We start from the raw sequence: 57,671 nt of genomic DNA on the forward strand, positions 1-57,671 counted from the left end.
CCTGAAAATAGCTCAAAGATATTTCGATTTTTCGAGAGAATCTCAAGTTTGTAATTGTCGCATCTCGCTCGCGAATCTATGAAAGTAAGTAAGATGCTCCCGATTTTTCCTTCATTTTCTTAAGCTCATTTTGAGGAGAAATATCGTGAAAGTTGCATTTGCTACTAGCGATAACGTTCGCATTAATTCTCACTTCGGTTCGGCACAAAGTATTGCTGTCTATGATGTCTCGTCGGAAGGCTATAACTTTTTAGAAACAAAAACATTTGGTGGCAACCTTGATGAAGATGGAAACGAAGATAAATTAGTTCCAAAAGTTACAGCTTTAGAAGGATGCACTCTAGTCTATGTCTCGTCAATTGGAGGTAGCGCAGCTTCTCGTTTACTTAGCAACAAAATTACTCCTATCAACCTCAGAAGTGATGAGACAGAAATTAAAGGAATGCTTGATAATTTAGTCGAAACATTAAATGGCGATCCTCCCCCATGGTTAAGGAAAGCATTGCAACTACAAAAACCTAAAAGCTTTGATTTTGAAGATGAAGATTAGTAGTGCGGGCATCTTGCCCGCGAGAATAATCAGAATCTGCGAGCAAGATGTATGCCCTCCGGGCACGCTGAGAGCCTCCGGCTCCGCTACGCGAACGCACTATCTGCTAACAACCAACCAATAACAATTATTAATCCAATGAGTACAACTGCAACTGAAACAAACACAAATATTGTCGCAGAAAACGCCTTTTTGCAAGAATTAGTTCGTCAAATTCGCGCTCAAGATCATTACGGCGTTTACAGAAGCTGGGAAGACGGATTAGTACTTTCTCCGTTTGTTGTTTCTCGCGAGAAAAAGCGTCAACTTAAAGTTGATGGAGATGTCGATCTTGCCACTCAATTAAGAATTTTATCATTTTATCGCGCGATCGCGGCTTGCATTGAAAAAGAAACCGGAAAACTTTGCCAAGTCGTTATCGATTTGAGTCATGAAGGTTTTGGTTGGGCATTGATTTGGTGCGGACGCTTAATGGTAGTTTCTCGTACTCTCAGAGATGCTCAACGTTTCGGTTACGATTCACTAGAAAAATTAGCCGCCGAAGGAGAAAAATTGACTAAATCTGGCGTTGATTACATTCAACGTTTCCCTGAGATTGCGAATCTTTAGTTAGTGGTTATTGGGTCGTGGTTAGTGGATTAAAAATTTCTCTGTCAACCACTAACGACTAACAATCCAAAATCTAAAATCTAAAATCTAAACATGGTTGAACTAACAACAGAAATTTCAACAAAAGAAGCCATTGAGGAGTTAAAAACCCAAATCAAACGCCTCAATACCCAAGCAGGTCAAATGAAAATGGATCTGCACGATCTGGCAGAAGGATTACCAACTGATTTTGAAAAACTGCCAGAAGAAGCTGCTAAAACCTATGAGGTTTATAAGCAGTTAGACGCGCTAAAAAAACAACTGAAAGACTGGGAGAAAAAAATCAAATGACACTTACAACTGCTACCAAAAGAACCTTGGCAGAATTCAGAAAACTGACAGATGCAGAAGATTACTTACAGTTTTTTAACCTTCCCTATAGACAAGATTTTGTCAATGTTAATCGACTGCATATCCTCAAACAATTTGCCCTTTTAATTGCCAAGATTGATGAAGTTTTTCCCAATGTCAGTGAAGAGGAAAGATTAGAAAAATATCGCTTGGCACTGACAGAAGCTTATGAACTTTTCCAAACAGCTAGTCCGCTAGAAACTAAACTGTTCAAAGTCTTCAACGAAACACCAAAAAACTTTGTTTCCCTCGAATCGCTGGCTAAAAAGGCAGGAGTAATATAAATGGTACTGACACCACAGGAATTAGAACGCTACAGCCGACAAATCATGCTTCCTGGTTTTGGCGAGGAAGGACAAACAGCCCTGAAAAACTCAACTGCCTTAGTTACTGGTGTAGGCGGATTGGGTGGAACGGTTGCCTTGTATTTGGCGGTAGCGGGGATTGGCAAACTAATCCTCGTTCGCGGGGGAGAAGTCCGTCTCGACGACATGAATCGCCAGATTCTCATGACCGATGACTGGGTTGGCAAGCCTAGAGTTCATAAAGCTAAGGAGACTCTAGCCAAAATTAACCCTCATATCGAGATCGAAGCGATTCCCGAATACGTTACCTCCCAGAACGTCGATTCCTTGGTGAAGCAAGCTGATATCGCGATCGACTGTGCCTTTAATTTCGAGGAACGGGATTTGCTAAACGATGCTTGCGTGCGTTGGAATAAGCCGATGGTAGAAACTGCTATGAATGGCATGGAAGCCTATTTGACCACGATTATTCCTGGCAAAACTCCCTGTCTCTCTTGTATCTTTCCCGAAAAACCCCAATGGGATCGCTGGGGTTTTGGTGTCCTCGGCGCTGTTAGCGGAACTCTTGCTTGTCTGGCGGCTTTAGAAGCCATCAAATTAATTACCGGACTAGACAAGCCTCTTTTAGGTCAATTATTGACAATGGATTTAAGTCGTTTGGAATTTGCCAAACGCCGTCCCTACCACGATCCCGATTGTCCAGTTTGCGGCAGTAGAACGAAACAAGGGATTGCAGAAGCGATCGCGTTCTTGGAAATAACAAAAGAAGAGGACCTGGCAAGCATGAGGTATTAAATTTTTTCCTCCTACTAACCACCAACTACTAACCACTAACAAAAAAAGGAGATTTCGATGACAATTATCCTCACAGAAAAAGCTGCATTTCGCCTTCGGACTTTTATCAAAGGAAGTGCATCAGCCACGTCTGAAACGGGCATACGAGTAGGCGTAAAAGATGGCGGATGTAGCGGTTACGAATATGCTTTAGATATTGCAGACAAACCCAATCCCGATGACTTGGTATTTAAACAAGACAATATACCAATTTATATCGACCCAAAAAGTGAGCCACTTGTTAAGGGTGTTGTCATTGATTTTGTCGAAAGTTTAACTCAAAGCGGCTTCCAATTTATTAATCCCAATGCAACAGATACTTGTGGCTGCGGCAAGTCATTTTCAGTCGGCGATTGTACCCCTGATGCAATTCCTTGTAGCTAGAGAAATTTATCAAGTCGCGATCGAACATCTAAGGTAGTGCGAGCAAGATGCTCGCACGAAGGAAATAAAGGAAATATGAGCTGCGATCGCATTAAATTTATCCCTATTGAGGAGAACAAAAAAATGACTACAACTTACAAAGTTCGCTTGATTAAAGGTAGAAAAAAACAGCCTCCAGAAATGGACGTAACGATTGATGTGGCAGAAGATACTTATATCTTTGATGCAGCAGAAGAAAATGGCATAGATTTACCTTCTTCTTGTCGTTCTGGTTCTTGTTCTAGTTGCATTGGCAGAATTGAAGAAGGAGAAGTCAATCAAGACGATCAAGTTTTCTTGGATGATGACCAACTAGCGAAGAAATTTGTTCTTTTATGTGTAGCTTATCCTCGTTCTGATTGCACGATTAGAACTCATCAGGAAGCTTATTTAGTCTAAGATATCCAGTTTTACTTCTAAGTGGCAAAATAGCTTAGATAAAAGTGGGCATTATTTTTTATCTTTACCCTCTTATTCATCGCTAATAGTGCCCACTCTAATTTCAATTTGAGACCCTCAAAAATTGAGAGTCCGAGCATCGGATTTCAAAATAAAAAATAGCTTTGGATCAAAGTTTGGTGTTTATCCCACAGTAACTCAACCCATGAGGAGATGTTGCAGTCGTGATTAAACCAGAATATCTTGCTCAAGAATATGTATCGCTAGTCAAGAATTATTATCCGATGACTGGGGAGTTATTAGAGTATTGCTATGTCAAAATTCTTGAGTGCTATCTGGAAAGATCGGGGAAGCGTTTTTATTACGTTGGCGTTTATTATCCCGAAGGAATGTTAGCTGTCATTCAAGAGCAACAAGATGTTTTAAAAGATATTGCCGAAAATATGGGATTAGTTGCAGTAGTTTGTATCAATGCAACTCGATTGGTACGCGATCCAGTTTCAAATCTAAAACAAGAAAATCCTCGTCTTTGGCTGGAGTTATATTGGGTCGCAGCACACAGACATTGGGAAAATTATTGAGGCAATTGCGATGTTTATCTCTTATATATTCCTATCATTCATCTGTCTGGTTTCGGCTTGGATCTTCTTTAACGATCGCGATCCTATTCATAGTCTAGCTGCTATTTTTACTGGTTTACTGACTTTAGTATGGCTGTTTATTCTCACGCCACTGTTACTCAAACTTCCCCTCGTCATTGCTTCGGTCTTTGTATTTCACTCCATAGAAATAGCTTCTAAAAACTAAGCAAAGGAAGATTATATCTATGTTTACCCAAGGCTTTTCGGTTTGTTTTTCTTCGTTAGCTTTACTAAAAAATAAAGAAAAAGGAGTTGTCAGTTGCTTGAGAAACAAGGATCGAGAAATTATCCGGAAAATTCAAGCAATGGGAATTACTCCCGGACAACAAGTTTTTGTGGAAAAAGTATTTCCAGATTTCATTATTAAAATCGGAAAAAATAAAATAAAACTAGATTCAGAAATAGTGCGATCGATTTATGTTAGAGTCACTTAAAAGTAATTGAATAATAACAAATCGATCGCTCTCATTTTTGTGAAAAGAAATGAATCACTCAATTTACAGGAGAACATCTAATGGCAACACTAACTGGTACAACCCTCGGAGGACTTACCTGGGAACCGAATTTCGTTCAAGAAATCGACCAACACAAATGTATTGGCTGTGGCAGATGCTTTAAAGTTTGCGGTCGCAATGTACTCGCTCTGAGGGCAATGAACGATGAAGGTGAATTTGTAGAAGATGAAGATGATGATGAAATCGAACGCAAGGTAATGACAATTGCTAATCCTCAATACTGTGTAGGCTGTCAGGCTTGTTCGAGAATTTGTCCGAAAAATTGCTACACACACGCTGCTTTAGCAGTCTAAAATTTAGATCTTAAGAGCTATTAGCTTTTAAAATAAAGGAATAGCAGAATTTGAGAAAGCGTCAGCGATCGCGTTTTGGTACATACTTAAAAAAGCTGGCTGCTTGCCGCAAACTAGCAAAATTTGTTATTGTGTCGAATAACGTCGGAAAACTATGCGCGTTGCTCAGAATATTACAGAACTCATTGGTCGGACACCTCTGGTTCGATTAAATCGCATTCCCCAGGCGGAAGGTTGCGTCGCTCAAATCCTGGTCAAACTAGAGAGCATGAATCCCGCTGCCTCAGTTAAAGATCGGATTGGCGTGCATATGATTAACAGCGCCGAACGAGAAGGATTAATTTCTCCTGGTAAAACCATTCTCGTCGAACCCACTTCAGGCAATACGGGAATTGCGCTGGCTATGGCAGCGGCGGCCAAAGGTTATAAATTAATCTTGACCATGCCAGAGACCATGAGTTTAGAGCGACGGGCAATGCTAAAAGCTTATGGCGCGAAATTGGAACTAACTCCGGGCAATAAGGGAATGAGCGGCGCGATCGCGCGAGCGAACGAACTCTTAGAAACCATTCCCAATGCCTATATGCTCCAACAGTTTAACAATCCTTCTAACCCAGAAATTCATCGATTGACAACGGCAGAGGAAATTTGGGAAGATACTGATGGTAAGGTGGATGCTCTCGTCGCTGGCGTAGGAACGGGAGGCACGATTACCGGAGTTAGTGAAGTTATCAAACAGAGAAAGCCAGAGTTTAAAGCGATCGCAGTCGAACCAGCCAACAGCCCCGTTCTCTCTGGCGGCAATCCCGGCCCTCACAAAATTCAAGGCATCGGCGCGGGTTTTGTGCCTCAAGTCCTTAAAGTCGATCTGATCGATGAAGTAATAACCGTAACCGATGAAGACGCGATCGCCTATAGTCGTCGCATGGCAAAAGAAGAAGGTCTGCTATCTGGAATTTCTAGCGGGGCTGCCCTTTGTGCCGCTATCCAAGTAGCCAAGCGTCCAGAAAATAAGGGAAAGCTTATCGTCATGATTCAGCCCAGCTTTGGCGAACGCTATCTCAGTACGGTGCTGTTCCAAAACTTAGATGAAGGAGAGAGAGAGCCAGTACTTGCTTAATGTTCACAATTCAGGAGTCTAGGAGTCAAGATTCTATCATTTGTCCCTTGTCTTCTGTATCTCTCTGTGCGACTTCTTTGATAACTTCTGTAGACGATGAAATTAAGTGAAATTGTTGCAAAGTTAGGTAAGTTAGCAGCATCGGATAGCCTTACTTCTAACCCAGGTTGCGATCCCGACATTACAGGAGTTGCCCCAGTTGAAGAAGCTGCTGCAGGAACGCTGAGCTATATTGAGGGAGCGAAATTTGCTGCTATGGTAGCGAAAACGGCGGCTAGTGCCTTAATTTTGCCCCTCGAACCCGCGCTACAGACGCAAGCAAGCGATCGCGACATTGCTTGGATTGCCACTGCCGAACCCAGGTTAGCGTTTGCTCATGCGATTAAACTTTTTTACCATCCCTTCCAACCGTCGCCCAGAACTCATCCGACTGCGGTTGTTTCCCCTGGCGCAACCATTGGTAAGGATGTTTACATTGGCGCTTACGTTGTCATTCATGCAGGTGTAAAAATCGGCGATCGCGCCTGCATTCATCCCAATGTCGTCATTTATCCAGACGTGACAATTGGCGATCGCACTGTCTTACACGCTAACTGCACCATCCACGAACGCACCCAGATTGGTACGGATTGCGTCATTCACAGCGGTGCGGTCATCGGTGCGGAAGGCTTTGGCTTTGTTCCCACGCCCCAAGGCTGGTTCAAAATGGAACAGTCCGGTTGTACGATCCTCGAAGATGGCGTAGAAGTCGGCTGCAACAGCACCATCGATCGCCCTGCGGTAGGAGAAACCCGCATCGGACGCAATACTAAGTTAGATAACCTAGTCCATATCGCCCATGGCTGTCGAGTCGGGCAAAATTGCGCCTTTGCCGCCCAAGTAGGCTTAGCAGGGGGCGTGCAAGTCGGCGATCGCGTTATTCTAGCAGGTCAAGTCGGCGTTGCCAATCAGGTAAAAATCGGAGACGGCGCGATCGCAACTGCCCAAAGCGGCATTCACAATGATATCCAACCGGGCGAAATTGTCTCTAGCAGTCCCGCCGTTCCCAACAAATTATATTTAAAAGTTTCCGCCATTTATAAGCGTCTTCCCGAAATGTATCAAACCCTAAAACGCCTTCAGAAGAAATTGGGCGATGACTAATACCATTTTGGATTTTGTAAGCCAAACTATTAATACACTGTTTGAATCCATTCCCATTGTTGCGTCAATCCTTCAATTAAGGAGACTTTAGGATACCATCCTAAAAGCGTTTTTGCCTTGGAAATATCTGCTCCAGTATGACGGGCATCTCCTCTAGCCATCTCCAAATAGTTTCTTTGAATCGGAATTGCTGCGATCGCTTCAATTTTATCCAACACATCGGTCAATACAACTCTACTGCCGCCGCCAATATTAAAAGCTTCGCCAATAGCCTCCGGAACGGTTGCTGCCGCTAAATTCGCTTCTACTACATCGCTGACAAAGGTGAAATCTCGCGTTTGTTGTCCGTCTCCATATATCGGAATTGGCGCACCTACCATTGCTGCTTTAAAAAATTTATGAAATGCCATATCAGGACGTTGGCGAGGTCCGTAGACGCTAAAGTAGCGAAGGGCTGTCACTGGAACTTGAAAATTTCGGTAGTATAAAAAACATAAATATTCTGCTGCCAATTTAGTAATGCCATAGGGGGAAGTAGGCTGAGGACAAATTGATTCTGGAGTCGGCAGAGTTTCTGCATTCCCGTAGATCGACGAGCTAGAGGCAAATACCAGTCGCTTGAGGGATTTGGACTCTTTGGCAGCTTCTAAAATAATTTGAGTAGCGTTAATGTTGCGTTCTGTATAGTGACGGAAACTTTCGCCCCAGCTTGCCCGTACTCCAGCCTGAGCTGCCTGATGATAGAGGGTTTCTGCATTCGCCAACAGGTCTTGCCAATTCAACTCATGAATCGACCCTTCTATTAACTCAAAAGAAGAGTAACTCTCAAGAGATGAAACATTTCTACGCTTAAAGCTAGGCTCGTAGTAATCATTAAATTCATCAATACCGATTACTCTCTCCCCTTGTTTGAGTAACGCTTCAGCTAGGTGCGAGCCGATAAAACCTGCGACTCCAGTTACTATTGAAGTTGTCATAAGGCTAAAAAAGATAAATAAAAACTTTAACTCACTCTACCTAATTTCTGGGTACAATTGGCTGTAAATGCTTGCCGATTGGATGCTAACGATCGCGATCGCAAGAGTTTTAGATTTCTCACATTCCAACCAAAATTCAGAATTTTTCAAGAATCTAAAGCTTTTTTCTGGTGGCGATCTGATAGACGACGCGCAGCCTAAATTTCTACCTCGACAGACTGATGTGTTTTTTGGTAAAGTAGTAAAAATATAACCAACTGCAAAAATTTTAAGCGAGCAGCACAATTTATAGAACGTAAATACCGATGGTTGGTGACACTAATTATTCGGGTCGAGCGACTAAGATATGAAAATTGCCTTTATTGTTAGTCATTTTCCAGTTCTATCGGAAACGTTTATTTTAAATCAAATTGTCGGCTTACTCGATCGCGGATATGAAGTTGATATTTATGCAGACCAAATAGGTAACAATTCTAAAATCCATCCAGAGGTAGAAAAATATCGCCTCCTAGAACGAACCTACTATTTGCCTCAAATCCCAAACAATCTCTGGTGGCGGTTATTTAAAGGAATCGGATTGCTGTTAGCGAACGGCGATAAAGACCCCAGGTTATTTATGCGATCGCTTAATTTTATTAACTATGGCAAGCAAGCTTTCTCATTATATTTACTCTACACGGCAATCCCTTTACTGAAAAAAACATACGACATCATCCATTGTCAGTTTGGAACGCAGAGCTTTAGAGGGATGGCATTTCGTGTTATGAACTCTCCCGACAGCAAACTCATTACAGCATTTCGCGGCTACGATCTCTCTGAGATGCTTCAAAGAAAAGGATCTCGCGTTTACGACGAACTATTTAAAGAAGGCGATTGTTTTTTACCCAATTGCGACTATTTAAAGCAGCTAGTCCTCAAGCTTGGTTGCAGCGAACAAAAAGTTATCGTGCATCGGTCGGGAATCGATTGCCGTCGGTTCTTCTTTACCCCGCGCCACTTGCCTCCAGATGGTCGGGTTCGGATTGTCACCATCGGTCGTTTCGTCGAAAAAAAAGGTATAGAATATGGCATTCGTGCCTTTGCCAAGATTGCTCAAGCCAATCAAAATATTGAGTACAACATTATTGGCGACGGAGCTTTGCGGCAAAAATTACAGCAACTCATTGAGGCACTAAATGTGAGTGAAAAAGTGAAGCTGCTGGGTTGGAAACATCAGGAAGAGTGTATTAAAATTCTGAACGACTCGCACATTCTCATCGCAGTGAGCGTGACGGGTAAAGACGGCGATCGAGAAGGTATTCCCAATGTCCTAAAAGAAGCAATGGCAATGGGTTTGCCAGTCATCAGCACTTTCCACGCAGGCATTCCCGAACTGGTTGAAGATGGGATTTCAGGCTTTCTAGTTCCAGAGTGCGACGTAGATGCCACAACCGAGAAGTTAGGCTACCTCATCGAGCATCCAGAAATCTGGTCTGAAATGGGTCGAGCTGGTCGCGCGCATGTAGAAAAATATTTTGACACGCACTCACTTAACAATGAGCTAGTAGAAATTTACCAACAATTACTAAGCTCACAGGAGAGCCAGCAATTAACGCAAGAATATCTCGTGAGTCAAGGATGAAAAATTTGCAGTCAAAAGAGAGGATTCGGATGCCACCTGAGATAGTTCACACGCCTGAGAGCTTGCTCAGACATCCAGTTCAACTCTTTAAACAGATGTGGCGAGACTTGCTCGCTTCTCGCGAACTCGCTTGGCGACTCATGGTGCGAGATCTTAAAGCTCAATACCGTCAGTCATTTTTGGGGATTGCCTGGGCATTTTTACCGCCAATCTTTATGGCAGCCGGATTTACGCTCGCGAATGATGCTAAGGTTATCAGCGTGAGCGTCACAGATATACCCTATCCAGCCTATGTAATGTTCAGCACGGCACTTTGGCAGACTTTTGTGGAAGCGTTAAATGGTCCGGTGCAAGCGGTGACATTGGCGAAACCAATGCTAGCCAGAGTCAATTTTCCGCGAGAAGCAATTATTTTAGCCAAGTTAGGCGAGGTGTTTTTCAACTTTGCTATCAAGCTGATTCTAATTGTGGCACTATTTGTCTGGTTTAGGGTTCCCGTTAGTTGGACGGTAATTTTGGCTCCTGTGGCACTGATTCATTTAATTATGCTGGGGACATTAATCGGTATGCTACTCTCTCCACTCGGAGCTTTATATCAAGACGTGTCAAAGGGCATAACGATGGCGACAGGATTCTGGCTGTTTTTGACTCCAGTCATTTATCCGGTGCCAAGCCAGGGAACTTTTGGAGTGTTAGTAAAACTGAATCCTGTCACCCCTCTGTTGGTAACAACGCGCGAGTTGGCAACAACCGGAGTCATCTCACAACCATTGGGATTTTGGATAGTAAGTATTATGACCATCGTTGGCTTAGTGCTAACATGGATTGCCTTTCGCCTAGCGCTACCTTACGTTATTGAGAGGATAAGTTCATAATGCTAAATGAGATTCAAGATAGACAAATTGACGCTCAGCCTGAGAATACAGACATAGTTGTCTCTATTGAAAATATTTCTAAAAAGTTTTGCCGAGATTTGAAAAAGTCTCTATTTTACGGCGTTCGAGATATTGCTACAGATTTAGTTGGAGGTCGAAGAAAAAGCGATCGCTTGCGAAAGGGTGAGTTTTGGGCATTAAAAGACGTTAGCTTTCAACTGCGGCGAGGTGAAGCACTAGGCTTAGTCGGGGCAAACGGTGCTGGTAAAAGTACGCTATTGCGTATTATTAGCGGACTAATTAAGCCAGATACCGGATGTGTGAGAGTGAGAGGTCGATTGGCTCCGCTAATTGCGCTAGGAGCGGGATTTAATCCAATTTTGACGGGAAGAGAAAATGTTTATGCCAACATGTCGATCTTGGGTTTGTCTACTAAAGAAATTAATGAAAGATTTGATGCAGTTGTCGATTTTGCGGAAATTGAAGATGCGATCGACGCACCAGTGCAGAGCTATAGTTCTGGAATGTCGGCACGGTTGGGGTTTGCCAGCGCCATTCATACACAGCCAGATATTCTTTTAATCGATGAAGTTTTGGCTGTGGGAGATATTAAATTTAAGGCTAAATGTTATCGCAGGCTACATGAGCTAAACCAACAAGGCGTGTCTTTCATCTTAGTTAATCACAACACGCAGGCTATTTTAAATGTATGCGACTCTGCAGTTTATCTATCAAAAGGTCAACTGGTTGCTTTCGGGGATACAGGAACAATTCTCAATCAGTATGAAAAAGATTTATTTTTAGAAGGGAGGGAAAACACGCCAGGAGTTTTGTATTTACCAAAAAAGTTAGAACATGAAAGTTTGGGTTTGGATTTAATTTCAATTTATTTCAAATCTCTTGAAGGTGATATTGTCGAATCGATTATTAGTGGCGAACCCATCATTTTCTGCATAAATTTCCGCGCTCATAAAAAATTTAGTGATGTTAATGTTCACTTAAAAATTACAGAATTACGCAAACAAGGCAATCCAATTTTGTTTTTAAGTAATAAAAATGATGGAAAACCTTTTGAAGCAGGGATAGGAGAGCATGAAATCCAGCTTAAAATTCCTTATCTAAGCTTAGTACCAGGTGCATATACTATGAGCATTAAGCTTAAAGAAGGAGCGCTAGGCACTCTTGATTTGGTTGAATCTTTTAAGTTTACTGTTAAATCAGATATTAATATGGGAATAAGTTTAATTAATCAACAAAGGTCGTGGGAAATTGCGAGCAAACAATAAAAGGAATGATTAGTTCTCAAAGTTCTAATTTTAAAGGGCGAGTAGTGTTTGCTATTGGTACGGGTCGCTGTGGCACTGAATTTATTTCTAGGGTTATCAATTTAGAACCAATTGTTTCTTCAGTTCACGAACGCAATCCCTTGAATGAAACCTTTCATCGCTACTGTAAATGGTATGGTTTGCCAGTGGATAGCGAGGGATTTTTACAAACAAAAGAATACGAAATTCAACAGGATTTAGAAAATTATCTTTTTTCTTTCGAGGCAAGCGCTCATCTTTCCCTCTCTATTCAAGAACTATACGATCGCTTTAAGTCCAAATTTCTTCTCCTAATCCGCTCTCCAGAACGGGTTGTGAATTCCTATTTAAAGAAAGGATGGTACAACAAACCCGTCATACGAGCTAATCCCAATCTGGCACCAGGCTATCAAGATTACTGCGCGTCTTTCCATCACTCTCTAGGACGAATTATGCCCTCTGGAGAGAAGTTCCTGCACTGGAACCAAATGAGCCGCATCGGAAAAATTGCTTGGTACTGGAATGCACTTAATGCTAAAGTTCTCGAACAGTTTGAGCGCATACCCGAAACTCACTGGCGCATAGAAAAGCTCGAAGATTTTTCCTACAGCCGCTATCTAGAAATTGCCAAGTTTTTTGGCTTTCAGTCGGCGATCGCGCCGGAAATATACGAGCAATTATCGCTACGCCGACCCAATGCTAAATCTCACGTTCCTACTATTGCTACCTGGAATAGTACTGAGATTAGCGAGTTTGAGGCAGAGGTAGAGCCGATGGCTAAAAGGTTTGGTTACGAATACAAGGTGAATCATTTACCCATTCCCCAGCCACAACAAGATTCAACAGAGCAAACCCCATTAAGCCAGTTAGGACATCGCACTAAGAAGTTGGCAGTGAGTACACTCAAGAGTATCGGTCATACTTTAATGCCCAATGCGAGGCAGGAAAAGAAGGATTAAAGGATTAGATGTAGCGATCGTCGCCCATTTTTTCCTTTTTTTTGTACAAACACGATATCTAGCGGCTCTACCAAACTTTTCTTTTAGAGAAAGTAATATGGCAACCTTAAAATCCCTGCTTTATTTGTCTAATGGCAACTTACCTTCAAAAATGGCTCATACAATACAAGTTGCTAAGATGGCACAAGCTTTATCTCAACAGCTCGAAAATTTTGAGTTAGTGACAGGTGGCGATCTTCGATCGGCTTTCACGGGTATGGATGGCGAATTTCAAAATTGGTATGGCTTACATCGCCATTTTAAGCTAGTACGCTTGCCAACACACATTAAGGTAAAGTATCCTTTCCCCCAAGATTATCAAAGTTACAGGTACTTTAAGTTAGTGCTATTGTATGCTTGCCTGAAATCTCCTTCCTTGGTGTTTACTCGCTCGACTCTAATTGCCGATCGCTTGCTAAAAATTGGCGTACCCGTTCTCTGGGAAAAGCACGAACTAATCGACGATAATTCTTCGAGCCGCAAATTTTTTGCTGACAAAAACTTTATCGGTTTCGTTACCATATCGCAACGATTAGCCGATCGCTGTATCAACTCTGGTCTCAGTCCCGAAAAGGTATTGGTCGCTCATAGCGGCGTGGATGTGCAAAGTTTTCTTCCCTACCAAGAAAAACATTTGGCTCGCCAAAAGCTATCCCTTCCTCAAGCTGAAAAAATCATCTTATACTCCGGTCACTTGTACGAATACAAAGGAATTCCAACGCTTCTGGAGACTGCCCGCATGATGCCAGAATGCCGATTTGTTTTGGTAGGAGGATGGGTTGAGGATATCGATCGCGTCAAACAAGAGTGTAACAAACTTAATTTACATAACGTACAGCTTGTCGGTCACGTAACGCAAACCGAGTTGGCATCGTATTTATATGCGGCAGATGTCTTAATCGTTCCAACGAGTAAGTACTGGCATTTAGGCGAAACCACCAGTCCTCTCAAACTATTTGAATATATGGTCGTTAAAAGACCGATTGTTGCTTCGGCTTTACCGACTATTATGACAGTATTGCGCGATCGCGAAAACGCTTTGCTAGCAGAGCCTGACGAACCGCTTTCCTTCAAAGACGCGATCGCGAATTTATTGGAGAACCCTATTCTTGCAAATAATATTGCCGAACGTGCTTTCCAAGAGGTACAAAACTTTACTTGGGATAAGCGAGCCAAGCGCATCGTAGAATTTTCAGCAGAAAGGCTAAAAGAAGTCGATCGAGACACAGCCAATCTTGGGAAAAACTTGATTAGATATCTCCAACAAAACCTGAGAGCGGCTTTTACGTGAAATAAGTCGCTCTTCCCTGAGATTTTCCTTTTTGTTTTGAGACCAATAGCTATGCGAATCCTTGTTGCTAGTATCTTTGAAGCCTCATCTCAGAAAGCTCACGTTATTAATACGGTTAAGATGGCTCAGGGCTTTGCTAGGCTGGGGCATGAAGTTACCATTATCTGCTGCCAAGCACCAGAGGGTGCAGTATCGCCCGACAAACTGGCTAAAATATACGGGCTAACGGAACCATTGCGCTGGGTGCAATTGCCCAAGAAAATTCTAGGTCACAAGATTAACGAATATAGGTGGTTTGCTCTACTAGCTTTACCGTTTGTACTTCAGATCCGACCCGATTTAGTTTACGCCCGTAACGATGGCTATCCCGGATTAACCGTAACCAGTAAATATGGAATCCCAACTGTTGCTGAAAGCCACGCACATGTGGGCACCAACACAATTCCCTTCCTGAGTCTGGTAGAACTCACCCGCGATCGCGCTTTCCTTGTGTGGGTAACGATATCCCATCGTCTGGTTGACTACTACCATTCTCTGGGCGTGCCTAAAGATAAGCTAATCGTACTTTGTGATGCAGTCGATCTAAAATTTTTCCAACGCCCAGAACACTTGCCACCAAGTCCTTATTCAGGAAATCGGGCAAACGTCGCTTATGTAGGGCATTTATATGATTACAAGGGAATTCCCACAGTCCTAGAAGCCGCAGCCAAGCTACCCGACATACACTTTCATTTAGTAGGCGGATTGCCAGAGGATATTAACAGGCAACAGAAACGAGCGCAGGAACTCAAGTTAGACAATGTCACTTTCCACGGACTCCAGCCACAAGTAGAAGTGCCAAAGTTTCTCTGGCATGCAGATGTCTTGCTTCTTCCCCCTTCGCAACACCATCCGAGTGCTGCTTGGACGAGTCCTGTCAAGTTAGGCGAGTATTTGGCATCTGGCACTCCGATAGTTGCTACCGATATCCTGGCTCTAAGAGACTGGTTAACCGACGATGAAGTTGAATTTGTAGAACCCGACAATCCCGAAGCGCTTGCTAAAGGGATTGCGAACCTGTTATCTAATAAGCAACGAGCAGAACAGCTTCGAGTATCTGGGCTTGGTAAGGCTCAGGAGCTATCTTACGAAAAAAGAGCGGCAGCAATTCTTAAGTACTGCAAAAAAGATACTCCCTCGCTAAAACAAAGACTTTGAAGATGGGCAATCTGCTACTCTTTGTTTGAGATAATGTCTTAATTGTGAAAGCATACGAAAAATAACTGACCAAATAATTCGTAATTCGTAATTCATGGTACAAGCCTCTCCTTGAAAAGAGAAAAATAATGATTATTTTATAGGGATTTTAAATATGAACAAATTGTTTTTAACAGAAAAAATCAAAAACGTAATAGCACCAGAGAAACCAAAGATATTTTTTATGCATATCCCTAAGACGGGAGGTAGTTCTGTAGATAGTGCGATCGCTCGTTTTTACAAAAGAAGCTCTTACAATGTCGATCCTGCTTTTTCAAAAACAGCCTCAAAAATACTATGCAACCCCGATAATGCTTCAAGTCGAGACTATAACATGTTTGTTTTTAGACAGTATTTAGCCCTTCATGAAATGGTTAAAGGAACAAAATATATTAGCGGTCACGTGCGTTTTAATTTAGATATCTGGAATGCTTATCAGAGCCAATATGCTTATATAACTATTTTAAGAAATCCTATAAAAAGATATATCTCTCAATATTTTTATGATGCTTTTAAAAAAGACGATCATGCAAGAGTAAGTGAAGATTTGCCAAATTATCTTAGATCGAATAAAGGAAAAGAAAGAGGTCATTCTTATATTAACTACCTCAGCAATGCTTCGTCTCAAGAGACTTGTAGCGTTCAAGAAAAACTTAAACTAGCGAAAGATAATTTAGATAAATTTCAGTTGGTTGGTTTTTTGGAGCATATCAATATTTTTGTTGAAAGATTTAAAAATCAATTTGGATTGAGTTTAAGAATCCCTCACAAAAATAAAAATCCCATTTCTCGTCCGCAGGTAGATGACAAGATGATTCAACAGATTGAGGAAGTATGCGAACCTGACATAGAACTTTATGAGTATGCTAAAAAGAAGTATCTTTCGGAGATTCTGCCTCTGTGAGTGATGCGATCGCCTGAAAATTTCATGGGATAATAAATTGTGCTGACGAGTTAAATCCCTGAGAAATTCCGTGTCAACCGAACAGCGTAAAATTGGCGTAGCAGTAGTCGGGACGGGTTTTGGTAAAGCCATCCATATCCCTGGATTTCAGCACCATCCGCGCACCGAAGTCGTCGCCGTTTACAACCGCGATTTGGGAAAAGCAAAAGCGATCGCAGATTCCCATAACATTCCCTACGCCTATAACCAACTAGAGAAAATTCTTGCCTTACCCGAAGTTGAGGCGGTCAGTATTTCCACCCCGCCATTTCTGCACTACGAGATGGGAAAAATGGCACTAGAGGCAGGAAAGCATCTCTTGTTGGAAAAGCCGATGAATATGTCGGCGCAGGAAACTAGAGAACTGTATCATCTAGCGGCGAAAAAAGGCTTGGTAGCGACGGCTGACTTTGAATTTCGCTTTGTTCCCGCGTGGCAACTCCTAGCCGAATACCTCCAACAAGGCTATGTCGGACAAACGCGCTTGATTAAAATCGATTGGTTGGTAGCCAGTCGCGCCAATCCCGAACGCCCTTGGAATTGGTACTCTCGCAAAGATATGGGAGGAGGCGCGTTAGGGGCAATCGGTTCCCATGCCTTTGATTATATTAACTGGCTTTTTGGTTCGGTGCAGCGATTGTGCGCTAATTTAACTTGCGCCATTAAAGAACGACCCGATCCCAATGCAGGAGGGGAATTAAAACCCGTCGATGCAGACGATACCTGTTTGATAATCTTAGAGTTGGCAGATGGCACCCCCTGTCAACTATCGATTAGTTCGGTGACGTATCAAGGACGGGGACATTGGCTAGAAGTTTACGGCGATCGCGCTACGTTAGTCTTAGGCAGCGACAATCTTAAGGATTACATACATGGCTTTCGCTTAATGGCTGCACCTGCCGGAAAATCGCTTGCAGAAGTAGAAATTCCTAAGCGGTTGGCGTTTCCTCAAGTCTTTACCGATGGACGTTTGGCACCGTTTATTCGCGTGGTCGATCGCTGGGTAGAATCTATCGATGCGGGAGAATCTTTGGTTCCTTCTTTGCGGGAGGGGGTTTATTCTCAATTGCTGATGGATTTGACACATCAATCGAACGAACATCGCTGTTGGGTGAATGTGCCCGATTTGGATGCGTTTTTATCTGATGTAGAGACGCGAGAGAATTAATAACGCCTTTTAAATACACTGAGGCTACAGCTTTAATTCAGCTACTATATTGCTGACTCATTGCTTTGACTTTCTCTCTAATGCGATCGCGCACGATTTCAGGAGAAACAACCGCGCAGTCTTCCCAATACTTTGAGATATCTCGGAAAAACCAGAAGGTACTAAAAATATTCCTCACTACTCGTCTAATGGGCGGATTGCCTTCGAGATCGCCGATCGTTTCATCTTCACCTGTATTGTCATGATAGGCAAAAGCGAGCCTCCCGGACAAGTGAAATTCTACAGCAATTCTTTCTAAATCTTGTTTCCAAGGGCGAGCGATCGCAACGACAGCCGCTTCTTGAATTCTATCTAGCCGCAGCGTCCAATTGTGACAAAGTTCGTCTATATCTTCATTTCCTTCAAATTCTTCGCAGCGACAGACTAGATATTCTCTTTTTGTTTCTAATAGTCGAATCTGCGCGTGTACGATAGTGTACTCCCAAAGGCGATCGGCTGCATCCCGATAAGACAGGCAAAAAGGTTGCTGTTGGTGGATGAAGTTATCAATTTGTCGTCGCCATGCAGGTTGAGGGTTTTTGAGAAACTGTTCGATTTCTGCTCTCAAGGGAATCGTAAGTTCGCTACGTTCCTGAAGTATTTGGGCAATTTCTCTCGCTTCAGGGATTTTTCCTAAATCTAATAGCGCTTTTCTAGCTGTTTCTAACCCTTGTATGCGATTTTGCGTCCAATCGTGATTGGGCGCGATCTGAAGGTGATGGCGCGCGATCGCTTCGATGAGTTTGGAGATGTTCGGGCGATCGCCCCAAGTCATTCCAAATTCTAAAGCCAGTTCTTCTAGTGCTTTCTTATCTCGTTCTGAAACAGACAGGGTAATTGACTGACCTTTACGTCCCATATTTGTACGTACATTTTATAAGTATTTTATCTTGACTATCTCTATTTTGAGGAACAAAATAGGAAATATCAATTAATCAAGTACACATTTTTAGTATAAAAGAGAGGTAAGTAAAGAAAATTTACTATCTCGCACTTTTTTCGATCCGAATGCCTGTTTTGGGAAACCTAATAAAAACTGACGAGGTGAAAATCATGTCGCGGCTTTTGAACCGCCAGCCGGAAACTTTAGAAGAGAAATATTTTAGAGATATTCGTCCAACTTTATACGAACGACACGCAAAACATTACCAGTATGGTGTCAGAAAAGGAAGAACGCTAGCAGAACATCTCGACTCAGCTTGTCAATTTGTCTTAACGGTTAGTCGAAAAGCAAAAGTTTCAGAAGATAAGCGACCTTTATTATTAGCTGCAACGGCTGTTCACGATCTCAATAAATTAGATTCATTAGGGAGAAATGTCAAAAAGTTGGCTAGAGATCTAGACTTTTTACAGGAGCAGTTGAAGTTAGCTTGCGTCTCAGATTTTGTCTCTACTGAAGAGGATTTTGAGCTAGTTAGAAAACTAATCGAACGGCATTCAGGTCATAATGCCAGCGATGGCATGAGATTTTTTCCTGAAGATGAGGCAATTAAACAATGGACAGCAATGCTCATTGGTGCAGATTTATTTGACCTTGGTATTCCAGAAGTAGAGCGAATTCGTAAAGTTGAAAATGAATTAACGGTAGCTTTTGGTCGTCCCAGTCATCTATTTAAAGTTAGTATCTCAAAAGACCAAGGTTATATTACTGCCCTACTACTGAGTGCTTGCGAAGAGGTTTTAGGAAAATATGGGCTGACTCCTCTGGCAATTTTTCCAGATGGAGAACTATTTGAGGGAGAAGTTTTACCAAAGCAAGACTTAACTAGAGAAATTGCTATAGTTTGGCAGAAAAACATCGATCGCGTTTTTAGTGGCAATATCGAACAACTCGTCCGTCCCACTAAAGATGGAATTAAAGTCGATCCTAAAGCGATTCAGCAAAATTTAGAAGAAGCTCTCATTTGCGTTTGCTCGCTTCTTGAAAAGAAAAAAGCAGGGTTTAAGTTAGATAAAGTTAGCCAAGATATTAACAAATGGGGCAATACAGTAGGCGAAAACGCTTTAACTATAGCCAATAATTTAGGTTTGCTACCCGTTACTAATCCAGAAGAATTTGCTATATCAGAAGGCTTAAAAGCTGCTTATCTAAGCTATAGAGAAGTTAAAATTAGAGAAGTTAAAATTAGCCCTCAAGAAGTTTGGAATCGAATTGCCATTCAAGTAGGTTTGTCTGAAGAGCAAAGAAAGGCACTCGAACCATTTAATGCTCAATATGGACGCTGTTTATTTGCCGCCAAAGCAGCCTCAGCAGGAATGGAAGGCGTGATAGCATCACTGAGAGAATCTTTTGAGATGCGAAAAGGAAAACAATCTGAAGACTCAAACTCGGAAGTTTCTAAGGAGATAATTGCAGAAGTACGTCGCAGTCTAAATTTACCTCATTCGAACAATTGGAAAGGAATTGATGAACTAAATACTTATATTAATGCCAATCCTCGACAACGCTGTTCTTTAGGCACTCCTTCTACTCAGATAGAAGAATTAATTTCTAATAATATGCCGCCGGGAACAAAAGTTCAATCTTTCTCTAATCGCTTACCTGGCGGAATGAGTGCGGAACCAAAAAGACGAGCAAACTCAATAGCCGTTTTAGCTTATCAATTAATGGCAGTTGGGGCTAATTTTCCAGCAATCAACAAACAAGATCCACTTTATTTACACTTTACTTTACCTCAAGGAACTTGTCCAGAATTACTGAGAATTTGGCGACAATTTTTATACCAGGCTGCTGCTACTAATACAGAAGGAGGAACAGTAACCGTTGATGAATTAAAGCTCTATCGAGATAATATTTTGGAATTTAAAGCCAATAAAGTCGTTGGTTTTGCTTTTCCTAAACGTCCTGATTTCATCCATTCGACTGTTATCATTCCTGTCGTTTGGGGAGATGTTAATGCATCTGTTGCTCTTCTAAAATCTCTGAGATTAGCTTTAGAACTCTCTTTATCTTTTGATTTTGGTTTCCCTTTTACAATTAGCGGAAATTTAGAGGTAGAAGCTTGGGGCGATCTTTATGGCAGAGTTGAAGGAATCCCATCAACGCTACAACCTCTCCTTAAAAATGGACAGTATCTTCGTCAAGACGCAGAAGAAATTCTGAAAAGATTACGAGATATTGGAAAACTTTCAGTCTTGGTTTCTAGCCCTCAGAATCGAGATGATTATCTTTACGATCTAGCTCGTGCGGCAAAACGCCCTCTCGATTTTTACTATGTCTTATTTCGTTGGATTTTACGCGAACAAGACGAGCCAAATTGGGAATACTATTGGAGTCGGATTTGCCAACCATTAAATAGTTTACTAAAGAGTCTTATGCAGGACAAACGCGAACAACTGATGACTAAGTACCTCAAAGAAGCTGCTCAAATTGCAGCAGAAGCAAAACTCTGGGGAAGTTCATTTAAAAGAACCTCTCAAGTCGAACCGTTTAGTGATTTTATTGCAGCTATTCGTGCAAGAAAAACTCATCTCCCGTGGGAAGTTGTTTTTGCTTCTTTGGTTCAAAATTATCATACTCGTCTCGATCGCATTCGAGAACATGGTGTTGGAACAACTAAATACGAGCAAATCAAAAAGTATTATGAGGTTTTGAGAAACCTGTTTTCTGAAGTCTATCAAGAGCGTCCCGAAAAACTTTTAGCCGATCGCAAAACTCTTGAACCTGCTTATTTATTTTTCCTTCAAGAAGCTCGCCAGCAACTTAAGAAATTATCTGAAACTGAATCGCTTGAAACCATCGAATCTAATTAATAGGAGATAGTTATGACTGTTGAAAAACTCACCCCATTTCTTGCGCCAACTTATGAAAATTTTCCTAAAGGACGCACGATTGGATTAGTTGTTCTTAGAACAACTCACTCCGAAACAATTTTTCGGACAGAAGGTTCGGGCGAACCAATGTGTAGTGAATTTGTGCGATCGGGAATAGAGGATAAAAATATTATTTCTCGTTTGGTAATGACCAAGCGCAAACAAGTTGCACCCGAAAGACGGCGAGGACGGGAATTCTTGCGCTCTCATAATCTTCTTTATACCAGTCCTAAAGGCGATTCGATTTGCTCTCTCAATACGAATGCTCCCTGTGAAATGTGCATTGATTGTTTTCTCTACGGTTTTGCTGCCGGAGGCGAAGGCGCACAAAAAAGTCGCGTTTGGACTGAGGATGCATTTAGCGTGTTACCGAGTACGGAGTTAGTCGGCGATCGCACAATTAATGCAATCTTTGAAAATGGGACGATGCGGGATGAAAATGGGACAGCTTCAACCGCCCTCAATACCAGCGAATATATCAAACCAGGCGTTCATTTTCTCGATATTGTCACGCTCAAAGATGTAACCGCCGACGAGTTGCGTTATGTCTTAGGTAACATTCTGCTAACCACTCGCTATGGTGCAGTGTCTAGTCGAGTTGGGCGCATGGAAAATGAGATTTTAGGGGTTTTTGGCGGAATTGCGGAACTTCCGAGTTCTCTAGAGTTAGTACAAGCAGTTCACGATCGCCTAAAAGCTTCAGGAAAACCTGTAGAACATCCTCTCAATACTAACGAGTTAATTTCTGCAACCAAGCAAGCGATCTCAACTTGGATAAATAAGCGAGGAATATCTATGCAACTTTCTGAAGATGAATTAAATAATTTAATTGCTGATGTCGATCGCCATTTATCGCCAAACGAACAAGAGAATTTTCTCAAACGCTTAGATAGATCTTACGAAAATTTCCGTCGTTCTCCTGCGGAAATAGAGACCAAAAAAGACAAAAAGAAGAAAGCAACCTAATTCTTTCAAAGTGATTTCAACGCCCGTTTTCTTGAAATAGAGACCAAAAAAGACAAAAAGAAGAAAGCAACTACGACAATTTTAGACGAAGCTTAATTTAAAGTGTAATAAAAATGCAACTCAACAACACCATCTTTTTAGATGTTGAGTTGCATTCTTCTAAACAAATAGATCGGATATTATGCAACAGCTAGAACTATCATTTAATCCAGCTAAAAAAACTTCTTGTCCAACTTATACAAAAGCTCAACTCATTGAATTATGGTGTGCCGAACCCGTATTTTTCGCTTCTAGAGAGTTATCAGATACTTATTATACTGAAGGCGTAATTGGCAATTATGCACTTGCCTATGGATTTGGATGGGCGCGATCGCCTTATCGCCTGATAGGTGCGGCAACAGGAAGACCTACCTACGTTGAAGATTTATCCCCTTTAGATTGCTATGTATTACCTGCTTGGTCAGATAAAGTTTCATTTCGTTTTGAACGTTTTAATGCGCTTTCTGATGCTTATTGGTATGCAATGACGAATAATCGCGTTGCAACTTCCCGTGAAGATTTACCTCTAAAACGAACGGGTAAAAAACCGAATACTTACAGACCAAGTAATTTTCCCCAAACTGGACGGTTACGAGCGATCGAACGGGGAAACTCTTTTCAAACCATTGTCTTTGGAGAGCGAGAATTACCCGAATATATCCGTTTAGGTAAGTTTATGAGTAAGGTACGAATCAGGATTTTAAAAGACCTAGATATCATTTCTTTACCTATTGGTGAATATGACAGCGAAACTTACCTCAATTCAGCCGATCTACCTAATATTAATTTGCTCGCTTTTGATTTAGTCAATATGCCTCCTGTCTCCCTCTTAAAAAATCTTCGCTTTCGAGGAGAAGCATGGCAAGTTGGTGAATTTATCGTTCCCATCAATTTAAAATTTTGTGGTGGAGATCGAAACAATGGCTAATGAAAAACTACTAATTACCTTAGAACCTAAAAGCATTGCAGCGTGCGCTCCTCTTCCCGAACAACTATCTTTTATGGGTAGAGCATTACAACATCAAGTTGATGTTTTTGAACGATCTCGTAACCACGATATCATCCTAGATTTAGCTCCTACTGGGACGGGAAAAACGAGAGCAGGTTTAACTGTTTTGTTATACGAACCTAACAAGAGTGCAGTTTATATCGCTCCGACAAATGCTTTAATTACTCAACAAACAAAAGCTGCCGAAAAGTTTATTTGTGAAGCGGGTTTGCCTCACGTTGTTAAATCCGTTTCAGCACAAGAAATTAAGAATTGGTCTAGCGATCGCGTTGGTAAACGTTCGGGAGAAAAAATTTACAACCTTTTGCGTAATCCGGCAACTGTTTTTCCAGAAGTCGGAGCGAATAGACCCATTTTATTAGTAACTAACCCCGATATTTTTTACTATGCCACATTTTTTGCTTATAACAAACATGATAAAAGTAACATAGCCAGTGAGTTTTATAGCAAATTTTCAACCATTATATTCGATGAGTTTCATCTTTATAACGCCAAGCAACTTGTTAGCTTATTTTTCTATCTGGCTTTATCTTTTATCTTTGGATTTTTTCAGCACGGTAGACGAGTCGTTTTACTCACTGCTACTCCAGATAAAGCGTGCGAATCAGCTCTAAAAGCCCTAGAAAAACAGGGTGTGAAAATAGCTAGAATTGATGGAGAAAGTACAACTGCTAATCAGTTGCCTTCACAAACGGCTGTTAATCTAGAAATTCGACCTCAGCTTGACAAACAAGAATGGTTGCTTGAAATTGCCAATGAAGTCGAAAAGCGTTTTCGAGAACAACCCAATCGAAATGGTGCAGTTATTCTTGATTCTAAATATAATATCGATCGCCTAGCTACTTTATTGAAAACTAGAGGATTACAAAAATATTATGGACGAATTACAGGATCTACTCCATTTCAGGATCGCCTATCAGCCGCTCAAAAACCTATTATTTTAGCTACCAGTACCGTTGACGTAGGCTTTAACTTTGAAAAAACTCCCGAACCTTCCCGACAAAATTTAGATTGGCTAATTTTTTCAGCAAAAGATCGTTTCTCGTTTTGGCAAAGAATTGGAAGAGTTGGGCGTGTACTAGGTAAAACTGAAACGGATATTTGTTCGGAAGCTATTGTCTATTTACCGCCAAAAGCTTGGGAACAAGGAATTACTTCTTTGAACTGTTCTGGCGGAAGAAAAGAGCTGCAACAAAAGTTAGAAACGATCGCTTGTCTCGATCGCCCTTTTTTAGAAATTTATTGGCGATCGGAAGCCTTCTTAGAAATTGCTCGTCCTTTATTAGAACTAGAAGAAAGTCTTGAGGGATTACCTAATATTAATTTCATCCCCAAACTTTATCAAGCAATGCAACTTATTCTCGGTGGTAGACGAGACTGGAATTACTACCGCTATCGCATGAAAGCATTAAAAGGAGCGGAAGAAATCAGTAATCTTCGTATCGAGGATATTCAAAAGGAGTTGCAATATATTAAAGGAAGTCGAGCTTTTATCAAATTATTCTTAAAAGTCAAGTATCCCGAACATTTTGAAGATTTGCAGGCAGGAATAACGCCCATAGAATCTTGGGAAGAGGAATTTAAAAAGTATGAGGATGTTTCTACTGAGTTAAAAGAATTTGCTCAACTGTGGCGTGCTAGTTATGCTCCTCTATTTCAGTTTCGAGAAACTTTATTTGAAAATTTAAAAATCCGCGATCCTCATGGTTTTTTACTTGATGAATCGGAGGAAACTATTGTAGATACTATTTATCTGTTACGCTACTGTGAGTTTGCAGAATCCAATGGAGCAAATGAAATTGTTAATTTGGCAGAGCAACCTTACGATTTAAGTTTCGCTTGGCGCTATTTTGGAACGATTGAAGAGTTAAAAAATAAAGACTTAAATAAATTGACAGCTTTGGCAAATTGTCGCATTCAAAGAAGTTTAAAAGGGGCTATTAAACCTACCCCTCTATTGACCAAATTAGAAAAGCAGTTCCTTCCAGGAGTCATTATTTCCACTGAAGTTAATCAGGGAATAATTATTCAACTTAGCAAGCAAGGATTGAAGTCCTATCCTATCTCGGTTAGCTGTAACGATTTTGAGAAAACCTATACATTCTTTCCGGGTTTGTCAGGAATATTAGCGATCGCGATGAGTGGCATAAAACTAAAACTCCCTGACGACGAAGATTTTTATATCATCTAAATCAAAATTGCAATTTTTTCTCTTGTATCAATAATTAGTCTTTTTACCTTTTACTTCTCCCCAATGCCTCACAGTCTCGTCTTAAACCTTCTTCCCCTCTCGCCTATTTCCCCAGGATATTTAAGCGGACAGCACCTCCACGCCCTCTTTTTAACCCTCGTCAGTTCCGTCGATCGCGAATTAGGTGACTATCTCCATAACGATCGCACTGACAAAGCTTTTACCCTCTCTCCTCTACAGATCGATCGCCAACGCCCTTCCCATTGCCTTCAGTGGGAACACGCCAAACCCATTCCCGCAAGAACACCTTGCTGGTGGCGCATTTCCCTACTCGATGACACCTTGTTTGGCAAACTGACGCAATTATGGCTGAACCTTAACCTCGATCGGTCTTGGCATTTAGGATCGGCTGACCTACAGATTACCAGTATTTTAGCAACTGGGCGATCGATGCATCCCTGGGCGAATGCCTGCACCTATTCCCAACTCTACGAACAAGCATCGGAAACGGAACGTACTTTTATGTTTACACTGGCAACTCCAATGGCATTTCGCCAGGGAAAATATGATAGTTCCTTACCAACAAGAGAAGTTGTCTTTAATAGTCTTCTCAGTCGTTGGAATAAATACAGTGGAATTGAAATTTCATCCCTTTCTTTAGACACAATTTTTCCTAGCTTTTTCGATATCCGCACAGAAATTATTACTGATTCTCGCAGCAAATTGATTGGCTGTGTTGGAGAGATTACCTATCGAATTTTAGGAGAAGCAAACTCTTTAACCATTAAACAAATTAATGCCTTAGCAGACTTTGCCCTTTACGCTGGGATGGGTAGAAAAACAACGATGGGAATGGGAATGGCTAGACGTTTACGACCATTAAATTCATTAACAAATTAGCGATCGCTTTAGTTTTTAAACAAAAATGAATGCAGCAGATTATATTCCCATTGCTTCCTTAAATCACTATGCCTATTGTCCTCACCGTTGCTGGCGGATGTTTTGTGCGGGTGAATTTATCGATAATCAATATACGATTGAAGGAACGAGTTTGCACGAACGAGTTCATACCTTCTCAGAATAAAACCGTGAAGATAAATGGCAAATTAGAGCGGTTTGGTTAAAATCAGAACGATATCAATTGATTGGTAAATCTGATTTAATTGAAGCAGAATCTGGACAATTATATCCAGTTGAATATAAGCGAGGAAGTCGAGGTGAATGGGATAATGATGAACTGCAAGTCTGTGCCCAAGCCCTATGTTTAGAAGAAATGACAGGACAAAAAATTACTACAGGTTATGTTTATTATGCCCATTCTCATCAACGTCAATTAGTCGAAATCTCTGAGGAGTTAAGAGCAAAAACTCAGGCGACAATTGAAGCAGTAACAACTTTATTAGAAACCGGAATTATGCCTAAGGCTATTTATAGCAAACGATGTCAAGGATGTAGCCTTTATTCTCGCTGTTTGCCGCAAGCAATTGATAAAGTAGGACGCTATCAAGAAGCTGTTTAACCTTAACTCTAGCCCTTTTAGGATAGAAAGATATTGATTTTTTTTTAGATCGGGATAGAAAAAATGGGAACGATTTATATTACTCAAGAAGATGCTTTTGTTGGCAAAACTGATGAAAGACTAAATATTAAAGCTAATAAACAACAGCTTTTAGATGTCCCTATGATTAAGGTTGATGGGGTAGTTATCTTGGGACGTGCTACGGTTTCTCCAGCAGTTGTCAACGAACTGTTAGAACGCCATATTCCCTTAAGTTTCCTTACAGGGACAGGGCGTTATCTAGGAAGACTAGAACCTGAAATGACGAAGAATATCTTTGTCCGTAAAGCACAATGGTTAGCTGCCGGAGAATCTTCTCAAGCGATTCATGTTGTCCGAGGATTTGTTCGAGGAAAATTAAAAAATTATCGCAATCTTTTGATGCGACGACGACGAGAATGTCCCGACCTCGATCTCGATTCTAGTATTACGAAATTAGAACAGGCGATCGCGCCCATTGAAACAACTTCTACAATTAATTCTTTACGAGGATTAGAAGGAGCTGGAAGTGCAGCTTATTTTGGCTGTTTCGATCGATTGCTTAAAGAAACAAATTTTCAATTTAAAACTCGCAATCGCCGCCCTCCAACCGATCCAGTAAATGCTCTCCTAAGTCTAGGATATTCTTTATTGCGCCATGACGTTCAAAGTGCAGTTAATATTGTGGGATTCGATCCCTATTTAGGCTATCTTCATGTCGAACGTTACGGTCGCCCTTCTTTAGCCTTAGATTTGATGGAAGAATTTCGTCCCTTGGTAGTAGATGCAGTAGTATTAAGTGCTTTAAATCAAGGAAAATTAATGCCCAATGATTTTATCGCCGAACCATTAAGCAATGCGGTTTCTCTTACGCCAGATGGTTTAAAAATCTTTCTCAGATTGTACGAACAAAAGAAGCAATCCAAGTTTAAACATCCAGTTTTACAGCGTCAATGTACCTATCAAGAGTCGTTTGAAATTCAAGCAAGGCTCTTGGCAAAGTATTTGATGGGTGAAACGGATAAATATCCACCTTTGATTTTGAAATAATTTTATTAATCAGTCGAACCGTGTACGTTGTTATTAGTTACGATATTTCGGAAAATAAACGCCGGACTAAGATTCACAATATTCTGAAATCTTACGGACAATGGATGCAGTATAGTATTTTTGAGTGCGACTTAACTGAAACTCAATATGCTAAACTTCGCTCTCGTTTGAGCAAACTGATTCAATCTGAAACAGACAGCATTCGCTTCTATTTTCTCTGTGGTTGCTGCCAAGGAAAAGTTGAACGAATTGGGGGAGAGCAACCCCGCGACGAAACGATTTTCTTGGTTTAGTGCGCGAGAGGGTAGGTGTAAAAATGAAGCAAACGGGAAAAAGCTCAAAAGCTTGATGGTTCAGTTTTTTTAGAGAAATAGTGGTTTCAATCCGTCGCGCACTTTATCCAGTAAGCCTTTTGGCGATTTTAGCTTGTTGGTTGACTAAAACTGTGGTAAGCTTAAAAGAAGCTCGCGCAACTGTACCTCGAAAACTAAATACAGCAAGTTTTTGGGTTTTCCGCAGTTTAAAATCAACTAAATCCCTATCAGGGATTGAAACCCGAATACTCCCTGCTCCAGGGCATCATTGAGGTTGAGAGTTTAAAATCAACTAAATCCCTATCAGGGATTGAAACCTTTAGTTGTTTGTTAGTTAAGCCGAATTCATATTTAGTTTAAAATCAACTAAATCCCTATCAGGGATTGAAACAGGTAACTTTGAACATAACCCAAGCCCTGGTTGAGTTTAAAATCAACTAAATCCCTATCAGGGATTGAAACCCCACCCTGCAAGGGTAGCTCGGCGCCCTTGGGCGTTTAAAATCAACTAAATCCCTATCAGGGATTGAAACCAGCAATCTCAGGGATTCAATAGAAGATAAATCCCAAGTTTAAAATCAACTAAATCCCTATCAGGGATTGAAACATTTCGCACTGTAGGACGCGTTACTATCTTTCCGTTTAGTTTAAAATCAACTAAATCCCTATCAGGGATTGAAACCTGGTTCGATTCCCCAGTCAATCGTTAGTTGTCGTTTAAAATCAACTAAATCCCTATCAGGGATTGAAACACAATCGCCACGGCAGCAAGGATAGCGACTTCGGTTTAAAATCAACTAAATCCCTATCAGGGATTGAAACGTAAGAATTTAGGTTTGCGTAAATATAGCTCAAAGGTTTAAAATCAACTAAATCCCTATCAGGGATTGAAACCAAATTCTGGACAACCCCCGTGAATCTTGATATGTTTAAAATCAACTAAATCCCTATCAGGGATTGAAACAGAATACAGAAAGAAGTATAAAGAAGCCCTTAAGTTTAAAATCAACTAAATCCCTATCAGGGATTGAAACCTCCATAACATCTCCTAATGGGTATATCAATATGTTTAAAATCAACTAAATCCCTATCAGGGATTGAAACCGGCGGCACACCAACTGCAAAAGAATATCGCTATGTTTAAAATCAACTAAATCCCTATCAGGGATTGAAACGCCTCAACGGCTTCAGTAAATGAGGAATTACCCAGTTTAAAATCAACTAAATCCCTATCAGGGATTGAAACCCCCATTTCGGAATTCATTGCACCTTTACTCAAAGTTTAAAATCAACTAAATCCCTATCAGGGATTGAAACTCAGGGTTTCGGGGTTGGTGGGTAGTTGTACCTAGTTTAAAATCAACTAAATCCCTATCAGGGATTGAAACCGAATAAAGAGAGAAAATCTAATCCCGCATAAAATATGTTTAAAATCAACTAAATCCCTATCAGGGATTGAAACCTCTCCAACAAAGCGGGCTGTCGAACGAGAGGTATCATTGTTTAAAATCAACTAAATCCCTATCAGGGATTGAAACGTAAATCCTGAGGGACAACGACGACAGAGAGTTGTTTAAAATCAACTAAATCCCTATCAGGGATTGAAACCGGTCGCTCGGCGATCTGCCAGGCTAGGTATCCGTTTAAAATCAACTAAATCCCTATCAGGGATTGAAACCCCGTGGCCCCGATTACGGCAGCGGCTCTAAATGCGTTTAAAATCAACTAAATCCCTATCAGGGATTGAAACCCATTCCCACAAATCGTGCTCTTAGGAGTAATCAGTTTAAAATCAACTAAATCCCTATCAGGGATTGAAACGATTGATCGATTGAGCCGGACGCACTATTATTGGTGTTTAAAATCAACTAAATCCCTATCAGGGATTGAAACTCCTCCAGCTTCTCCCCCCCCGCCTAGCCAAGAATTTAACATGTTTAAAATCAACTAAATCCCTATCAGGGATTGAAACAGCTTTCTTACTGCCAAGAGAAATCCCTCTGCTGTTTAAAATCAACTAAATCCCTATCAGGGATTGAAACGCGTTCACGGGGGTGAAAGTCAATTGCGTGGAACTGTTTAAAATCAACTAAATCCCTATCAGGGATTGAAACACTATACTTTTCAACTGGTAATTCCTTGAATACGGTTTAAAATCAACTAAATCCCTATCAGGGATTGAAACGGTTCGGGTTTCTTGTACAACACAAAACCAGCATGTTTAAAATCAACTAAATCCCTATCAGGGATTGAAACAATCCATTTTCAGCGGCTTGATTGCGTAGGTCAATCGTTTAAAATCAACTAAATCCCTATCAGGGATTGAAACACCAGAGACAGCGATGATTCGCACAGGGAGAAGTTGTTTAAAATCAACTAAATCCCTATCAGGGATTGAAACGCTAAACGGGATTGAGATTGCGCCACTGCCTTCTCCCGAAGTTTAAAATCAACTAAATCCCTATCAGGGATTGAAACAGCTTCGAATGGAGATTTAATAGTGAGGATGAGGGGTTTAAAATCAACTAAATCCCTATCAGGGATTGAAACAGTTTCTTTCTTTACTTATAGGTACTCTCAAAGCATTCGGAGTTTAAAATCAACTAAATCCCTATCAGGGATTGAAACGGGTGGAATTCTAAGAATCCCGGCGCTGACTACGGCAGTTTAAAATCAACTAAATCCCTATCAGGGATTGAAACGCATGCGAATTTCTCCGGGGGGGGAGGCGCAGCCAAACCCCTGAGTTTAAAATCAACTAAATCCCTATCAGGGATTGAAACATTCGCCTCGACGGACAACCAGATGATTGCGGAGATGCGTTTAAAATCAACTAAATCCCTATCAGGGATTGAAACAGTTTATAAAGCATTCGGACCTATTCCCTGAGAGTTTAAAATCAACTAAATCCCTATCAGGGATTGAAACGCTGGATCTTCCTCCTCTTCTTCCCCCTCCTCCGCGTTTAAAATCAACTAAATCCCTATCAGGGATTGAAACTACCGGTCAGGGTTTCACTTCTCACGAGAGAATGGGGGTTTCAGGGTTTAAAATCAACTAAATCCCTATCAGGGATTGAAACTACCGGCGAGCCACCTTCAGGGTACAAGCCGGGGTTTAAAATCAACTAAATCCCTATCAGGGATTGAAACTTCTTTGAATATGAAGCTCTGTGTGAGGCCGGATAGTTTAAAATCAACTAAATCCCTATCAGGGATTGAAACTATGTGCGCACCAGACGGTGGACGAATTTCGCAGTTTAAAATCAACTAAATCCCTATCAGGGATTGAAACGCTAATTCTCGATAAAATTCATTGGTTTTATCAGTTTAAAATCAACTAAATCCCTATCAGGGATTGAAACGTATCTAGGATTAGCTTTGAGCATCTTGAGCGGGCGACGTTTAAAATCAACTAAATCCCTATCAGGGATTGAAACGAGCTAAGTCTGCGAGATTCTTAGCCGAATCAGTTTAAAATCAACTAAATCCCTATCAGGGATTGAAACTCAGCGCTCACGAGAGAATGCGGGTTTCAGGGGTTCGTTTAAAATCAACTAAATCCCTATCAGGGATTGAAACCGCGATTCTAGAGGGCATAGAGAGAATGATTTAGTTTAAAATCAACTAAATCCCTATCAGGGATTGAAACATAATCGGCGCTGACGATGGTAACGATTACACTGAGTTTAAAATCAACTAAATCCCTATCAGGGATTGAAACGGGTTGAAGGATTCAATTGCCCGCAATAAAGGTTTAAAATCAACTAAATCCCTATCAGGGATTGAAACCATAAGCAACGAGCACGTCGTTGAGTGTGGGTGGCGCAGTTTAAAATCAACTAAATCCCTATCAGGGATTGAAACCTCTTTACCTGGGTCGATAAAGAGAAAGTAAGGCGGTTTAAAATCAACTAAATCCCTATCAGGGATTGAAACGAAGCCAGGTTCGCTTGTATATGAATCTGTGGCGGTTTAAGTTTAAAATCAACTAAATCCCTATCAGGGATTGAAACTGCGAATACAGCCGCTTCGCCAACCTGAGTGAAGTTTAAAATCAACTAAATCCCTATCAGGGATTGAAACCAGAAGATTCAGAGGCTAGCTCCATTAGTCTGTGTTTAAAATCAACTAAATCCCTATCAGGGATTGAAACATTGATTGGGCAACCGGGATTATCAACCAAGAGGTTTAAAATCAACTAAATCCCTATCAGGGATTGAAACATGAGGGCGTTAAGTGCTGTAGGGAGAGATTCACGTTTAAAATCAACTAAATCCCTATCAGGGATTGAAACTGGCTAGCTCCAGCATAGGGAGAGGAGCTAGACCTTGTTTAAAATCAACTAAATCCCTATCAGGGATTGAAACCAATCCGAGCCATTCCTTTTGCTCTCCAGTTCCTGTTTAAAATCAACTAAATCCCTATCAGGGATTGAAACCATCCTTAACCTGTAAAGGGATACAAGTTAGCAAGGCTGGAAGTTTAAAATCAACTAAATCCCTATCAGGGATTGAAACCAGCGTTGAGGGCACGACATAGGAGATTGAATCGTTTAAAATCAACTAAATCCCTATCAGGGATTGAAACATGGAATACAAAAGCTCTATTAGTGACATACTTCGTTTAAAATCAACTAAATCCCTATCAGGGATTGAAACATTTCGCGTTGTAGGGCGTGTTACTATCTCTCTGGGTTTAAAATCAACTAAATCCCTATCAGGGATTGAAACAAATTTACTTTCCCGTGGATACCGTTCTCCACTGTTTAAAATCAACTAAATCCCTATCAGGGATTGAAACAGGTGGAATTCTAAGAATCCCGGCACTGACTACAGTTTAAAATCAACTAAATCCCTATCAGGGATTGAAACGGATTGTCTGAGAACTACTAGAAGAGAGGTTGCGTTTAAAATCAACTAAATCCCTATCAGGGATTGAAACGACTGGGTGCAACAATCTTTGGGCGCGGTAGCTGTTTAAAATCAACTAAATCCCTATCAGGGATTGAAACCTTGTGCCCTAAAGCTTCCATTATCTGAACAAAGTTTAAAATCAACTAAATCCCTATCAGGGATTGAAACTACTTCTAATATGCGTTTTGGCTCAACCTTATCGAGTTTAAAATCAACTAAATCCCTATCAGGGATTGAAACTGAGCTGCGGGAATCAAGCTTGCCCAGAATGCGGTTTAAAATCAACTAAATCCCTATCAGGGATTGAAACACCCGTAGGAGTACTTGTGGCTTGACTTAAGATGTTTAAAATCAACTAAATCCCTATCAGGGATTGAAACGGAACTCTCCATAGATGTTGGGCACGTACTGGATAGGTTTAAAATCAACTAAATCCCTATCAGGGATTGAAACCACGCCGTAACCTTTAATGCGGGCGGCATGATGCGTTTAAAATCAACTAAATCCCTATCAGGGATTGAAACTGACCATCTCTAACGCAACTGCAGAACTACTGGCGTTTAAAATCAACTAAATCCCTATCAGGGATTGAAACCAACCCATACGTTCTCTCTAAGGGGGTTATTTCGTTTAAAATCAACTAAATCCCTATCAGGGATTGAAACGAGTATCACCCAAACATCAAGTGATATATCTTACGGTTTAAAATCAACTAAATCCCTATCAGGGATTGAAACGAGAATTTCTTGTCCGCCTGGTACAGATTGCATAGGTTTAAAATCAACTAAATCCCTATCAGGGATTGAAACAATCCATCGTTACTATCATTTCCTGAAGGCGACACATGTTTAAAATCAACTAAATCCCTATCAGGGATTGAAACAGGTGCGATTAACCTTGGACAGAAGAAGCTTGAGTTTAAAATCAACTAAATCCCTATCAGGGATTGAAACTATTTTTCTGGGGTAATATACCCCCTACTTTTCAGTTTAAAATCAACTAAATCCCTATCAGGGATTGAAACGAGGCGTCATTGACGAGAAAGTAACTCAAGTAAGTTTAAAATCAACTAAATCCCTATCAGGGATTGAAACTTTGCGAAGACGGATTGAGGCAGAAGCAGCTGGGTTTAAAATCAACTAAATCCCTATCAGGGATTGAAACGAAACCAAATTGGTTTTTCTTCTTCTCTAATTCAGTTTAAAATCAACTAAATCCCTATCAGGGATTGAAACGCGCTCTCGAGAGATGAGCCTGTAAAGCTACCAAGTTTAAAATCAACTAAATCCCTATCAGGGATTGAAACACTGAAATTAGTAACGGTTTCTCTGATTCGCTTAAAGGTTTAAAATCAACTAAATCCCTATCAGGGATTGAAACGCAGTGTGCCATATTCAACCCTCAACTCAACAAAGTTTAAAATCAACTAAATCCCTATCAGGGATTGAAACAGCCTCATATTCTTTGAGTAATTCATCCAACGCCGGGGTTTAAAATCAACTAAATCCCTATCAGGGATTGAAACTTCGTTGGTTACCTCTTGTACTACTTGGTCTAGTAGTTTAAAATCAACTAAATCCCTATCAGGGATTGAAACATACCGTACGATTCCATAGAAAGCTGCACCTGGAAGAGTTTAAAATCAACTAAATCCCTATCAGGGATTGAAACTTCAAACCTTCAATCGCATAATAACCTATTTTCCTCTAGTTTAAAATCAACTAAATCCCTATCAGGGATTGAAACTCGTTACGGATGCTTACTACTCAGAAGATACAGGTTTAAAATCAACTAAATCCCTATCAGGGATTGAAACATGTCGCTCATTGCGGTATGGTAGAGCACTAGGTTTAAAATCAACTAAATCCCTATCAGGGATTGAAACCGATATATCTGCAATGCAGGATATGGGCGGATTGAAGAAATGTTTAAAATCAACTAAATCCCTATCAGGGATTGAAACCCATGGCACTGAATCTTTAGCTGCCTCATCCCATGTTTAAAATCAACTAAATCCCTATCAGGGATTGAAACAAGTATAGGATATATGTGCGTACGCGGAGGTGGACGAAGTTTAAAATCAACTAAATCCCTATCAGGGATTGAAACCCATACAAATAAAAGAGAGTTTATCTACCGCTACGTTTAAAATCAACTAAATCCCTATCAGGGATTGAAACCTGCTGCATCTGCAGCTGGACATATGGGCGATGATGTTTAAAATCAACTAAATCCCTATCAGGGATTGAAACTTGGGCAATCTTCTCCTGTAGACGTCCCTCTACGTTTAAAATCAACTAAATCCCTATCAGGGATTGAAACAGCGCGGTGTTCCTCGGATATGCTTAGGTGTACTGGTTTAAAATCAACTAAATCCCTATCAGGGATTGAAACCTGGCTTAGAGAGAAGAAAGGCGTAGAAGTTACCACGTTTAAAATCAACTAAATCCCTATCAGGGATTGAAACCTTATATATGCACAAAAAACTCTAAAAAATAACGTTTAAAATCAACTAAATCCCTATCAGGGATTGAAACAAATGACCCCTTCAGCTGGGCGCAAAAAATCCCGTTTAAAATCAACTAAATCCCTATCAGGGATTGAAACTAAGCTGAAGGGAAGTTTGGATTCGACTGCAAGCTTGTTTAAAATCAACTAAATCCCTATCAGGGATTGAAACCTTTGGTAATCCCTAATAAATCTGTAGTGCCGCGTTTAAAATCAACTAAATCCCTATCAGGGATTGAAACCCCAAGAGAAAACGCGCCGGTCAGATTGAATATGAGAGTTTAAAATCAACTAAATCCCTATCAGGGATTGAAACCACCGGATTTCTCAATTCAGTAACACCGGCAAATTCATAGAGTAAGTTTAAAATCAACTAAATCCCTATCAGGGATTGAAACTGTTTCGGAACTACACAAGCGGGCGAAGGAGCGTTTAAAATCAACTAAATCCCTATCAGGGATTGAAACGACTACAGCATTTAGAGCCGCTGCCGTGATCGGGTTTAAAATCAACTAAATCCCTATCAGGGATTGAAACGCTCCTTCTCCTTCGGCAGGAACTAGATCGTGGGTTTAAAATCAACTAAATCCCTATCAGGGATTGAAACGACATGCCAAAATTAAAGGTTTTGGGTAAATCCGTTTAAAATCAACTAAATCCCTATCAGGGATTGAAACAGATTTAAATTGAGCGACGGGATTATCCAAGCTATGTTTAAAATCAACTAAATCCCTATCAGGGATTGAAACAGTAGTCGATTGACCCCCAGCACAACCTTACAACTTATCTAGGGGTAGAGCTAGAAGCCAATCAGCCGACGCTGCTAGAGTTCCTAAAAAATTCTGTCCCTTTTGAAGACACGATTTACCCAATCGAGAAAGAAGAAAATTTATTTCTCATCCCCTCAGACGATCAATTAGACAACGCCAACGAATATTTAAGCAGTAGTGGAGTCGGAGCAATGATTCTGTCGCGACGATTAGAAAACGTTGCGAGTGCTTTTCAAGTCTGCTTGATTGATTCTCCGCCCCAGCGATCGCAAATTGCCAAGACAGTCATTGGTGCGGCTGACTTTTTGGTGATTCCAGCAGAAGCCAACATTAAAGGATACGGCTCTCTGATCAGAACCCTTGACTTGCTAGCTTCTATGCGGGAGATTCGAGCGACATCCGCGACCGTAATGGGGATTATTCCTTTCCGAGATCGATGGATTGGTAGAACCCAAACTCATGAGAGCCGTCTTGCTGTAGAAGGAATGAAAGAAGAAGTTGAGGATGCTAATTTAATTCTTCCGTCAATTTTGGAATCCGAGCGATACAAGCAAGCAATTAACAAGCAACAATCCCTAGAAAGTCTGGGCTTTCCCGACCTCGAATATCCTTTTGAGGTTTTGGTAACTTTAATCAAGGAGCAAATGAAACATGACTAACGACAATCTACTCAATCGGTTGCGGAAGAATCGCCAACGAACCGTCGTTCCTAAAAGAGACGATGCGTTGGTCGCTCCTACATCAGAAGCTCAAACTGGCGAGCGGCTTGACGGTAGCGTCCAAAATGATTTACAACCCGATGAGCGAGACAATACCGAGCCAGCCACTAGTTCGACCAATGCTACTTTGGAACAATTAAAAGCGGAACTGGCAAAATTCCCTTCAACCCGTCGTCGCTCAGCAATCGTTTTGGAAGAAGAGATCGACCAAAAGCTAACGCGATTTTGTAAAGAGCGAGGAGTAACAGTTGAGACATTTTTGGAAGCTGTTTGGGAAGTAGCTTCTGATGATGAGATGCTACTAGAACAAATTGTAAGATCTGCTAAGCACCGCTACATTTCCCGCAAGGAAGCAGGCAGACTGCGACGGTTAATCACCATGCTTTCAAAAACTTAGATCGATGATTTTTATTATCCGAGAACCAGCAACTAGCGAACAAATTAGTCAGATGGCAGAAACTTATTTTGGGCTGATGATTAAACTAGCTGTAGATGTGGAACGAGAAATTTTAGCTGGAGGTGGCGAACTACACGCAGATTGCGAACAAGCTTTATTAGAAGATGGCTCTCAACAAGAAAATGTTTGGGGAGCAGACTGGTATCCCGAATTAAAACGAGTTGGATTTGAGTCTTTAATCAACATTCGCCCTCGTCAACAAAATCGCGGCATAGAAATACAAAGTCCAGTCATTCGAGAAAAAATAGAAGTAATCGTGCGTCGTTTATTGGAGGTTAATTAATGGAACGTCAGGCATTATACGAACGCTTCAAACACTTAGACTGGCAGCAACAATTGGGGAATTTAGCCTCTACTTTAGCTACTATATCGACACAATCAACGATCGAAGAACAAGATAAGCTAACCAGTCACCTATTGCGCGAAGCTGCTCTAATGATTGAGTGGTGTGCCAAAGATGTTCCGGCTGATTTCCAGTCAGAGTTAGCGGCAATCCAGAAAGAATGCTTGGCTTGGAAAAAAGCTTATCCGATCGAAACAGCCAGAGATTTATTATCTATTCACGCTCGCCATCAGTCGGAACGAGTATTGCAAATGGCAGGATTGTTCAGCGATGAAAATCAATTTATAGCCAGTTTTTCTGTTTAGAAAGAAAAAGCGAGAGAGTTATGCGTATTTGCTGCGAACATAACAAATGGCTTCAATCGAATTGGCGAAGAGATACCAGACTTTATTCTCTGACTCTTTGCCAAAACCTATTTGGCGCATGGGTAGTTACAAAAACGTGGGGAAGCGCTATCAACAGGGGGTTTGGAAAATCCAAAGATTTAATTTGCCCAGATTATCAGTCGGGTTTGGAAATATATCAAAAGCTGCAACAGCGAAGGGAAAGGCGGGGTTATCAGAGAGTTGAATAGAGAACAAAATGTGTACGTTAGTCGCCTTATCAACCGATCAAGATTCGTGCGAGTTTTTTTTCGCTTTCTCATTCGCAATCCGGTTAGCGGCTGCGTTTAAAACACGCTCAATATCGACATATGTAAAAGATGCAGAAGATGGTCGTTCTATATTTGCTGTTGAACAGGAACGGAAATACTTTTTTTCAAGCAGCTACCCCCTCAGAACTAAGCAGAAATCCAAAACCCCTAAAAACACCCCCCTGCCTTCAGAAAGCCCCCGCCCTTTTAGGCGTGGGGTAGTTTACTCAACCATTGCTCATCAGATACTCCAATAGATTCAAGCCAATATCTACACGCTTTAGTATTGGAACCAAAACCATATCGTTTGGCAAGATAAGTTATTCCCACCCCATCGAAGGATGCAATCGCCTTACCAAAGTTATCGACAGCCACTAGGGTTTCAACTCGTTCGGTTTTTGTAACGATCGCATCGGGCTTACCCATCATCAAAGCGAGCATTTCCGTGCCATGCAGGGTGGCGATCGCGAATTCTCTTGGTCGGGATAGCGCAGTCGCTTGGCTTTTAATTGGATTCGTCAACTTCGCGTAGAACGAATAAATCACCAACGTCTCTTCCCAAGTAGCTGCACAAGATTTCAATTGTACGAACATCAACTCGGTCAAATTTGTTGGTAAACAATCTATTAATGGTCGTTGAACTTAACCCAGTTTCTTTCGCTAGTTGGCGTTGAGATAATTGGGGATCTTTTTCAGCCATTAAAACAGCAAGTCGGCAAAACATTTTCTTCATTCAAGGGTGTAAGTTGAATATGACACATTCTTTGTGGAAGTGAATATATTTTTAGCGGAAGTGCTTGACAACCGTTTTCGCTTCCGCTAATATTAAAACATGAGGAAAACAACCGTTTGATCAATACAGATAACAGAGAAGCCAGCCGGACGAGAAGCGGCAAAGGCAAAACCCTATCGCTAGTTACGACTAGAAGCCTGGGAACCGAACGGGAGACGGAACGGAGGCGAGATGTAGACCTGAGTATGTCGATAAAAGACTTAAAAAACTTTTTTTTATCTCTGTTGTCGAAAATTCTTCAAATGATTAAGCAAAAGGAGAGCTTCGCTCAGAAAAGAGCGAGACTTGGCTCTCCCCATTCAATAAACTTAATGACATTATGGCAGACGTTCAAACAATCACCCCAAGACAGACCTAAACGCTGATCCGCAAAAATTTGCACCTGTCGAATGTCAGTCTTAGCAGGAATTGGACGCTTGCCTTTGGCACGAACCAGTTCTTGCTCCAGAGAAAAATCTTCGGGGACGCGATAGAATTCTTCGGCGGTGAAACATTGTCTTTCGTCTACGCCAGGTGGAAGATTGTCTAAAGTGAATGGAGTGTAGTTCTGCATTAAGCATTCTCCTGCATCAACAGATGATTATGATTTTAATTTTAAATTAAAGCCATTAATATCAGAACAACAAACAGCCAAAACAACGTTTCTGACTGTTCGATCGACAACCCTGGAACTCGTGGAAGTTTCATTTCTACTGCCGCCGAACAACGTATAAATTCTGAAAAACATAATCAATTCCGTTATAACAATAGCGACTGACAAAAACTTCGTGTTGTCGTGTTTCTGGAAGACCTTGCCTTCTCCGTTCCTCATCAAAACCTGCCATCTCAAAACAAGCAGGATAACCTTGGTATAGTTGAGAAGAAACCTTCAAAAAAACATCGTCGGCTGTTGGTTGCTGATAAAATAGCTGTTTAAAAACTCGGCGGTAAGTTCCGTTTTGGAGCTGCACATAAGCAAATTTTAGACAACCGCCAGAAACATTGCAACCTGGATGATATTGGTCATATAGATCTTGAGTAGCACAGCCGCCTTCGGGACAAGGAATGTAAGGATCGATAAAATACAGAGGCAATTTTTGTCCGAACTGTTGAACTTTAACGGCTTGAAATCGCTTAGGATCGCCTATCCAATAAGCTTCAAAATTCTGTCTAACTTGTTTAATGAGTTCTAGCGGCATAACTCTAGCAGCATAGTCCCAGTTATCTTTTGTTTCAAATGTTAACTCTCCTTCTCCTTGAGCAAAGACGGCTGCAACTACGTTACAAGCTTGAAGAGATGCAGATAGCAAGTGAAGAGTAAACCCTAAAAAAAATTTCTTAAAGATTTTCATCTCGGTTGATTTAATGCACTTTCAGGAATTGTTATACCTAATTGTTTTAAAGCCCAAACATCTTCTGCAAACAAGTAAAGTGTATAGGCTCCAGGTTTTAATCCGTCTAATATATCTTGTTTTAATTTTTCTGGGCTTCCCAACTCTTCTAATCTTTTTCGCCACCATTGTAAAGCCAATTGTTGAGCTACTGGCTCGGGAACGACTTGAGTCATTGACGCAAAAAGTAAATCTGTTGCGTCATCTGTTGTATTGAGCGACAAGCACCCCAATTCATCCAATTGGATAAAAAAACGTCCTCCCTGATAATAGTCTCCTTCATAATCAACAAAAGGTGGCGTTGTTTTATAAAGCAATTCTACTACATAATATTGCTTTCCTCTGTATTCAACTGCCCCTCTAAGTAAAGGAGATTTATTTTTTTGACTTTTGGGCAAGCATGGATCAATTGAAGATGGAATCGATCGCAAAGACAGATCTTGAGCCATTGCCCGAGTTGTAATTTGATGACTTAAAACGATGACAAAAGCGATGGCGATAACTGTAAGTAAAAATCTTTTATTGGTGGAATTCATTTTTCTCAAGTTAGTTAAAATTAACGAATTTTCTTGGATCTTGCGAAGCACCTCTCCTTTTACCTCAACAACTTGTTTAAAATCAACTAAATCCCTATCAGGGATTGAAACATCTCAACAGACATCTGAGATGTTGCGCCCATTCTTCAAGTTTAAAATCAACTAAATCCCTATCAGGGATTGAAACCGTACCGCCGCGATGCGACCACATCTCGTCATAGGTTTAAAATCAACTAAATCCCTATCAGGGATTGAAACTTTCGTGCATATATATGATCGCGTGCGCGCGCGTTTGTTTAAAATCAACTAAATCCCTATCAGGGATTGAAACGTTGGCTACTCCACAATCTCTCTTGGTCACTGTCCGTTTAAAATCAACTAAATCCCTATCAGGGATTGAAACCAATCGTACAATCGCTAAATCCTGCAAACTGGTGGTTTCTACGTAGTTTAAAATCAACTAAATCCCTATCAGGGATTGAAACGGGCAGGTGTTCTCCACACTCATTGTCCGTCCTATTGTTTAAAATCAACTAAATCCCTATCAGGGATTGAAACCTTACGCCTACCTTCACAAAGAGTTGGTAGCTCAGGTTTAAAATCAACTAAATCCCTATCAGGGATTGAAACATATTATTACCAACGATTGGGTGTGATGATAGGGGTTTAAAATCAACTAAATCCCTATCAGGGATTGAAACATAACAAACCACTACCGTAGCAGGATTTAATATCCGTTTAAAATCAACTAAATCCCTATCAGGGATTGAAACTCAGATTGATTGACGGTGTAATACAAGCTATCGGGTTTAAAATCAACTAAATCCCTATCAGGGATTGAAACGACGGATATCTGCGCCCTGGACAGGTTTACACAGGGTTTAAAATCAACTAAATCCCTATCAGGGATTGAAACCAGTACTGTTCTGGACAATTCCGATACTTAGTGTGTAGTACGGAGTTTAAAATCAACTAAATCCCTATCAGGGATTGAAACAACGATTTAGTCGCCCAAGAGATCTCTCGTCGCGTTTAAAATCAACTAAATCCCTATCAGGGATTGAAACAATCACTCCCCTATCTTTGATGAATTTGAGCGAGTGTTTAAAATCAACTAAATCCCTATCAGGGATTGAAACGACCATTACCAGGCGCACGTAACCGCCCTTCTCAGTTTAAAATCAACTAAATCCCTATCAGGGATTGAAACCCTAGCTTGGACAACCAGAAAGGAACTCGACTGACGTTTAAAATCAACTAAATCCCTATCAGGGATTGAAACGGTTTAGCTAGCGTCAATTGGTGATACTACTTAGGGTTTAAAATCAACTAAATCCCTATCAGGGATTGAAACGCATTCCCTGAAGTGACTTACATTGAGGAATACAGGTTTAAAATCAACTAAATCCCTATCAGGGATTGAAACAATCAACTCAGTTTTTGGAAGATTGTACTCTCTCAGTAGTTTAAAATCAACTAAATCCCTATCAGGGATTGAAACGCCGCCTTATCAGGCTGCTGATTGCAGTAAATCAATTTGCCTGGGTTGAAAATCCACTAAATCCCTATCAGAGATTGAAACCCAACATGACTGGTCATTTTTAATCCTCAGAAGAGGTCTAACTACGGTAGGGCAGACTGGAAGTCACGCTTGGGGAGAGACTCCCTCTAGTTTAGTTGGAGAAATTCTGCTGGGTTACGGAGACTCGTTGAACCAAGAATCCAACGGTTTTAGCGTAGCGTAACCGTTGGATTGTCAACTTTCTTCTTGTTTAGTCAATCGCTCTAAAATCTCAGCAATTTTGTTTTGCGTCTCCTCTACTTTTTCTAGGCGATCGTAATAATCAGCTTGTGTCTCCCAGAAATTTGCTTGAGAGATTGATAGTCTGGCAACCATCTTATCCATCCGCTTGACCGATTGCGTTAATCCACTAATGTCATCTTTCAATTCGGATAGCGACTCCGTAAATTTAAGTTGAGAATTTTGCAACTCTTGCTGCACAGAAAGCATTTTGTTGAGTACTTCCTGCATTTGCTCTAAGGTCATATAGAGATACCGTGCCCCCGAAGTGATCGCCTTCGATTTACCTTTTATAGTACTCAGCCATACGAGTTATGTCAAGTAGTCAAATACATAAATAGTGAATATAATGAAAGGGTAGAATACCCAAGTAGTTAGTTATGTCGATAGCCGTGAAAAGAGCCAAACGAGTGCGGCTTGAAATAATGCCGTATTGGGATGAAAAAACAATGACAGTTGAAAAAGTAGCCAAAGAGCTAGGAGTAAATCCTAGAACTGTTACAGGACTTAGAAAAGGAACAGAAAAAGGAGACTGGAATACTTTAATTAACTGTTCTCGCTTTTTTAATGTGCCGCTTGAAAAACTTTTAGTTGTTGAAGAAGAAGAATAGATGACCCTAGAAGAAATTCAAAATGCCATAGAAGGGATGCTAGCAGTACAAAAAGAGTTACAAAACTCTCAACTGCGATTTACAGAATCTTTAACAAGTCTCAAAGAAGAATGGAGAAAAGACCGAAAACAAATGTTTGAATGGATGTCTCGATTATCTGCATCGCAAGCTAATTTTTGGGAGGCTCAAGCCGATTACTATCGGAGGCTTGAGGACGTAGAAGACAGACAGGCTACCATGCTTGAGATTTTGAATCGTTTAACTGATAGAAGGGAAAACTAATAATTCGTAATTCGTATTTCTCTTGCACCCATTCAAAAATTGGTTAATCTGGAAAACAAGCGGGCGCAAGAGTTTCCATTATAGAAAAAGAGGATTGTTCGGGAAAGACGGCGATCGCCAGTTTCGTTTCAAATGCTGCATAAAGTCTTTTTCATAGCTCGTAGCGATCGCCTGAATCCTTATATTTTCTGGGTCGTGGCATCTTGGTAGACTAAAAGTAGTAAGCATATCGTTTTATCTAGAAGAGTGCTAATCAGAATTTTATTTGTCCAGGACAATCCAGAACAAGTCAGAGTGTAGATGGCAAAAACTGAGATTATCCAAGGGACATTAAATCTATCTGCTAAGGTTAATGCTGAATATTGAGCCTCTCAGGTATTGAAGCCTAACAAAATATTTTTAAAATCTTGCTCGATTAAAAGGTATCCTATACTTGACGAATAGCTCTTTTAAAGCCGTAGCAATGACTGCGATCGACAAAAATGCCAGCCAAAGCCACGCAGACCCCTTGCAAAAGCGAATTGTTTCCTTTTTGAGAGAACATAGCGAGATTGAGACGATCCTTGCGGTTGTCTTGGGATTATTGGTCACTAGACGTTTTCAGTTACGGGGAGTCAAGGCTGTACTCATCAACCTGCTAATTATCAACCTGATCGGTCAACTGTTAGAACTACTCAAGCAATCCGACTCCGAATCATCTCAAAGAGTACGGGAAGAGAAAGAAAAAACCGCCTTACAAACCGTTGGGAGTTTTGGGCAATACACAATTCTCCATGCCGTTCCCGGACGAATTCGCTTGCGCGTTCCCCAGTTAGCCAAAGATCGCGCTTTCGCCCAACGTTTAGAGGAATTACTCGCTAACGACGAGGATGTTTTGGACGTTCGGATCAATCGCGATGCGGCGTCCGTTGCCATAAAGTATCAAACTGGAGAACTCTCCGAGATCGAGCTAGGCTGGCGTTTGATGAATATTCTCAGTCGGGCTGAATCTGAAGAACGATCGGTTGAAACGGCAGCACATTAAGCAAAAAAAGTGTAGCGCAAGTAAGCAATCGCAGCTGGACTTAATGACCTTCGTCCTCTGGTGCGACATCGGCTCGAAAAGCGCGACAAGTTTTAATCGTCTTCATCTTTTTGCATTTGTTCGGCAGCCATTTCAGCTTTTGCTTCCTCTACAATATCTTCAAGGATTTCTCTCGTTTCGGCGAGCGATTCTTTGGCTTTGTTGTAAAAGAGTACCCCTGTTTTCAGGCTGGCTTTAGCGGCAGGTTTGAGTAAAGGAACCAAGGTAGGAGCGAGAACAACTGCCCCTATTCCGATCGCGATCGCTTTGCCGGGATTGTTCTGACAAAAGACTTTTAACCTGTTAAACATTGACAAAACTTCCTCTCCCATTCATGCTAGGTAAAATTTTAGGCGATTATGCCAGTAAAGGTTAATTTTCCTATCGTCCCTCCGAGTTAAATAGCAACAAGCAAAACTGTTGCGATCGCCAATTGTGCTATCAGATTTTTAGTTGGTAATCTGGGATCGGTCGCGATCTATCTACTATTGAAATACCGATGAATCAGAATCGAGATGAAGCTACCCTAGAAGTCAACGTTCCTCAAGCATGGATCGAACAATTTGAGACATTGGCAAACCAGAGCGGGCGATCGGCAAGCGAACTGGTTCGAGAGGCGCTGGCTCATTACTTAGGCATCTCAGGACAACAGCCTGCCACAAGCTTAGATCGACTCAGCAGCGAGTTAAAAACCTTCAAAGCGGAGTTAGCCGAATTAACCCAAAAAGTTAACGCGCTCTCGGAGAAGTCTTATCTTATAACAACCATGAGCGCTAGATTGACAACTTTAGAAAGGGCGATCGCGCTAGGTAATTCGACACAGACAGCAACGGCAGCGCCCTCTCAGCTCATGGATACGGACGATGATGACTACGATGATGAACCCGATGAGATTCTCACTGACTTTTTAATGGGTTAGAAGTCAAACCAATTCGCAATTGATAATTCACAATTCACAATTGTTAATCGTTTTGGTCAGCTATTATACCAATTTTCAGGTTTTCGCGAGCGACATTCTTCTCCCCTCTCCCAAATAGGGAGANGGGTTGGGGGTGAGGGCGATCGACTATCTGTGTCATTAATGAATGAAAAATGATATTAGTTACGGGAGAACGGTTAGTAGTTAGTGGTTTTTCCTCCCTCCCGTGCCTTCTAATACGATTTCTAAAAAAGAACGCTACAGATGCTCAATGGAAAAACCTTGTACCCAGAGCGGCTGACTAATTGCGAACCGACGCGCACGCGGGAGCGAGCCGTAAGGCAAACGGGAGGAGCATCGATGATAATTGCGAATTGATATAATTTCCGTTCCAACCCAGCCAGAGTACTCTGGCATACAGCCTCTTCCGCATGCGACGGTGCATTCCGCACTTGCGACTTCTGCTCCCCGATCGCCTTATTGATATTTCTGGAGACAAACATCTAAAATGCGGCGATCGTTTTCGCTGATAGTAGAGATCTGATGATAGCCTTCCAACCCTACGGCACGAGGCAGCCGATCGCCGGATGCTACTGGCGATAAGTCTTGCAGGGCAATCTCGTAGGGATAAACGGCGTTATTGTAGGGATCGACAATCGAGAGATGCATTCGATGCGAGTCCACCGTACCGGAAAAACAATTAAACTCCGATCGCGGCAGATAGATGGCACCAATGACTTTACCCTGTTGTACCCGAAAAACGAGATATTCTTGACCGATTTGTTCGGGTTCGGGAGACTGACCATAGAGATAAATTCCGTCAGCTAGCGGCGACTTCTTGCTAGTCGCTTCGGCGAAATACATTTCCGAGATGCGATCGCTTGATGGCTCTCGTTCTAGTTGCTTTTCTTCAAGCGACAAAGCTAGTGTGGGAATCGCCATTATTGTTGCCAGTCCGAGACTTAAAATCGGTGCAATTTTGGATGTAAAAAGTTTGGAACCAAGGGCTTGAAAACTTTGCATCAATAACATAGTTTTATTAACGCTCGCCAACCGAGCTGTTTTGACAATAACGAACCCTTTGGAGCAATATTTTCGCGGACTAAATGACTGGAGACACTTTTCTCGCTCCTGGCAAAGAACTTCCTATTAAAGGACTACAATTTATGGACAAGTCATTCCCGATAAGTTCGGTGGCTTATTTTTTGCTCTCTGCTTTTAACTTGCCCAAAATGATGCCAAATTTCACAAGGATTGGAGTACAATTCTGCCTAAATTTCCTCACACCCTAATTTAATTGTGCAAATAATTGCCAAGCCTTTACCAGTTTTTCTTAAATTCTTAACAACTGGAAAAAAGTCGATAAAAAAAGCGATAGCGCTCGCTCGCTACCGCTTTTTTAAAGCCTATGACCTCAGTCTGATTTTCAGTCTGATTTGATGAAATTAACTAGCAACAATATACTCTCGGACGTTAGAACGCCGCCTGCGCAATTGAGCGAGAGCTTGATGCTCTAGCTGGCGAACTCGTTCGCGGCTGATGTTTAGTCTTTGACCGATTTTCGCTAGCGACAGTTCTTTCCCGTCTTCTAAACCGAAGCGCAAAGAAAGCACTTCTCGCTGTTGAGGGGTCAATTCTGCCATCAAGTTATTCAAGTCTTGCCGCAGCAATTCTTGAGTAATGTAATTGTCGGGAGAAATTCCCTCATCTTCCAAAAGATCGGAGAGTTCTGTATCCTGGTTGTCGCCCACTCGCACGTCTAAGGAAACGGGTTGACGAGCCATGCTCAGATATTCTCGAATTTGAGCGGGTTCTAAGTCTAGCGCTTGGGCAATTTCGCTAGGAGTAGCGCTGCGACCTAATTGCTGTGCCAGTTCTCGCTGCGTTTTCTTGATCTTATTGAGCTTTTCGGTAATGTGAATGGGAAGGCGAATCGTTCTTGCTTGCTGAGCGATCGCTCGCGTAATCGCTTGACGAATCCACCAATAAGCATAAGTAGAAAATTTATAGCCTTTAGTTGGATCGAATTTCTCTACCCCTCTTTCCAACCCTAAGCTGCCTTCCTGAATTAAATCCAGGAACTCCATGTTACGCTTCTGATATTTTTTGGCGATCGCGACGACTAAACGCAAATTAGCCTCAATCATTTTGCGCTTGGCTCGATTTCCCTGTGCTATCGCTCGATTAAGTTCATCTTCACCGAGCTGGACATAATTCGCCCACTCTGTTAGACTTGGCTCGTGTCCAAGTTTATTTGCTAGTTCTTCTTTCTTTTCCAACAGGGTCATCATTCTCTGTACCTGCTTGCCATAGACAATTTCTTGCTCGTGGGTCAGCAGAGGTACCCGCCCAATTTCGTGCAGATAAGTACGCACCATATCTGCTGAGAAAACAGGCTGTTGTTTATTTGAGTTAACTTTAGCAGTGGGCATTTTGTACAGTTATGACTCCTTGAAAGCTACAGAAAGTCTCGATTGACTTAATTCCTTGATGAAATTCGTTCTGTTCGTTCGCTAGGACCTAGAGAAGACTTTCTAGATCGAAGTCACTATGACTTCGTGTTTCTTCCATTTTAGCTCACCAGTTTAGACGATGGCAGATCTAGAAAAGTTCATCGTTGGGTTTTTACATCGACTTAGCATTAGTGACTCTCTTCTCAAGGTTTGACTGGCGAAATTCCATTTAAATTAGTATCAATTCATGCCAATCTATTCTCATGATGACTTAAAAATGATTAGAATGGAAGATTAGATTTTGGAGGGATCGCCGAACCAGTAGGGGAGGGTTTCCAAGAAAGGAGAAAGTGTCGCTCGAACCCGTCTGTGAGCGATAACTATCGAGACTGGTAAATATATCATAGGAAAATCGATTGTTTTTAAATTCCTCCTATAGGTAGAAGGTAAGACAATTGTGGTGCGATCGCGTAGCAAAGAAGAAATGACGCACACAACCACCGACTGCTCGCTCTAAAGAATTGTTGTATTATCGTAAGAACAATTGCGAAAGCTCAAGAGAATTTTACAGAGGATTGTAATTATGCCCTATACAGAAGAAGATGGCGGACGGTTGAATAACTTTGCGGTAGAACCGAAAGTTTATCAAGCCTCGCCACCAACGAAAACCGAACAGCGCAATTACATCATTTTGGGAGTTATCGCTGCTTTGCTGGTAGGCGGATTAATAACTGTTGCAGTTTATGCCTCGAAAGTTGGCTAATGCCAAAAGAAAATTATTTGATGAGTGATGGGGATCGATAAAACTTTACCGTTCATCATTCATCATTTCTTGCTCCTGTTGTTCCTCAGTGTCTTCTCGATCTTCATTGCTTTCCCGTTCTTGGGTGCCTCGAATATCTTCAAGAGTTTTCAGCGCTTTTTTGGATTCTTCTGGTTTGTTCTGTTCGTCAAACAGTTTTACCGCCTGTTCTATATCGGCGATCGCTTCTTCTTCATTGCCTAGTTTAGAATTAACAATACCGCGCTGATAGAAAGCATCAGCCAAGCTCTCGTCCAAACGAATGCTTTCGGTATAATCGTCTAAGGCTTTTTGATATTTCTCCAGGGCGCTATAAGCCAAGGCTCGTTTATAATAAGCATTAGCGCTATCATCCTTAAGACGAATGGCTTCGGTGTAATCCTCGATCGCTTCTTCGTGCTTGTCGAGAGCGTCTTGGGCATCGCCTCGATAGATATAAAAATCAGCCAGTTTGGGTTCGAGTTCGATTGCCTTAGTGCAATCTGAAACTGCATCGTCGTAGCGTTTCATCAGGTAGAAGGCATAGCAGCGATTGCCGTAAGCATAAGCATAGTCGGGATTAAGTTCGATGGCTTTGCCATAATCATCTATAGCAGGTTGATAATTTCCTAAAGCATGATAAGCATAGGCACGATTGTAGTAAGAATCGGGATCTTCGGGGTTTAACTCGATAGCGCGAGTAAAATCTGCGATCGCGCCTTGAAAATCGCCTGCTTCTATCTTATCTACCCCTTGGTTGTACCAGTCTACCGCACTCATCTCTTTTTGTTCGGGTTCTTCTCGTTCCCCTTCCTCGGATTCTTGTGATTGTTGGGTTAATTGGGCAATTGGAAATGGGGTTAACAGAGAAGATCGAGCATAAGCTGCCGTATTAACTGCGGAAATTCCAGCAATCAGTGTCAAAATCCTAAACAATTGTCTGCCGTACTTCATCACTACTCCTCATTTTCTCTGTAAATATGAATTTGACAAACTTTACCTGTTAAGAATAACAGTCAAGGCGTTGGGTAACTCCTCTGACCTCGACAATAAATATGGGAAAATAAAACAGCCACAATGGAATCAAAAAATGTTTAAATCGCTAATTGTTACTCTACTATTTATAGCCACTCTAACGCTCTCTGGTTGTTCGGTCGGGATTAGTAATTTACAACACTACGCCAACGCCGCCAAAGGCTATGAGTTTTTCTATCCCAATGGCTGGATTGAGGTTAATGTCCAAAATAGGTCTGAAGGAGTCGATGTCGTTTTTCGCGATCTCATTCAACGCACAGAAAATTTAAGCGTCATTATCAGCAGCGTTCCAGAAAACAAAACCCTCACCGACTTAGGAACGCCGACAGATGTCGGATATCGCTTCCTCAAACAGGTCAACAACAACCCCGATGCCAATCGAGAAGCAGAATTAATTAAAGCAGAAGCTCGCGAATCGAACGGAAAGACTTACTATACCCTAGAATATCAAGTCAAACTGCCCGATAATCAGGAACGGCACGATATCGCCAGCGTCGCCGTCAGTCGCGGCAAACTCTATACCTTCAATCTTTCCACAGATCAAAAGCGTTGGGAAAAAGTTAAGAACCTCTTTGAAACCGTCGTCAACTCTTTTTCTATTTATTAATTAGTTAATGGTTAGTGGTTAGTCGTTAATTGTCTCCCCATCTCCCCATCTCCCTCATCACAATTAAATTATGGAACTACCCATGTTTGTACTAGCTTCCGCTTCTCCTGCCCGCCGCAAGCTTTTACAGACGGTGGGAATAGAACCAATAGTCCGTCATAGCAACTTTGACGAATCGCGAGTTCAAAGCGACGATCCCATCGCGTTAGTACAAATCCTGGCACAATGCAAAGCAGAAACGGTTGCCAGTCAGTTTAGCGATGCGTTGATTTTGGGGTGCGATTCAGTGTTAGCAGTCAACGACGAGATTTATGGCAAACCAGACTCGTCAGAAGAAGCGATCGCGCGTTGGCAAAAAATGCGTGGCAATCAAGGTATCCTTTATACGGGTCACGCTCTCACCGACCAAAGGTATAATAAACAATTGATACGCTGCGGAATTACTAAAGTTTACTTTGCCAATATTAGCGATGCTGTAATTGAAGACTATGTTGCCAGTGGCGAACCTCTCAAATGTGCTGGCTGTTTTGCGCTAGAGGGAAAAGGTGGATTGTTTGTCGAAAAGTTGGAAGGTTGTCACAGCAATGTCATTGGGTTAAGTCTTCCTTTATTGCGTCAAATGTTAGCCGAGTTAGGTTATTGTGTAACCAATTTTTGGAAATGAGAATTACTGAAAATCGATCCCAAACGTGCGATCGCATCCTTCAAATCGTGTATAACGACTGATGTAGGTTCGCTCTTGAGGAGTTAAACTCGAACAAGAAAGAAAAGTTAATTCCCTCGAACATACATGGTAGCTAGAGAATTATTTACCGTTGGGCACTCTAATCATAGTATTGAATCATTTTTGGCGTTACTAAAAAAACATGAAATTACTGCCTTAGCTGACGTGCGATCGCACCCTTACAGTCGTTATTTACCCCATTTCAATAAAGCTACACTCCAACAAGCATTAGAAAAAGAAAATATTTATTATGTATTTTTAGGAAAAGAACTCGGTGCTAGACCGGATAATCCTGCCTGTTATATAGAGGGCAAAGCAGTATATGAAAAGATTGCTAGTACCACTTTATTTTCTGAAGGAGTCGATCGGGTTTTGAAAGGAGTTCAAAAGCATAAAATCGCTCTTATGTGTGCAGAAAAAGATCCACTGACTTGTCACCGTGCCATTCTAGTTTGTCAGCATTTGAAAAATTTTGATTTAGAAATTAAACACATCCTCAAAAATGGAGAGTTAGAATCTCATCATCACCTTGAAGAGAGAATGCTGGCTAAACATGGTTTTACACAAATGACCGATAGACAACAACCAATTCAGTTATCTTTGTTTGACTCTGAATCTTCACCAAAACCTTCTAACAACCTCTTAACAAGAGAAGAAGGTTTAAAAAAAGCCTATCAATGGCAAGGTGATGAAATTGCTTATGTAGAAAAAGTTGGAGATGGGCATGAATAACCCAATTAATCTTTTTACCATTGGTTTTACCCAAAAAAGTGCTGAAAAATTTTTTGAGACTTTAATACAAGCAAAAGTAAAGCGAGTTATAGACACAAGACTTAATAACATTTCTCAATTGGCTGGGTTCGCCAAAAAAGCCGATTTAGAATATTTTTTACAAAAAATTGGCAAGATTGATTATGTGCATCTCCTCGATTTAGCTCCAACTCAAGACATATTAGATGAATACAAAAAGAAAAAAGGTGACTGGAAAATTTATGAGCAAAAGTTTTTGAAGTTAATAAGCGATCGCAAAATTGAAAAAAAAGTTTCACCAGAACTTTTAGATAGTGCTTGTCTATTATGTAGCGAAGCGAAACCTCACTACTGTCATCGTCGCTTAGTTGCTGAATATTTAAACGATCGATGGGGAAACGTCAAAGTCTTTCATTTGTAGCCATCAGCTTTACAAAAGAAAAATTGTAATTTTAATATTTTCAACTGTTATTTTGAAAAGACACTCGGGAATTCTAAGACTGTAGCCAACTGTAATTAAAAGTGGTCAGTCAAATTGTATGTCATCCGTAACCCGAATTATCTGTCTAGCTAATTCCCGGAAATACAAAGAGCGTTGCATTGCTGGTATTAATCCAAAAACAGGTCAATGGATTCGTCCTATTTCTAGAAATAATCCAAACAATGGCGGTGTTCCTGAAAGTGTTCGCTTGATTGAGGGAAATGAACCAGCGCTTTTAGAGCTTTTAGAAATTCCCTTAGAAAATGAAGGAGCAGATTTTGGTTTTGCCTTGGAAAATCAATGGATTGTTCCTGGTGTATGGCGCAAAGTAGGCAAAGTCAAACCATCCGATGTAATTCGTTATTGTATTAATTATCCGTATATTCTTCATAATCCTTATAAGTATGTCTCAGTTCCTTTTATTCAAAAAATGCCTAAGCAAGAGAGACGAACTTTGCAATTAGTTTATGCGAGAAAATTATTACTAAAAGCTGAATCAAATACTAAAGGTGGTATTACTTGGAAAGGGACGATAAAAACAGCGAACGGACAATACTTAAGCGATATTCCCATCACCGATCCTGAATTAGAAAAAAAACTGACATCTGGATCTCAACCTCAAGATGCTTGTTTAGTCACTGTTAGCTTAGGTCTACCCCATAAACCTCACGATCGCTGGGAAGGTGACGATCCTTGTTGGAAGTTAATTGCAAGGGTAATAGAACTAACTGAAGCTGACCAAATCTTAGCAGAAATGCAGCGATTAAATTGGAGCATCGATCGCGGACGGGAATATTTATGGCGAAACTTTAAGGTGCGATCGCGTTCCGAACTCTCTTCAACTGAATTAACATCTTTCCTTAACTATCTTAAATCCCTTCCCCAGCCCTGATTGGCTATCATGAGGCTGAGATGCTTCCAATAGAGGTCAGGCGTATGCAAACTTCCCCACTTACTTGCCTCAACTATATCGACGGTCAATGGATACCCGCGCAAACCAAAGACACCGCAGAAAGTCGCAATCCTGCCGATTGGCGAGAGCTGGTCGCTACCTTTCCCCGCTCTACCGATAGCGATGTCGATGCAGCGGTGGATGCTGCCCGTCGCGCCTATAAAACCTGGCGCTTAGTTCCCGCACCAGCGAGGGCAGAATTAATCCATCGCGCGGGAGAACTATTATCGCACAAAAAAGAAGAAATCGCCTATCTGATGTCTCGCGAGATGGGCAAACCGTTGTCTGAGACGCGAGGAGACGTACAAGAGGGAATTGATTGCGCTTTTTACTACGCTGGCGAAGGTCGCCGCTTGTTCGGGGTGACAACGCCGTCGGAACTCAACAACAAGTTTGCCATGTCGGTGCGGATGCCAGTCGGCGTTTGCGCTTTGATTACGCCTTGGAACTTTCCCATAGCGATTCCCTGTTGGAAGGTGATGCCTGCGCTGGTTTGCGGCAATACTATCATCCTCAAACCAGCAAAGGATACGCCTGCTTGCGCCACTCTCTTAGTGGAAATTTTCCACGAGGCAGGTTTTCCACCTGGAGTCGTTAACCTAGTACACGGTTCTGGCGGAGAAGTCGGTCGAGCATTGGTAAACCATCCAGGGATTGATTTAATTTCCTTTACGGGTTCTTCTAAATCGGGTGCGGAAGTTGGAGAGATTTGCGGGCGTACTCACAAGCGCGTCTGTCTGGAAATGGGCGGCAAGAATGCCCAAGTCGTCATGGAAGATGCGGATTTAGAATTAGCACTTGAAGGGGCGCTTTGGGGAGCTTTTGGCACGACCGGACAGCGGTGTACTGCGACCAGTCGCTTGATTTTGCACCGCGAAATCAAAGCCAAGTTTACCGATATGCTGTTGGAGAAAACAGCTAAACTGCGCTTAGGTCACGGCATCGAACCGAAAACGGATGTAGGTCCCTTAATTAATTCGTCACAACGAGAACGGGTTAGACGATATATAGAAATCGCTCGCGAGGAAGGAGCAAGGGTGTTAATCGGGGGAGACATTGGTAAAGAGGAAGAACTGCAATACGGTTATTTCTTCCAACCAACCATATTGGATGAAGTTACTCCTCAGATGCGAGTTGCTCGCGAAGAGATTTTTGGTCCGGTGGTATCTTTGATAGAAGTGAATTCGTTTGAGGAAGCGATCGCAGTTCTCAACGATACGCCTTACGGGTTGTCTTCTTCAGTTTATACTCGCGACGTGAACCGAGCTTTTCAGGCAATGCGGGATATTGAAGCTGGCATTACTTACATCAATGGTCCCACTATTGGCGCAGAAGTCCATCTTCCTTTTGGTGGCGTGAAGCAAACGGGCAACGGTCATCGCGAAGCGGGCAGTGCGGTGCTTGATGTCTTTACCGAATGGAAGACGGTTTATGTCGATTTTTCCGGTCGCTTGCAACGCGCTCAGATCGACAATCGGTAGTTATGGTAGTCGTTATTGGATAGTAGATAGGAGGGATTTCGATGCCATAACAAGAGGCAAGCAATAGTTCTCGAATGGTCTTAAATACTCTAAGTTGCATTTTCTCAAGTTCTAGGTAAACTGTCTTTTATGTAAGAGTTGTTGTAAAAGATATGTTAGATTTTGAGAAGTTAAAGCAACGGATTTCAGTATTGGATATCAAATACACTACTTATCTCTCGATCGCGAAAAACACTTGAAATTAATTAATTTTGAGAGTTGGCTAAAAGAAGATAAAAACTCTAACTTTATTGCTATTCCCAAGGAAAAATCTTTAATGGTCTTGTCATCGCTCGTGCAATAATTTGTCTAAAGCGATCGCAGCGGTTTTTGCAATTGAGGCTGAAGCGGTTGTTCTGGATTAATAACCAACCCAGAAAAGTTAGACAGGGGACTACCTCGATCGCTATCTTCAGATGAGGCAGGAAAGAAAACCCAACGGCTGCTTACGGGGAGAGAATCTAGAGTTGAAGCATTTTGCGTCAGCCAGATTAAGGGTAAAGTAGGACGCTGGATTTCCCTAGCTTTTTCTTGCGCTTCGACGGCTGCTAGCGTTTCCAAAACGACTCGATTGCCGCGAACCAATCCCGTCCCTGCCGTCCAAAGCGTTACCGCTAGTTGACAGCGACTGGCATAAAAATACAAAGATGCAGCCGCAATAACTGCGCTTTCAAAATTGTCTTCTTCCCATCGAGAGGCACTGTCTAAGGCAATCACAATCTCTTGTCCTCCCGTAATGACTTCCAGTTCGCGGACGACAAACTCGTCAAAGCGGGCACTGATCCGCCAGTGGATCAAACGAGTGGGATCTCCGTAGCGGTAGGGGCGCAACGCTCTAGTAACTCCTTCAGTAGCAGCTTGGTAGCGGCGATCGCTCTGAAATTTTATACTTTCATCTTGTCCCAAACTATCTACTAATGGACAATTTGCCAGGGGCAATACTTGCGGATAAACAATTGCTTTGGCGGGAACTTCCTGACTGCGGCGACTCCAAAATAATCCCAATGGCGTTCCCGTTCTCAGTTGTACTTCGTGCCAGCGATAAACGCCCCGTCGCTTGGCAGTAACATAATAAACCCAGCGATAAACGCTTTTGGGTGGAATAACTTCTACTGCCGTTTGCAGTGGTTGGGAGAGGACGTAGGGTAGCAGATCCTGGAGTTGCAGTAGCGTTTTGGCAGCCTTGCTGGTATTTTCAATTTCCAACTCAACCGTCAAGGTATCCCCCGCACCGATCGGAGTCATGGGGAGACGGCGAATGTTGAGGTGGCGCAGCGATCGCAATGGTAGAATAGCTGCCAATCCCAGCAGGGCGAAGATCGTGCCGCTGAGGACGTATAGCCATCCCGCCATGGTATTCGTGGCAGCCCCAAAAAAACACACGGCAAGTCCTGCCAATACCCAACCGCTGTGGGCGGGAGCAACCCAATGGGTTTCTAACCATTCAGCCAAGGCAACAGTAAATTTCATCAATCGAATTAGTGAGCCAACCCAGTATAGATTAGACTTCTTAGATAAATCAAAGAAATTAACGATTTCTAATTTTGAATTTTAGATTTTGGATTGAGGAATTTAAGACTTTTGCAAGCGGTTTATTCAATTTTTTGACTTAAGTCAAGGGCTTGCCCCCGCGATCGCGCCTAAAGTGGAAGTATAAGGAAATAGGAGACTTGAGATATGTTTTGCGAACAATGCGAACAAACTGCTAGCGGACAAGGATGCCATCAATGGGGAGCTTGTGGTAAAGGTCCAGAGGTGAATGCCGTCCAAGACTTGTTAGTCTATTGCCTGCGAGGGCTTGCCCCCGTCGCACTCCGCGCTCGTCAGTTAGGCATTCCCACTCGCGAAACAGATGTATTCGCCTGCGAAGCACTCTTCGCTACGATGACCAATGTTAACTTCGATCGCAAGCGGTTTAATCGCTACATTCGCGACGCGATCGCTATTCGCGAGAACTTAAAAGCCCAAATTCAAGCGAAGGAACCGACGGAATGGTCGGCACTATCTTGTTATGAACCCAATTTTCAGGAAAGTTTAGTCGAACAAGGTCAAGA

The 57,671-nt window shown here is 41.6% G+C and carries 58 protein-coding genes, 1 pseudogene and 2 CRISPR repeat arrays (2 of these 61 only partly in view); of the genes and pseudogenes, 46 read left to right on the top strand and 13 right to left on the bottom strand.

The window, feature by feature from the left end:
* From NIES593_RS07195 to lpxD, 14 genes are all read left to right on the top strand, one after another.
* Positions 1-82, top strand: the 3' end of a protein-coding gene (locus NIES593_RS07195; RefSeq protein WP_083602364.1) for a DUF269 domain-containing protein. 464 nt of this gene lie to the left of the window's left edge; 82 of the gene's 546 nt are visible here — the last part of the coding sequence; its start codon lies off the left edge, out of view; it ends in the stop codon at positions 80-82.
* A gap of 63 nt (positions 83-145) precedes the next feature.
* Positions 146-550, top strand: a complete 405-nt coding sequence (nifX, locus tag NIES593_RS07200) for a nitrogen fixation protein NifX (RefSeq protein WP_073598935.1) — start codon at positions 146-148, stop codon at positions 548-550.
* A 138-nt stretch (positions 551-688) separates the two neighbouring features.
* The gene (locus NIES593_RS07205; protein ID WP_073598936.1) at positions 689-1,159 is read left to right on the top strand and encodes a NifX-associated nitrogen fixation protein; all 471 of its coding nucleotides are present in this window, start codon (positions 689-691) and stop codon (positions 1,157-1,159) included.
* A gap of 93 nt (positions 1,160-1,252) precedes the next feature.
* Positions 1,253-1,489: a CCE_0567 family metalloprotein gene (locus tag NIES593_RS07210; protein WP_073598937.1), complete on the top strand. Its 237-nt coding sequence runs from the start codon at positions 1,253-1,255 to the stop codon at positions 1,487-1,489.
* On the top strand, positions 1,486-1,833 hold the full coding sequence (gene nifW / locus NIES593_RS07215; RefSeq protein ID WP_073598938.1) for a nitrogenase-stabilizing/protective protein NifW: 348 nt from the start codon (positions 1,486-1,488) through the stop codon (positions 1,831-1,833). Before NIES593_RS07210 ends, nifW begins: the two co-directional genes overlap by 4 nt.
* Positions 1,834-2,649 carry a HesA/MoeB/ThiF family protein gene (locus NIES593_RS07220; protein WP_073598939.1) on the top strand — a complete coding sequence of 272 codons (816 nt, stop codon included), beginning with the start codon at positions 1,834-1,836 and terminating at the stop codon, positions 2,647-2,649.
* A 57-nt stretch (positions 2,650-2,706) separates the two neighbouring features.
* Positions 2,707-3,072, top strand: a complete 366-nt coding sequence (locus NIES593_RS07225; RefSeq protein WP_073598940.1) for a HesB/IscA family protein — start codon at positions 2,707-2,709, stop codon at positions 3,070-3,072.
* A gap of 123 nt (positions 3,073-3,195) precedes the next feature.
* Positions 3,196-3,510, top strand: a complete 315-nt coding sequence (locus NIES593_RS07230; RefSeq protein WP_073599041.1) for a 2Fe-2S iron-sulfur cluster-binding protein — start codon at positions 3,196-3,198, stop codon at positions 3,508-3,510.
* 224 nt (positions 3,511-3,734) lie between these two features.
* Complete coding sequence (locus NIES593_RS07235) at positions 3,735-4,091, top strand: hypothetical protein (protein ID WP_073598941.1); 357 nt, start codon at positions 3,735-3,737, stop codon at positions 4,089-4,091.
* Positions 4,092-4,101: 10 nt separating this feature from the next.
* Positions 4,102-4,317, top strand: a complete 216-nt coding sequence (locus NIES593_RS23455) for a hypothetical protein (protein ID WP_073598942.1) — start codon at positions 4,102-4,104, stop codon at positions 4,315-4,317.
* 19 nt (positions 4,318-4,336) lie between these two features.
* Positions 4,337-4,585, top strand: a complete 249-nt coding sequence (locus tag NIES593_RS07245) for a FeoA family protein (RefSeq protein ID WP_073598943.1) — start codon at positions 4,337-4,339, stop codon at positions 4,583-4,585.
* Between the two features lie 80 nt (positions 4,586-4,665).
* Positions 4,666-4,959: a ferredoxin III, nif-specific gene (gene fdxB, locus NIES593_RS07250; RefSeq protein WP_073598944.1), complete on the top strand. Its 294-nt coding sequence runs from the start codon at positions 4,666-4,668 to the stop codon at positions 4,957-4,959.
* Positions 4,960-5,113: 154 nt separating this feature from the next.
* Entirely contained in the window at positions 5,114-6,079 is a 966-nt protein-coding gene (gene cysK / locus NIES593_RS07255) for a cysteine synthase A (protein WP_073598945.1), read from the top strand.
* Between the two features lie 96 nt (positions 6,080-6,175).
* The gene (gene lpxD, locus NIES593_RS07260) at positions 6,176-7,222 is read left to right on the top strand and encodes a UDP-3-O-(3-hydroxymyristoyl)glucosamine N-acyltransferase (protein WP_073598946.1); all 1,047 of its coding nucleotides are present in this window, start codon (positions 6,176-6,178) and stop codon (positions 7,220-7,222) included.
* A 29-nt stretch (positions 7,223-7,251) separates the two neighbouring features.
* Here lpxD and NIES593_RS07265 read toward each other — a convergent pair whose 3' ends face one another.
* Complete coding sequence (locus NIES593_RS07265; protein ID WP_073598947.1) at positions 7,252-8,199, bottom strand: NAD-dependent epimerase/dehydratase family protein; 948 nt, start codon at positions 8,197-8,199, stop codon at positions 7,252-7,254.
* A 346-nt stretch (positions 8,200-8,545) separates the two neighbouring features.
* Here NIES593_RS07265 and NIES593_RS07275 point away from each other — a divergent pair, with 346 nt between their 5' ends.
* The 8 genes from NIES593_RS07275 (at position 8,546) to NIES593_RS07310 (ending at position 17,635) form a co-directional block, all read left to right on the top strand.
* Positions 8,546-9,820 (top strand): glycosyltransferase, encoded by a 1,275-nt coding sequence (locus tag NIES593_RS07275; protein ID WP_073598949.1) that lies wholly within the window; start codon positions 8,546-8,548, stop codon positions 9,818-9,820.
* Positions 9,821-9,849: 29 nt separating this feature from the next.
* Positions 9,850-10,695: an ABC transporter permease gene (locus tag NIES593_RS07280; protein ID WP_175561066.1), complete on the top strand. Its 846-nt coding sequence runs from the start codon at positions 9,850-9,852 to the stop codon at positions 10,693-10,695.
* Positions 10,695-11,981: an ABC transporter ATP-binding protein gene (locus tag NIES593_RS07285; protein ID WP_083602365.1), complete on the top strand. Its 1,287-nt coding sequence runs from the start codon at positions 10,695-10,697 to the stop codon at positions 11,979-11,981. The genes NIES593_RS07280 and NIES593_RS07285 overlap by 1 nt, the downstream gene beginning before the upstream one ends.
* Before the next feature lie 5 nt (positions 11,982-11,986).
* Entirely contained in the window at positions 11,987-12,958 is a 972-nt protein-coding gene (locus tag NIES593_RS07290; RefSeq protein ID WP_073598951.1) for a hypothetical protein, read from the top strand.
* 97 nt (positions 12,959-13,055) lie between these two features.
* Positions 13,056-14,288, top strand: coding sequence for a glycosyltransferase (locus NIES593_RS07295; RefSeq protein ID WP_073599043.1), 1,233 nt, complete (start codon positions 13,056-13,058; stop codon positions 14,286-14,288).
* A gap of 51 nt (positions 14,289-14,339) precedes the next feature.
* Positions 14,340-15,485 (top strand): glycosyltransferase family 4 protein, encoded by a 1,146-nt coding sequence (locus NIES593_RS07300; protein ID WP_073598952.1) that lies wholly within the window; start codon positions 14,340-14,342, stop codon positions 15,483-15,485.
* A gap of 154 nt (positions 15,486-15,639) precedes the next feature.
* Entirely contained in the window at positions 15,640-16,428 is a 789-nt protein-coding gene (locus tag NIES593_RS07305; protein WP_073598953.1) for a sulfotransferase family 2 domain-containing protein, read from the top strand.
* Positions 16,429-16,498: 70 nt separating this feature from the next.
* Positions 16,499-17,635, top strand: a complete 1,137-nt coding sequence (locus NIES593_RS07310) for a Gfo/Idh/MocA family protein (protein ID WP_073598954.1) — start codon at positions 16,499-16,501, stop codon at positions 17,633-17,635.
* Positions 17,636-17,672: 37 nt separating this feature from the next.
* On the opposite strand, the gene NIES593_RS07315 is transcribed toward NIES593_RS07310, so the two are convergent.
* Positions 17,673-18,533, bottom strand: a complete 861-nt coding sequence (locus NIES593_RS07315; RefSeq protein ID WP_073598955.1) for a WYL domain-containing protein — start codon at positions 18,531-18,533, stop codon at positions 17,673-17,675.
* Positions 18,534-18,727: 194 nt separating this feature from the next.
* On the opposite strand from NIES593_RS07315, the gene NIES593_RS07320 reads away from it, so the two are divergent.
* From NIES593_RS07320 to NIES593_RS07375, 12 genes and pseudogenes are all read left to right on the top strand, one after another.
* Positions 18,728-21,427 carry a CRISPR-associated protein Csc3 gene (locus NIES593_RS07320; RefSeq protein WP_073598956.1) on the top strand — a complete coding sequence of 900 codons (2,700 nt, stop codon included), beginning with the start codon at positions 18,728-18,730 and terminating at the stop codon, positions 21,425-21,427.
* 12 nt (positions 21,428-21,439) lie between these two features.
* A complete protein-coding gene (gene cas7d / locus NIES593_RS07325; protein WP_073598957.1) occupies positions 21,440-22,453 on the top strand; it encodes a type I-D CRISPR-associated protein Cas7/Csc2 in 1,014 nt (337 codons plus the stop codon).
* Between the two features lie 181 nt (positions 22,454-22,634).
* A complete protein-coding gene (gene cas5d / locus NIES593_RS07330) occupies positions 22,635-23,420 on the top strand; it encodes a type I-D CRISPR-associated protein Cas5/Csc1 (protein ID WP_073598958.1) in 786 nt (261 codons plus the stop codon).
* Positions 23,413-25,692 carry a type I-D CRISPR-associated helicase Cas3' gene (gene cas3, locus NIES593_RS07335; protein ID WP_073598959.1) on the top strand — a complete coding sequence of 760 codons (2,280 nt, stop codon included), beginning with the start codon at positions 23,413-23,415 and terminating at the stop codon, positions 25,690-25,692. The genes cas5d and cas3 overlap by 8 nt, the downstream gene beginning before the upstream one ends.
* Positions 25,693-25,755: 63 nt before the next feature.
* A complete protein-coding gene (cas6, locus tag NIES593_RS07340) occupies positions 25,756-26,592 on the top strand; it encodes a CRISPR-associated endoribonuclease Cas6 (protein ID WP_073598960.1) in 837 nt (278 codons plus the stop codon).
* Positions 26,593-26,617: 25 nt separating this feature from the next.
* A pseudogene (cas4, locus tag NIES593_RS24810) lies at positions 26,618-27,211 on the top strand (CRISPR-associated protein Cas4).
* Positions 27,212-27,274: 63 nt separating this feature from the next.
* Complete coding sequence (cas1d, locus tag NIES593_RS07350; RefSeq protein WP_073598961.1) at positions 27,275-28,279, top strand: type I-D CRISPR-associated endonuclease Cas1d; 1,005 nt, start codon at positions 27,275-27,277, stop codon at positions 28,277-28,279.
* A 20-nt stretch (positions 28,280-28,299) separates the two neighbouring features.
* Positions 28,300-28,572, top strand: a complete 273-nt coding sequence (gene cas2, locus NIES593_RS07355) for a CRISPR-associated endonuclease Cas2 (RefSeq protein WP_073598962.1) — start codon at positions 28,300-28,302, stop codon at positions 28,570-28,572.
* Between the two features lie 225 nt (positions 28,573-28,797).
* A CRISPR array of direct repeats spans positions 28,798-36,765; the repeat unit is 37 nt; unit sequence GTTTAAAATCAACTAAATCCCTATCAGGGATTGAAAC.
* A gap of 8 nt (positions 36,766-36,773) precedes the next feature.
* The gene (locus tag NIES593_RS07360) at positions 36,774-37,445 is read left to right on the top strand and encodes a ParA family protein (RefSeq protein ID WP_083602366.1); all 672 of its coding nucleotides are present in this window, start codon (positions 36,774-36,776) and stop codon (positions 37,443-37,445) included.
* Positions 37,438-37,902 (top strand): carboxysome distribution maintenance protein McdB, encoded by a 465-nt coding sequence (locus NIES593_RS07365; RefSeq protein ID WP_073598964.1) that lies wholly within the window; start codon positions 37,438-37,440, stop codon positions 37,900-37,902. Before NIES593_RS07360 ends, NIES593_RS07365 begins: the two co-directional genes overlap by 8 nt.
* A 4-nt stretch (positions 37,903-37,906) precedes the next feature.
* On the top strand, positions 37,907-38,245 hold the full coding sequence (locus NIES593_RS07370) for a DUF5674 family protein (protein ID WP_073598965.1): 339 nt from the start codon (positions 37,907-37,909) through the stop codon (positions 38,243-38,245).
* Positions 38,245-38,610: a hypothetical protein gene (locus tag NIES593_RS07375; RefSeq protein ID WP_073598966.1), complete on the top strand. Its 366-nt coding sequence runs from the start codon at positions 38,245-38,247 to the stop codon at positions 38,608-38,610. Before NIES593_RS07370 ends, NIES593_RS07375 begins: the two co-directional genes overlap by 1 nt.
* Positions 38,611-39,146: 536 nt before the next feature.
* Here NIES593_RS07375 and NIES593_RS24525 read toward each other — a convergent pair.
* From NIES593_RS24525 to NIES593_RS07405, 6 genes are all read right to left on the bottom strand, one after another.
* Positions 39,147-39,533, bottom strand: a complete 387-nt coding sequence (locus NIES593_RS24525; protein WP_217651844.1) for a hypothetical protein — start codon at positions 39,531-39,533, stop codon at positions 39,147-39,149.
* Entirely contained in the window at positions 39,445-39,672 is a 228-nt protein-coding gene (locus tag NIES593_RS25460) for a helix-turn-helix domain-containing protein (protein WP_073598968.1), read from the bottom strand. The genes NIES593_RS24525 and NIES593_RS25460 overlap by 89 nt, the downstream gene beginning before the upstream one ends.
* A 328-nt stretch (positions 39,673-40,000) precedes the next feature.
* Positions 40,001-40,285 carry a hypothetical protein gene (locus NIES593_RS07395; RefSeq protein ID WP_073598969.1) on the bottom strand — a complete coding sequence of 95 codons (285 nt, stop codon included), beginning with the start codon at positions 40,283-40,285 and terminating at the stop codon, positions 40,001-40,003.
* Between the two features lie 136 nt (positions 40,286-40,421).
* The gene (locus tag NIES593_RS07400) at positions 40,422-41,063 is read right to left on the bottom strand and encodes a hypothetical protein (protein ID WP_073598970.1); all 642 of its coding nucleotides are present in this window, start codon (positions 41,061-41,063) and stop codon (positions 40,422-40,424) included.
* Complete coding sequence (locus tag NIES593_RS23460; protein WP_139253651.1) at positions 41,060-41,638, bottom strand: hypothetical protein; 579 nt, start codon at positions 41,636-41,638, stop codon at positions 41,060-41,062. The genes NIES593_RS07400 and NIES593_RS23460 overlap by 4 nt, the downstream gene beginning before the upstream one ends.
* Positions 41,639-41,712: 74 nt before the next feature.
* Positions 41,713-43,220: a CRISPR direct-repeat array (repeat unit 37 nt; unit sequence GTTTAAAATCAACTAAATCCCTATCAGGGATTGAAAC).
* Positions 43,221-43,394: 174 nt separating this feature from the next.
* Complete coding sequence (locus tag NIES593_RS07405) at positions 43,395-43,685, bottom strand: hypothetical protein (protein WP_073598971.1); 291 nt, start codon at positions 43,683-43,685, stop codon at positions 43,395-43,397.
* Positions 43,686-43,888: 203 nt separating this feature from the next.
* On the opposite strand from NIES593_RS07405, the gene NIES593_RS07410 reads away from it, so the two are divergent.
* From NIES593_RS07410 to NIES593_RS07420, 3 genes are all read left to right on the top strand, one after another.
* On the top strand, positions 43,889-44,050 hold the full coding sequence (locus NIES593_RS07410; RefSeq protein ID WP_139253652.1) for a helix-turn-helix domain-containing protein: 162 nt from the start codon (positions 43,889-43,891) through the stop codon (positions 44,048-44,050).
* On the top strand, positions 44,051-44,332 hold the full coding sequence (locus NIES593_RS07415) for a hypothetical protein (RefSeq protein WP_073598973.1): 282 nt from the start codon (positions 44,051-44,053) through the stop codon (positions 44,330-44,332).
* Between the two features lie 463 nt (positions 44,333-44,795).
* Entirely contained in the window at positions 44,796-45,356 is a 561-nt protein-coding gene (locus NIES593_RS07420) for an HMA2 domain-containing protein (protein ID WP_073598974.1), read from the top strand.
* 92 nt (positions 45,357-45,448) lie between these two features.
* Here NIES593_RS07420 and NIES593_RS07425 read toward each other — a convergent pair whose 3' ends face one another.
* Positions 45,449-45,706: a DUF5132 domain-containing protein gene (locus tag NIES593_RS07425; RefSeq protein WP_073599044.1), complete on the bottom strand. Its 258-nt coding sequence runs from the start codon at positions 45,704-45,706 to the stop codon at positions 45,449-45,451.
* Positions 45,707-45,894: 188 nt separating this feature from the next.
* Here NIES593_RS07425 and NIES593_RS07430 point away from each other — a divergent pair, with 188 nt between their 5' ends.
* Positions 45,895-46,314: a ribbon-helix-helix domain-containing protein gene (locus tag NIES593_RS07430; RefSeq protein ID WP_073598975.1), complete on the top strand. Its 420-nt coding sequence runs from the start codon at positions 45,895-45,897 to the stop codon at positions 46,312-46,314.
* Positions 46,315-46,791: 477 nt separating this feature from the next.
* Here the strand turns inward: NIES593_RS07430 and NIES593_RS07435 are convergent, their stop codons facing one another.
* A complete protein-coding gene (locus NIES593_RS07435; RefSeq protein ID WP_073598976.1) occupies positions 46,792-47,346 on the bottom strand; it encodes a hypothetical protein in 555 nt (184 codons plus the stop codon).
* A gap of 413 nt (positions 47,347-47,759) precedes the next feature.
* Positions 47,760-48,746 (bottom strand): RNA polymerase sigma factor, RpoD/SigA family, encoded by a 987-nt coding sequence (locus NIES593_RS07445; RefSeq protein ID WP_073598978.1) that lies wholly within the window; start codon positions 48,744-48,746, stop codon positions 47,760-47,762.
* Between the two features lie 604 nt (positions 48,747-49,350).
* On the opposite strand from NIES593_RS07445, the gene psb34 reads away from it, so the two are divergent.
* Entirely contained in the window at positions 49,351-49,530 is a 180-nt protein-coding gene (psb34, locus tag NIES593_RS07450) for a photosystem II assembly protein Psb34 (RefSeq protein ID WP_073598979.1), read from the top strand.
* A gap of 45 nt (positions 49,531-49,575) precedes the next feature.
* Here the strand turns inward: psb34 and NIES593_RS07455 are convergent, their stop codons facing one another.
* Positions 49,576-50,502, bottom strand: a complete 927-nt coding sequence (locus NIES593_RS07455; protein ID WP_073598980.1) for a tetratricopeptide repeat protein — start codon at positions 50,500-50,502, stop codon at positions 49,576-49,578.
* 136 nt (positions 50,503-50,638) lie between these two features.
* On the opposite strand from NIES593_RS07455, the gene psbP reads away from it, so the two are divergent.
* From psbP to NIES593_RS07485, 6 genes are all read left to right on the top strand, one after another.
* Positions 50,639-51,190: a photosystem II reaction center PsbP gene (gene psbP, locus NIES593_RS07460; protein ID WP_073598981.1), complete on the top strand. Its 552-nt coding sequence runs from the start codon at positions 50,639-50,641 to the stop codon at positions 51,188-51,190.
* A 70-nt stretch (positions 51,191-51,260) separates the two neighbouring features.
* Positions 51,261-51,854 (top strand): Maf family protein, encoded by a 594-nt coding sequence (locus NIES593_RS07465; RefSeq protein ID WP_073598982.1) that lies wholly within the window; start codon positions 51,261-51,263, stop codon positions 51,852-51,854.
* A 126-nt stretch (positions 51,855-51,980) separates the two neighbouring features.
* On the top strand, positions 51,981-52,646 hold the full coding sequence (locus NIES593_RS07470) for a DUF488 domain-containing protein (RefSeq protein ID WP_073598983.1): 666 nt from the start codon (positions 51,981-51,983) through the stop codon (positions 52,644-52,646).
* Positions 52,639-53,085: a DUF488 domain-containing protein gene (locus NIES593_RS07475; RefSeq protein WP_073598984.1), complete on the top strand. Its 447-nt coding sequence runs from the start codon at positions 52,639-52,641 to the stop codon at positions 53,083-53,085. The genes NIES593_RS07470 and NIES593_RS07475 overlap by 8 nt, the downstream gene beginning before the upstream one ends.
* A gap of 118 nt (positions 53,086-53,203) precedes the next feature.
* On the top strand, positions 53,204-54,037 hold the full coding sequence (locus NIES593_RS07480; RefSeq protein WP_073598985.1) for a dual OB domain-containing protein: 834 nt from the start codon (positions 53,204-53,206) through the stop codon (positions 54,035-54,037).
* Between the two features lie 44 nt (positions 54,038-54,081).
* Positions 54,082-55,578, top strand: a complete 1,497-nt coding sequence (locus NIES593_RS07485; protein WP_073598986.1) for an aldehyde dehydrogenase family protein — start codon at positions 54,082-54,084, stop codon at positions 55,576-55,578.
* Positions 55,579-55,926: 348 nt separating this feature from the next.
* On the opposite strand, the gene NIES593_RS07490 is transcribed toward NIES593_RS07485, so the two are convergent.
* Entirely contained in the window at positions 55,927-57,087 is a 1,161-nt protein-coding gene (locus NIES593_RS07490) for a DUF58 domain-containing protein (RefSeq protein WP_073598987.1), read from the bottom strand.
* 207 nt (positions 57,088-57,294) lie between these two features.
* Between NIES593_RS07490 and hcp the strand changes: the two genes are divergently transcribed.
* Positions 57,295-57,671, top strand: partial view of a hydroxylamine reductase gene (gene hcp / locus NIES593_RS07495; RefSeq protein ID WP_073598988.1) — the beginning only. The gene runs 1,267 nt beyond the window's last position; 377 of the gene's 1,644 nt are visible here — the first part of the coding sequence; it begins with the start codon at positions 57,295-57,297; its stop codon lies beyond the right edge, outside the window.

The sequence above is a fragment of the Hydrococcus rivularis NIES-593 genome (assembly GCF_001904635.1).
Taxonomy (GTDB): Bacteria; Cyanobacteriota; Cyanobacteriia; order Cyanobacteriales; family Microcystaceae; genus Hydrococcus; species Hydrococcus rivularis.

Excerpts from the sequence above, each read along its gene's own strand:
- NIES593_RS07205 (WP_073598936.1), top strand. The coding sequence starts at position 689 with ATGAGTACAACTGCAACTGAAACAAACACAAATATTGTCGCAGAAAAC.
- NIES593_RS07210 (WP_073598937.1), top strand. The coding sequence starts at position 1,253 with ATGGTTGAACTAACAACAGAAATTTCAACAAAAGAAGCCATTGAGGAG.
- nifW (WP_073598938.1), top strand. The coding sequence starts at position 1,486 with ATGACACTTACAACTGCTACCAAAAGAACCTTGGCAGAATTCAGAAAA.
- NIES593_RS07220 (WP_073598939.1), top strand. The coding sequence starts at position 1,834 with ATGGTACTGACACCACAGGAATTAGAACGCTACAGCCGACAAATCATG.
- NIES593_RS07225 (WP_073598940.1), top strand. The coding sequence starts at position 2,707 with ATGACAATTATCCTCACAGAAAAAGCTGCATTTCGCCTTCGGACTTTT.
- NIES593_RS07230 (WP_073599041.1), top strand. The coding sequence starts at position 3,196 with ATGACTACAACTTACAAAGTTCGCTTGATTAAAGGTAGAAAAAAACAG.
- NIES593_RS23455 (WP_073598942.1), top strand. The coding sequence starts at position 4,102 with ATGTTTATCTCTTATATATTCCTATCATTCATCTGTCTGGTTTCGGCT.
- NIES593_RS07245 (WP_073598943.1), top strand. The coding sequence starts at position 4,337 with ATGTTTACCCAAGGCTTTTCGGTTTGTTTTTCTTCGTTAGCTTTACTA.
- fdxB (WP_073598944.1), top strand. The coding sequence starts at position 4,666 with ATGGCAACACTAACTGGTACAACCCTCGGAGGACTTACCTGGGAACCG.
- cysK (WP_073598945.1), top strand. The coding sequence starts at position 5,114 with ATGCGCGTTGCTCAGAATATTACAGAACTCATTGGTCGGACACCTCTG.
- lpxD (WP_073598946.1), top strand. The coding sequence starts at position 6,176 with ATGAAATTAAGTGAAATTGTTGCAAAGTTAGGTAAGTTAGCAGCATCG.
- NIES593_RS07265 (WP_073598947.1), bottom strand. The coding sequence starts at position 8,199 with ATGACAACTTCAATAGTAACTGGAGTCGCAGGTTTTATCGGCTCGCAC.
- NIES593_RS07275 (WP_073598949.1), top strand. The coding sequence starts at position 8,546 with ATGAAAATTGCCTTTATTGTTAGTCATTTTCCAGTTCTATCGGAAACG.
- NIES593_RS07280 (WP_175561066.1), top strand. The coding sequence starts at position 9,850 with ATGCCACCTGAGATAGTTCACACGCCTGAGAGCTTGCTCAGACATCCA.
- NIES593_RS07285 (WP_083602365.1), top strand. The coding sequence starts at position 10,695 with ATGCTAAATGAGATTCAAGATAGACAAATTGACGCTCAGCCTGAGAAT.
- NIES593_RS07290 (WP_073598951.1), top strand. The coding sequence starts at position 11,987 with ATGATTAGTTCTCAAAGTTCTAATTTTAAAGGGCGAGTAGTGTTTGCT.
- NIES593_RS07295 (WP_073599043.1), top strand. The coding sequence starts at position 13,056 with ATGGCAACCTTAAAATCCCTGCTTTATTTGTCTAATGGCAACTTACCT.
- NIES593_RS07300 (WP_073598952.1), top strand. The coding sequence starts at position 14,340 with ATGCGAATCCTTGTTGCTAGTATCTTTGAAGCCTCATCTCAGAAAGCT.
- NIES593_RS07305 (WP_073598953.1), top strand. The coding sequence starts at position 15,640 with ATGAACAAATTGTTTTTAACAGAAAAAATCAAAAACGTAATAGCACCA.
- NIES593_RS07315 (WP_073598955.1), bottom strand. The coding sequence starts at position 18,533 with ATGGGACGTAAAGGTCAGTCAATTACCCTGTCTGTTTCAGAACGAGAT.
- NIES593_RS07320 (WP_073598956.1), top strand. The coding sequence starts at position 18,728 with ATGTCGCGGCTTTTGAACCGCCAGCCGGAAACTTTAGAAGAGAAATAT.
- cas7d (WP_073598957.1), top strand. The coding sequence starts at position 21,440 with ATGACTGTTGAAAAACTCACCCCATTTCTTGCGCCAACTTATGAAAAT.
- cas5d (WP_073598958.1), top strand. The coding sequence starts at position 22,635 with ATGCAACAGCTAGAACTATCATTTAATCCAGCTAAAAAAACTTCTTGT.
- cas3 (WP_073598959.1), top strand. The coding sequence starts at position 23,413 with ATGGCTAATGAAAAACTACTAATTACCTTAGAACCTAAAAGCATTGCA.
- cas6 (WP_073598960.1), top strand. The coding sequence starts at position 25,756 with ATGCCTCACAGTCTCGTCTTAAACCTTCTTCCCCTCTCGCCTATTTCC.
- cas1d (WP_073598961.1), top strand. The coding sequence starts at position 27,275 with ATGGGAACGATTTATATTACTCAAGAAGATGCTTTTGTTGGCAAAACT.
- NIES593_RS07365 (WP_073598964.1), top strand. The coding sequence starts at position 37,438 with ATGACTAACGACAATCTACTCAATCGGTTGCGGAAGAATCGCCAACGA.
- NIES593_RS07370 (WP_073598965.1), top strand. The coding sequence starts at position 37,907 with ATGATTTTTATTATCCGAGAACCAGCAACTAGCGAACAAATTAGTCAG.
- NIES593_RS07375 (WP_073598966.1), top strand. The coding sequence starts at position 38,245 with ATGGAACGTCAGGCATTATACGAACGCTTCAAACACTTAGACTGGCAG.
- NIES593_RS24525 (WP_217651844.1), bottom strand. The coding sequence starts at position 39,533 with ATGTTCGTACAATTGAAATCTTGTGCAGCTACTTGGGAAGAGACGTTG.
- NIES593_RS25460 (WP_073598968.1), bottom strand. The coding sequence starts at position 39,672 with ATGAAGAAAATGTTTTGCCGACTTGCTGTTTTAATGGCTGAAAAAGAT.
- NIES593_RS07395 (WP_073598969.1), bottom strand. The coding sequence starts at position 40,285 with ATGCAGAACTACACTCCATTCACTTTAGACAATCTTCCACCTGGCGTA.
- NIES593_RS07400 (WP_073598970.1), bottom strand. The coding sequence starts at position 41,063 with ATGAAAATCTTTAAGAAATTTTTTTTAGGGTTTACTCTTCACTTGCTA.
- NIES593_RS23460 (WP_139253651.1), bottom strand. The coding sequence starts at position 41,638 with ATGAATTCCACCAATAAAAGATTTTTACTTACAGTTATCGCCATCGCT.
- NIES593_RS07405 (WP_073598971.1), bottom strand. The coding sequence starts at position 43,685 with ATGACCTTAGAGCAAATGCAGGAAGTACTCAACAAAATGCTTTCTGTG.
- NIES593_RS07410 (WP_139253652.1), top strand. The coding sequence starts at position 43,889 with ATGACAGTTGAAAAAGTAGCCAAAGAGCTAGGAGTAAATCCTAGAACT.
- NIES593_RS07415 (WP_073598973.1), top strand. The coding sequence starts at position 44,051 with ATGACCCTAGAAGAAATTCAAAATGCCATAGAAGGGATGCTAGCAGTA.
- NIES593_RS07420 (WP_073598974.1), top strand. The coding sequence starts at position 44,796 with ATGACTGCGATCGACAAAAATGCCAGCCAAAGCCACGCAGACCCCTTG.
- NIES593_RS07425 (WP_073599044.1), bottom strand. The coding sequence starts at position 45,706 with ATGTTTAACAGGTTAAAAGTCTTTTGTCAGAACAATCCCGGCAAAGCG.
- NIES593_RS07430 (WP_073598975.1), top strand. The coding sequence starts at position 45,895 with ATGAATCAGAATCGAGATGAAGCTACCCTAGAAGTCAACGTTCCTCAA.
- NIES593_RS07435 (WP_073598976.1), bottom strand. The coding sequence starts at position 47,346 with ATGTTATTGATGCAAAGTTTTCAAGCCCTTGGTTCCAAACTTTTTACA.
- NIES593_RS07445 (WP_073598978.1), bottom strand. The coding sequence starts at position 48,746 with ATGCCCACTGCTAAAGTTAACTCAAATAAACAACAGCCTGTTTTCTCA.
- psb34 (WP_073598979.1), top strand. The coding sequence starts at position 49,351 with ATGCCCTATACAGAAGAAGATGGCGGACGGTTGAATAACTTTGCGGTA.
- NIES593_RS07455 (WP_073598980.1), bottom strand. The coding sequence starts at position 50,502 with ATGAAGTACGGCAGACAATTGTTTAGGATTTTGACACTGATTGCTGGA.
- psbP (WP_073598981.1), top strand. The coding sequence starts at position 50,639 with ATGTTTAAATCGCTAATTGTTACTCTACTATTTATAGCCACTCTAACG.
- NIES593_RS07465 (WP_073598982.1), top strand. The coding sequence starts at position 51,261 with ATGGAACTACCCATGTTTGTACTAGCTTCCGCTTCTCCTGCCCGCCGC.
- NIES593_RS07470 (WP_073598983.1), top strand. The coding sequence starts at position 51,981 with ATGGTAGCTAGAGAATTATTTACCGTTGGGCACTCTAATCATAGTATT.
- NIES593_RS07475 (WP_073598984.1), top strand. The coding sequence starts at position 52,639 with ATGAATAACCCAATTAATCTTTTTACCATTGGTTTTACCCAAAAAAGT.
- NIES593_RS07480 (WP_073598985.1), top strand. The coding sequence starts at position 53,204 with ATGTCATCCGTAACCCGAATTATCTGTCTAGCTAATTCCCGGAAATAC.
- NIES593_RS07485 (WP_073598986.1), top strand. The coding sequence starts at position 54,082 with ATGCAAACTTCCCCACTTACTTGCCTCAACTATATCGACGGTCAATGG.
- NIES593_RS07490 (WP_073598987.1), bottom strand. The coding sequence starts at position 57,087 with ATGAAATTTACTGTTGCCTTGGCTGAATGGTTAGAAACCCATTGGGTT.